The sequence below is a fragment of the Pseudomonas sp. Z1-29 genome, assembly GCF_051131995.1.
Classification (GTDB): domain Bacteria; phylum Pseudomonadota; class Gammaproteobacteria; order Pseudomonadales; family Pseudomonadaceae; genus Aquipseudomonas.
Genome location: NZ_CP071645.1, coordinates 3,375,876 through 3,433,546 on the forward strand (window position 1 = coordinate 3,375,876; position 57,671 = coordinate 3,433,546).

The 57,671-nt window shown below is 63.0% G+C and carries 40 protein-coding genes (2 of these 40 cut by a window edge); 11 read left to right on the top strand and 29 right to left on the bottom strand.

What is annotated here, in order from left to right; genetic code table 11:
* The 9 genes from J3P84_RS15240 to J3P84_RS15280 all read right to left on the bottom strand — a co-directional run.
* Window positions 1-426, bottom strand: the beginning of a protein-coding gene (locus tag J3P84_RS15240) for an amino acid adenylation domain-containing protein (protein ID WP_434624071.1). 8,607 nt of this gene lie to the left of the window's left edge; only the first 426 of its 9,033 coding nucleotides appear in the window; it begins with the start codon at window positions 424-426; its stop codon lies off the left edge, out of view.
* Between the two features lie 11 nt (window positions 427-437).
* Entirely contained in the window at window positions 438-941 is a 504-nt protein-coding gene (locus tag J3P84_RS15245; protein ID WP_434624073.1) for a phosphopantetheine-binding protein, read from the bottom strand.
* On the bottom strand, window positions 883-9,903 hold the full coding sequence (locus J3P84_RS15250; RefSeq protein ID WP_434624075.1) for an amino acid adenylation domain-containing protein: 9,021 nt from the start codon (window positions 9,901-9,903) through the stop codon (window positions 883-885). The genes J3P84_RS15245 and J3P84_RS15250 overlap by 59 nt, the downstream gene beginning before the upstream one ends.
* A 43-nt stretch (window positions 9,904-9,946) precedes the next feature.
* Complete coding sequence (locus J3P84_RS15255) at window positions 9,947-14,761, bottom strand: condensation domain-containing protein (RefSeq protein WP_434624077.1); 4,815 nt, start codon at window positions 14,759-14,761, stop codon at window positions 9,947-9,949.
* A 70-nt stretch (window positions 14,762-14,831) separates the two neighbouring features.
* Window positions 14,832-15,785 carry a TauD/TfdA family dioxygenase gene (locus J3P84_RS15260; protein WP_434631341.1) on the bottom strand — a complete coding sequence of 318 codons (954 nt, stop codon included), beginning with the start codon at window positions 15,783-15,785 and terminating at the stop codon, window positions 14,832-14,834.
* 156 nt (window positions 15,786-15,941) lie between these two features.
* Window positions 15,942-16,880 carry an ABC transporter substrate-binding protein gene (locus J3P84_RS15265; protein ID WP_434568698.1) on the bottom strand — a complete coding sequence of 313 codons (939 nt, stop codon included), beginning with the start codon at window positions 16,878-16,880 and terminating at the stop codon, window positions 15,942-15,944.
* Window positions 16,881-16,935: 55 nt separating this feature from the next.
* Window positions 16,936-17,985: a FecCD family ABC transporter permease gene (locus tag J3P84_RS15270; RefSeq protein ID WP_434624079.1), complete on the bottom strand. Its 1,050-nt coding sequence runs from the start codon at window positions 17,983-17,985 to the stop codon at window positions 16,936-16,938.
* The gene (locus J3P84_RS15275; RefSeq protein ID WP_434568700.1) at window positions 17,982-18,965 is read right to left on the bottom strand and encodes a FecCD family ABC transporter permease; all 984 of its coding nucleotides are present in this window, start codon (window positions 18,963-18,965) and stop codon (window positions 17,982-17,984) included. Before J3P84_RS15275 ends, J3P84_RS15270 begins: the two co-directional genes overlap by 4 nt.
* A complete protein-coding gene (locus J3P84_RS15280; RefSeq protein ID WP_434604609.1) occupies window positions 18,962-19,765 on the bottom strand; it encodes an ABC transporter ATP-binding protein in 804 nt (267 codons plus the stop codon). The genes J3P84_RS15275 and J3P84_RS15280 overlap by 4 nt, the downstream gene beginning before the upstream one ends.
* A gap of 290 nt (window positions 19,766-20,055) precedes the next feature.
* Between J3P84_RS15280 and J3P84_RS15285 the strand changes: the two genes are divergently transcribed.
* Together J3P84_RS15285 and J3P84_RS15290 are read left to right on the top strand one after the other, a co-directional pair.
* Complete coding sequence (locus tag J3P84_RS15285) at window positions 20,056-22,269, top strand: TonB-dependent siderophore receptor (RefSeq protein ID WP_434624082.1); 2,214 nt, start codon at window positions 20,056-20,058, stop codon at window positions 22,267-22,269.
* 190 nt (window positions 22,270-22,459) lie between these two features.
* On the top strand, window positions 22,460-23,674 hold the full coding sequence (locus J3P84_RS15290) for a multidrug effflux MFS transporter (RefSeq protein WP_434624084.1): 1,215 nt from the start codon (window positions 22,460-22,462) through the stop codon (window positions 23,672-23,674).
* A 7-nt stretch (window positions 23,675-23,681) separates the two neighbouring features.
* Here J3P84_RS15290 and fabF read toward each other — a convergent pair whose 3' ends face one another.
* The 3 genes from fabF to J3P84_RS15305 are packed head-to-tail and all read right to left on the bottom strand — an operon-like array spanning window position 23,682 to window position 29,133.
* On the bottom strand, window positions 23,682-24,968 hold the full coding sequence (gene fabF, locus J3P84_RS15295; RefSeq protein WP_434624086.1) for a beta-ketoacyl-ACP synthase II: 1,287 nt from the start codon (window positions 24,966-24,968) through the stop codon (window positions 23,682-23,684).
* A complete protein-coding gene (locus J3P84_RS15300) occupies window positions 24,965-28,027 on the bottom strand; it encodes an efflux RND transporter permease subunit (protein WP_434624088.1) in 3,063 nt (1,020 codons plus the stop codon). Before J3P84_RS15300 ends, fabF begins: the two co-directional genes overlap by 4 nt.
* Window positions 28,024-29,133 carry an efflux RND transporter periplasmic adaptor subunit gene (locus tag J3P84_RS15305; RefSeq protein ID WP_434624090.1) on the bottom strand — a complete coding sequence of 370 codons (1,110 nt, stop codon included), beginning with the start codon at window positions 29,131-29,133 and terminating at the stop codon, window positions 28,024-28,026. The genes J3P84_RS15300 and J3P84_RS15305 overlap by 4 nt, the downstream gene beginning before the upstream one ends.
* 221 nt (window positions 29,134-29,354) lie before the next feature.
* On the opposite strand from J3P84_RS15305, the gene J3P84_RS15310 reads away from it, so the two are divergent.
* On the top strand, window positions 29,355-30,815 hold the full coding sequence (locus J3P84_RS15310; protein WP_434624092.1) for an efflux transporter outer membrane subunit: 1,461 nt from the start codon (window positions 29,355-29,357) through the stop codon (window positions 30,813-30,815).
* Window positions 30,816-30,944: 129 nt separating this feature from the next.
* Here J3P84_RS15310 and J3P84_RS15315 read toward each other — a convergent pair whose 3' ends face one another.
* Together J3P84_RS15315 and J3P84_RS15320 are read right to left on the bottom strand one after the other, a co-directional pair.
* Window positions 30,945-31,565: a TetR/AcrR family transcriptional regulator gene (locus J3P84_RS15315; RefSeq protein WP_434624094.1), complete on the bottom strand. Its 621-nt coding sequence runs from the start codon at window positions 31,563-31,565 to the stop codon at window positions 30,945-30,947.
* 97 nt (window positions 31,566-31,662) lie between these two features.
* Complete coding sequence (locus J3P84_RS15320) at window positions 31,663-32,619, bottom strand: threonine dehydratase (RefSeq protein WP_434604597.1); 957 nt, start codon at window positions 32,617-32,619, stop codon at window positions 31,663-31,665.
* Window positions 32,620-32,716: 97 nt separating this feature from the next.
* Here J3P84_RS15320 and J3P84_RS15325 point away from each other — a divergent pair, with 97 nt between their 5' ends.
* The 6 genes from J3P84_RS15325 to J3P84_RS15350 all read left to right on the top strand — a co-directional run bounded on the left by J3P84_RS15325 (window position 32,717) and on the right by J3P84_RS15350 (window position 39,389).
* Entirely contained in the window at window positions 32,717-33,538 is an 822-nt protein-coding gene (locus tag J3P84_RS15325; protein WP_434624096.1) for a helix-turn-helix transcriptional regulator, read from the top strand.
* Between the two features lie 185 nt (window positions 33,539-33,723).
* Window positions 33,724-34,683: a response regulator gene (locus tag J3P84_RS15330; protein WP_434631343.1), complete on the top strand. Its 960-nt coding sequence runs from the start codon at window positions 33,724-33,726 to the stop codon at window positions 34,681-34,683.
* 3 nt (window positions 34,684-34,686) lie between these two features.
* Window positions 34,687-35,643, top strand: coding sequence for a diguanylate cyclase (locus J3P84_RS15335; protein ID WP_434624098.1), 957 nt, complete (start codon window positions 34,687-34,689; stop codon window positions 35,641-35,643).
* A 392-nt stretch (window positions 35,644-36,035) separates the two neighbouring features.
* The gene (locus J3P84_RS15340) at window positions 36,036-37,046 is read left to right on the top strand and encodes a zinc-binding alcohol dehydrogenase family protein (protein ID WP_434624100.1); all 1,011 of its coding nucleotides are present in this window, start codon (window positions 36,036-36,038) and stop codon (window positions 37,044-37,046) included.
* A 17-nt stretch (window positions 37,047-37,063) separates the two neighbouring features.
* Window positions 37,064-38,593: a UxaA family hydrolase gene (locus J3P84_RS15345; RefSeq protein ID WP_434624101.1), complete on the top strand. Its 1,530-nt coding sequence runs from the start codon at window positions 37,064-37,066 to the stop codon at window positions 38,591-38,593.
* A gap of 82 nt (window positions 38,594-38,675) precedes the next feature.
* Window positions 38,676-39,389 (top strand): FadR/GntR family transcriptional regulator, encoded by a 714-nt coding sequence (locus tag J3P84_RS15350; RefSeq protein ID WP_434624103.1) that lies wholly within the window; start codon window positions 38,676-38,678, stop codon window positions 39,387-39,389.
* Between the two features lie 753 nt (window positions 39,390-40,142).
* Here J3P84_RS15350 and uxuA read toward each other — a convergent pair.
* The 6 genes from uxuA to J3P84_RS15380 all read right to left on the bottom strand — a co-directional run bounded on the left by uxuA (window position 40,143) and on the right by J3P84_RS15380 (window position 47,491).
* Window positions 40,143-41,330, bottom strand: coding sequence for a mannonate dehydratase (gene uxuA / locus J3P84_RS15355; RefSeq protein ID WP_434624105.1), 1,188 nt, complete (start codon window positions 41,328-41,330; stop codon window positions 40,143-40,145).
* A gap of 16 nt (window positions 41,331-41,346) precedes the next feature.
* Window positions 41,347-42,804, bottom strand: coding sequence for a mannitol dehydrogenase family protein (locus J3P84_RS15360; protein WP_434624107.1), 1,458 nt, complete (start codon window positions 42,802-42,804; stop codon window positions 41,347-41,349).
* Window positions 42,805-42,816: 12 nt separating this feature from the next.
* Window positions 42,817-44,109, bottom strand: coding sequence for an MFS transporter (locus tag J3P84_RS15365; protein ID WP_434568715.1), 1,293 nt, complete (start codon window positions 44,107-44,109; stop codon window positions 42,817-42,819).
* A gap of 78 nt (window positions 44,110-44,187) precedes the next feature.
* Window positions 44,188-45,219, bottom strand: a complete 1,032-nt coding sequence (locus tag J3P84_RS15370) for a Zn-dependent oxidoreductase (protein WP_434624109.1) — start codon at window positions 45,217-45,219, stop codon at window positions 44,188-44,190.
* Between the two features lie 55 nt (window positions 45,220-45,274).
* Complete coding sequence (gene manD, locus J3P84_RS15375; RefSeq protein WP_434624111.1) at window positions 45,275-46,486, bottom strand: D-mannonate dehydratase ManD; 1,212 nt, start codon at window positions 46,484-46,486, stop codon at window positions 45,275-45,277.
* Window positions 46,487-46,489: 3 nt separating this feature from the next.
* Window positions 46,490-47,491 carry a sugar kinase gene (locus J3P84_RS15380; RefSeq protein ID WP_434631345.1) on the bottom strand — a complete coding sequence of 334 codons (1,002 nt, stop codon included), beginning with the start codon at window positions 47,489-47,491 and terminating at the stop codon, window positions 46,490-46,492.
* A gap of 152 nt (window positions 47,492-47,643) precedes the next feature.
* Here J3P84_RS15380 and kdgR point away from each other — a divergent pair, with 152 nt between their 5' ends.
* Window positions 47,644-48,432, top strand: a complete 789-nt coding sequence (kdgR, locus tag J3P84_RS15385; RefSeq protein ID WP_434624113.1) for a DNA-binding transcriptional regulator KdgR — start codon at window positions 47,644-47,646, stop codon at window positions 48,430-48,432.
* Between the two features lie 289 nt (window positions 48,433-48,721).
* Here kdgR and J3P84_RS15390 read toward each other — a convergent pair whose 3' ends face one another.
* Window positions 48,722-49,147, bottom strand: a complete 426-nt coding sequence (locus tag J3P84_RS15390; protein WP_434624115.1) for a VOC family protein — start codon at window positions 49,145-49,147, stop codon at window positions 48,722-48,724.
* Window positions 49,148-49,271: 124 nt separating this feature from the next.
* On the opposite strand from J3P84_RS15390, the gene J3P84_RS15395 reads away from it, so the two are divergent.
* Window positions 49,272-50,150 carry a LysR substrate-binding domain-containing protein gene (locus J3P84_RS15395; RefSeq protein ID WP_434624117.1) on the top strand — a complete coding sequence of 293 codons (879 nt, stop codon included), beginning with the start codon at window positions 49,272-49,274 and terminating at the stop codon, window positions 50,148-50,150.
* Window positions 50,151-50,165: 15 nt separating this feature from the next.
* Here the strand turns inward: J3P84_RS15395 and J3P84_RS15400 are convergent, their stop codons facing one another.
* The 8 genes from J3P84_RS15400 to J3P84_RS15435 form a co-directional block, all read right to left on the bottom strand.
* Window positions 50,166-51,776 (bottom strand): gamma-glutamyltransferase family protein, encoded by a 1,611-nt coding sequence (locus J3P84_RS15400; protein WP_434624119.1) that lies wholly within the window; start codon window positions 51,774-51,776, stop codon window positions 50,166-50,168.
* Between the two features lie 41 nt (window positions 51,777-51,817).
* Window positions 51,818-52,597, bottom strand: a complete 780-nt coding sequence (locus J3P84_RS15405) for an amino acid ABC transporter ATP-binding protein (protein ID WP_305495035.1) — start codon at window positions 52,595-52,597, stop codon at window positions 51,818-51,820.
* A 2-nt stretch (window positions 52,598-52,599) separates the two neighbouring features.
* Window positions 52,600-53,376 carry an amino acid ABC transporter permease gene (locus tag J3P84_RS15410; RefSeq protein WP_305495036.1) on the bottom strand — a complete coding sequence of 259 codons (777 nt, stop codon included), beginning with the start codon at window positions 53,374-53,376 and terminating at the stop codon, window positions 52,600-52,602.
* A 12-nt stretch (window positions 53,377-53,388) separates the two neighbouring features.
* A complete protein-coding gene (locus J3P84_RS15415) occupies window positions 53,389-54,195 on the bottom strand; it encodes an ABC transporter substrate-binding protein (RefSeq protein WP_434624122.1) in 807 nt (268 codons plus the stop codon).
* A gap of 76 nt (window positions 54,196-54,271) precedes the next feature.
* Window positions 54,272-54,940: a GntR family transcriptional regulator gene (locus J3P84_RS15420; protein ID WP_434624124.1), complete on the bottom strand. Its 669-nt coding sequence runs from the start codon at window positions 54,938-54,940 to the stop codon at window positions 54,272-54,274.
* A 237-nt stretch (window positions 54,941-55,177) separates the two neighbouring features.
* A complete protein-coding gene (locus J3P84_RS15425) occupies window positions 55,178-56,119 on the bottom strand; it encodes a helix-turn-helix domain-containing protein (protein WP_434624126.1) in 942 nt (313 codons plus the stop codon).
* A 92-nt stretch (window positions 56,120-56,211) separates the two neighbouring features.
* Entirely contained in the window at window positions 56,212-56,976 is a 765-nt protein-coding gene (locus J3P84_RS15430; protein ID WP_434624128.1) for a 2-keto-4-pentenoate hydratase, read from the bottom strand.
* Window positions 56,973-57,671 carry the 3' end of a bifunctional 3-(3-hydroxy-phenyl)propionate/3-hydroxycinnamic acid hydroxylase gene (locus tag J3P84_RS15435; protein ID WP_434624130.1) on the bottom strand. 909 nt of this gene lie beyond the right edge of the window, so 699 of the gene's 1,608 nt are visible here — the last part of the coding sequence; the start codon falls outside the window, past its right edge — the gene reads right to left on this strand; it ends in the stop codon at window positions 56,973-56,975. Before J3P84_RS15435 ends, J3P84_RS15430 begins: the two co-directional genes overlap by 4 nt.

Sequence of the window (57,671 nt, forward strand, 5' to 3'; positions counted from 1 at the left end):
CCATTGCGCCTGGTCAGACGCCGCCAACGTCAACCGCTCGACGGCTGGCAAGCGGACCTGTTGCGGCGCGCAATGAGGCTGCAATTGCCCGTTGGCATCCGTGGTGTAGCGAGTGCGCAGGATCTGGTGGCGATCGACGACTTGCTGCATCGCCTGCTGCAGACGCTCGCCGTCCAGGCGCCCGTCGAATCGCAGCACCGAGCACAAATTGTAAAGGGCCCGGCTGCTCAGGGCTTCAGCCGACAGGAAGCGCCGCTGCGCCTGCGCCAGCGGCCTGGGCTCGCCTTCCCCGAGCACGGCGGGGACGATCGGCAGGCGCCAGCTGTCGATGCCCTTCTCGGCCAGGCGCTGGCGAAAGACTTTTTTCTTGTCCGCGGGCAAGGATGCCAGCCGCTGCGCAATCTCCAGGAAAGCTTGTTGCGTCATCGTACTCATCCTTACTCTTCCATCTCTGATAACAGGCGCTGCATTTCGTCCAGGGCTTCGTCGGTCGAAGGCCCCTGGGGCTTTTCGATCTGCTCGGCGAGCGCGGCGATCGTCGGGTTCTGGAACAGGCTGCGCAGCTCAAGCTTGACGCCAAAGCGGCTTTCGACCTGGGTCATCAAACGCATCGCCAGCAACGAATGCCCGCCCAGCTCGAAGAAGCTGGTGAACACCCCGACTTGCGGCAACTCGAGCAGGTTCTGCCAGATGTCCGCCAGTTGCTGTTCCAGTTCGTTGCGCGGTGCCACGCCCTGGATCGCCACGGGCTGCGGTGCCGGCAGTGCCTTGCGGTCGATCTTGCCGTTGGCGTTGAGGGTAAAACGCGGTTGTTCGATGAAGCCGGCCGGAATCATGTAGCCCGGCAGCACACCTTCGAGATACCGACGCAGCGCCGCCTGATCAACCGGGTTCGGCGTTTGCAGCCAGGCGAACAGGCTCTGGCTGCGCGAATCGATCATCACCACGGCTTCTTCGACGCCTGGGTAACCGGCGCAGCAGCGATTCGATTTCGCCCGGTTCGATGCGGAACCCGCGTACCTTGACCTGGAAATCACCGCGACCGACATAGGCCAGTCGCCCGTCGTCGCGTCGGCGCACCAGGTCGCCGGTGCGGTACATGCGGCTGCCGGGTTCGCCGGCATAAGGGTCGGGCAAGTACGCCGCCGCCGTGATGGCGGGCGCGTGCTGATAACCACGGGTGACCCCGGAGCCGGCGATATACAGTTCGCCAGTGGCGCCCAGCGGAACCGGGCGGAGCATGTCGTCGAGCACGTAGCAACGGGTGTTGAGCAAGGGCGCGCCGATGTCGGCGACGCCGGACGGCACGTCTTGCAACGCCTGGGTGGTCGACCAGACGGTGGTTTCCGTCGGGCCATAGGCGTTGATCAACGTCACGCCTCGGCTACGCAATTCGTTCACCAGTTCACCGGGCACCGCCTCGCCACCGATCAGCCCACGCAACGGCGGCCAGCCAGCCTGGCCGGTCTCCAGAAGGATCTGCCAACCGGCCGGTGTCGCCTGGAACACCGTGGCCCGACGCAGCAGCGCGAACAGCTGATGCCCATCGACCACCTGCTCGCGCCGCGCCAGCAGGATCGCGGCGCCGTTGACCAGCGGCAGGAACAGCTCCGGCTTGCACATATCGAAGGCGTACGTGGTGCTGGCGAGCCAGACATCCTCGGCACCAAGCGGCAGCAAGCGATCGAGACCGGCCAACAGACTGCTCAGGTTGCCACGGGTCACCTGCACGCCTTTCGGTGTGCCGGTGGAGCCCGAGGTGTAGATCACATACGCGCGCTGCCGCGGGTCCACCGCCAGCGTCAGGTTGGCGTCGCTGCTGGCATCCAGCGGCAACTGATCGAGCAGGACGTGATCGACGCCGGCCAAGGCCTCGGCGCAGAGACTTTCGCCGAGCACCAGGGCTGGACGCGCGTGATCGATGATGAAGCGCAGGCGTTCACTCGGGTGTTGCGGATCCAGCGGCAGGTACGCCGCGCCCGCCTTGTGAATCGCCAACAGGGTTGGCAGCAACCACGGGCCGCGACTCAGGCAAACGGCAACCAGATCATCAGTGCCAACATTGCGCGCACGCAGCCAATGGGCCAATCGATTGCTGATGGCGTTGAGTTGCGCGTAGTTCAGTTGTCGGTCCTGGCAATCGACGGCCAGCGCTTCAGGCGTCAGGGCGGCTTGCCGTTCGAAGCGGGCAATCACGTCCACCGCGGCAGTCAAGGATTGCGCGGGCCAGTTCCAAGGCCGCTCGGCGAGCGCATGGTCGGCATTCGCCAGGTCGATGTCCCAGAGGCGCGCCTCGGGTTGCTCGAGCATGCCTTCGAGCAGGTAACGGAACTCATCGGCGTAACGCTGCGCGGTATGTGCCAGGAACAGGTCGGTGTTGTACTCCAGCACGCACTGCCAATCCTCGCCCTGCTGTTCGATATGCAGGCCGATGTCCACCAGGGCGCTGTCGCTTTCGACATTCAGGCGCTGTGCCGGCAACCCGGCGAAGCGCTGTTCGAGCGCTGCGTTGGCATCCCGCTGAATCAGGTTGAACAACGCCTGGAACAGCGGCGTGTGGCTGAGATCGCGGCGCACCTGCAACGCTTCCACCAAGCGCTCGAAAGGCACGTCGGCATGCTGTTGCGCCGCCAGGTGAGTGGCTTGCAATTGCTTCCAGAACTGCTCGACCGATTGTTGCGGGTCGATGTGGCTACGCAGGACCTGGGTGGTGGCGAAATAACCGATCAGGTTATCCGTGTGGGCCTGATGGCGATGGGCGACCGGCAGGCCGACCCAGATTTCGCGCTGCCCCGAGTGCCTGGCCAACAAGGTTTTCCAGGCCGCCAGCAACGGCGCGAAAGCGGTCAGGCCGTGGCGTTGTGCCGTTTCGCGCAGGCGCCGGACCAGCGCAGTCGGCAGATTGAAGCGTAGCCGCTGGCCGTTATAGCCCTGCTCGGCAGGCCGCGGCATGTCGGTCGGCAGATTCAGCACGGGCGGCTCGCCCGCCAGGGCGTCACGCCAGTACCCGAGCTGCGCTTCGATTCGCGCGTGCCCGGCCGGGCTCTGCCAACTGGCCGCGATATCGGAAAATTGCAGCGGCAGCGGTGGCAGGCAAGCGTCGCGCCCTTCCAGCAAAGCCTGGTAGATCAGTTGCAGTTCGTTGAAGAGAATCTCCAGCGAGCGCGCATCGGCGATGATGTGATGGAGGGTCACTTGCAGCACGCTGCGGTCATGGCCTTGGTACACACGCACGCGCCACAGCGGCGGCGCGGTGAGGTCGAACGGACGCTGCGCCTCATGGCTCAGTTTTTGGGTGAAAGCGCTCGATTGCTCATCATTTTCCAGTGGCTCGAAGCTCAGCGGCATGGCGTCGAGGGCCTCGACACGCTGGCGCACACCCTCGGCTGTTTCGCTGAACAGCGTTTGCAGGCTGTGTTGACGGGCAACCAGTTGCGCCAGCGCCCGCTCCAGCACGGCCGGTTGCAAGTTGCCAGCCAGGCGCAGGGCCAGGGACAAGTGATAGGCCTGGGTATCGCCCTGCAGGCGATCAAGGAACCACAAGCGTTGCTGGGTGAAATGCAACGGTGCCAAGGGCTCTTCGAAAGCACGCAGGATGCCGTCGGCCTCGGTGCTTGCCTGGGCCAGCGTAGCGGCCAGGTCACGCAGCAGCGGTTGCTCGAACACGCTGCGCAACGGCAGACGCCGGCCATGCTGTTCGGCGATCCGCGCGACCAGTCGCGCCGCCAGCAGCGAGTGTCCGCCCAAGGCAAAAAAGTTATCGTCAGCGCCAACCTCGGTGCATCCCAACAGCTCCTTCCAGAGCTCGGCCAAGGTCAGTTCCCACTCACCCGCCAGCGCGCCATGCTCGCCGTCACGTTGCTGCGGTGCCGGCAGGGCCTTGCGGTCAACCTTGCCGCTCGGGCTCAACGGCAGCGTGTCGAGACGCACAAACTGACTGGGCAGCATGTAGTCCGGCAACTGAGCGCCAAGGGTGTCACGCAGCAGCGCTTCATCCAGCGCATCGCCTGCGTAATAGCCCACCAGGCGCGCCGACTCACCGCTGCCCAACAACACGACAGCCGCCTCGCGAACCCCATGAATGCGGGACAACAGCGCTTCGATCTCACCCAGTTCGATACGGAAACCCCGCAGCTTGACCTGGAAATCCAGGCGTCCCAGGTAGTCGAGGCTGCCATTGCTGTTACGCCTGACCCGGTCGCCGGTACGGTACATGCGCGCGCCGGCCACGAAAGGATCCGGCAGGAACGCCGCGGCGGTCAGGCGCGCAGCGGCGAAATAACCGCGGCCCAGGTTGGCCCCGGCCAGGTACAGCTCACCGGGAACATCGGCGGCCACCGGTTGCAAGTCGGCATCGAGAATGTACGCGGCGGTATTGGCCACCGGCTGCCCGATCGGCACCTCGGCGCCGGCTTCGTTGCCGCTGCGCACTTCAAAGGTGCTGTAGACGGTCGCTTCCGTCGGCCCGTAGCCGTTGATGACCTCGGCTCCCCTGCCCTCGATGGCTTCGGCCAATGCGCACGGCAAGGCCTCGCCACCGGAGATGGCGCGCACGCCTTGCCAACTGCGCGAGGTATGCGCCACCAGCATCCACCAGGTGGCCGGCGTGGCCTGCATGACGGTGGGTTGCCCGGACAGCAACAACTGGTCGATGGCCTGCGGGTCCCGCGCCTGTTCGCGATCGGCCAGCAGAATACTGGCGCCTCGGGCCAGGGGCAGGAGCAACTCGACGATGGCAATGTCGAACGTCGCAGTGGTCAGCGCCAGGACCCGGTCCCGGGCCGTCATCGGCAGGACCTGCTCGACAGCCAGCATCAGGTTCATCAGGTTGCCACGGCTGATCGCCACGCCTTTGGGCTGGCCGGTGGAACCCGAGGTATACAGCACGTAGGCGAGCTGACCGGCGACGCAGGCCACTGCATTGAAGGTGTCGGTTGAAGCGCTGGCATCAATGTCGAGCAACGGCAGGCCGCTGTTCCACTGCGCCAACACACCGAGACTCGCCGCCGTGCCCAGGCACAACGTGGGCCGGGCCGCTTGGAGAATGTAGCGGCCACGCTCCGGTGGCGTGTCCTCGGCCAAGGGCACATACGCAGCGCCGGCCTTGAGCACGGCCAACATGGCCATCGGCAGGCGCGCGTCGCGGGGCAGGCTCAGCGCAACGCGGTCTTCGACACCGACGCCCTGGGCCTGCAACTTCGCCGCCAGCCGCTCGGCGGCCTGATCCAGTTCGGCGTAGGTCAGCTGTTCATTGCCTGCCACGACGGCAATCGCCGCGGGCTGGCGGGCAACCTGAAGCGCAAAGGCCTGGAGGATGTCCTGATGACCGCTCACCGTGCGACCATCAATCCGCGCAAGATCCCGCTCGGCCGGCTGCCATGCCAGCTCACCCAACGGCTGATCGGACTGCTCGATCAACGCGTCGAGCAACGCCAGGTACTGTGCGGCCATCGCTTGCACGGTCTGTTCACGGAACAGGTCGCTGCTGTACTGCAAGCTCAGGGTGATGCCGTGCTCGCTGTCGCGCACATCCAGGTGCAGGTCGCACAGCGCGCTGTCCGGACGGTTGTCCAGCGGTTCGGCAATGACGTCGGTGAGGTCGAAACGCTCCAGGGCATTGCCCGGGAAATAGTTGAACATGACCTGGAACAGCGGGTTGTAGCTCACCTGCCGAACCACGCCGAGTTGTTCGATCAGGTAATCGAACGGCAGATCCTGATGGGACTGGACCGACACGGACAGCGCCTGCAGTTCGCTCATCAGTTGCAGCAGGCTGCGCTCGCCGGAAAGTTTCCTGCGGTACACCAGCGTGTTGACGAAGCAACCGACCAGAGGCTGCAACACCGCATGGTGCCGGTTGGCCGCTGGAACACCGACCAGAATGTCGTCTTCGCCGCTGCGACTGCGCAACAGCAACTGGAAGGCGGTCAGCATCGGGATGAAATTGCTCCAGCCGTGCCGAGCGCTGAACGCCTTCAGGCGGGCCGCCAGGTCCTCGGGCAGCCGTCGCTCGACGCGCCCTCCGGCCTGGCTGGCCTGGGCAGGTCGGGCAAAATCGGCCGCCAGGTCGAGCACTGGCAGTTCACCGGCCAGTTGCTCGCGCCAGTAGGCCAGCTCTTGCGCGCACGCCTTGCTGCCCATCCACTGGCGCTGCCAGACGGCGTAGTCAGCGTATTGCATCGCCGGGGCGAGTCGTTGAATTGCCTGGCCCTGGCGGCGGTTGCGATACTGCTCGCACAAAGCGTCGATGATCAGTTGCAGGGACCAGCCATCGGCAACGATGTGATGACAATTCAGCGACAGGACCAATACCTGCGGCGCCAGGCGATACAGCCGGGCGCGCAGCAACGGCGCCGCTTCCAGCGCAAACGGGGTCATTGCATCCTGACGCAGCCGATCGTGCAGCGCTGCCTCGCTTGCCACATCGATCAGCGGCAAATCAACTTCGGTCTGCGCCAGGATCACCTGGCTCGGCCCTTCGGCCCCGCTGACAAAGCCGCTGCGCAGCACCTCGTGCTGGTCGACTACCGCTTGCAACGCCGCACGCAGATCAGCGACATGCAACTCGCCGGTCAGGCGTACCGCGCCCGCCAGGTTGTACGCCGGGCTCTGCGGATCGAGTTGCTGCAAGAACCAGAGACGTTGCTGGACAAACGACAGCGGCAGCTTTTCCGGCCGTGGCAGCAGGGTTGGCGACGGTTTTACCGTACCGGCCTGGCTTTCCAGCCAATCGGCCATGGCGGTGATGGTCGGGCGCTCGAAGACCACGCGCAACGGCAAGTCCTTGCCTGTGAGTTTGCCGATCAGGCCAATCAGTTGAGTGGCCAGCAGCGAATGGCCGCCGAGTTCGAAGAAGTTGTCCTCGACGCCCACCTGTTCGAGCCCGAGCACGCTTTGCCAGGCTTCCGCCAACTGGCCTTGCAACGCACTGCTGGGTGCCACATAGCGGGCCTGGCTTTGCGCGGCGAAATCCGGAGCGGGCAAGGATTTGCGATCGATCTTGCCGTTGCCGTTGAGCGGGAAACGCTCCAGCAACACGAATGCACTCGGGATCATGTAGGCCGGCAGATTGCCCAGCACATGCTCGCGCAACGCCTCGATGCTGCACGCGACCTCGGCCACGACATAGGCCACCAGCACCTTGGAGCGCTGCTGGTCATCACGGGCCACCACCACCGCCTCACGTACCCCTGGGTAACGGGTCAGGCAGGCTTCGATCTCGTCCAGTTCGATACGGTGGCCGCGGATCTTCACTTGGTGGTCGGTGCGTCCGACGTATTCAAGATCGCCATTGGGCAGGAAGCGCGCCAGGTCGCCGGTGCGATACAGACGCGAACCGTCGTTGGCAATCGGATCCGGCAGGAACACCGCCGCCGTGCGCGCCGGGTCGGCCATGTAGCCGCGCCCGACGCCGACACCGGCGACGAAAATCTCGCCCACTGCGCCAACCGGTATCGATTGCAGATCAGCATTGAGCAGATACAGGCGATTGTTCAGCGTGGCGCGCCCGATCGGCACGTTGATGCGTTGTTCCGGCAAGCGTTCCAGCAGCGGGTGGAAGGCGACGTCATCGGAGCATTCGGCCGGACCGTAGGCGTTCATCAGCGGGATCGCCGGATAGCGCTCGAACCAGCGTCGCGCCAAGACTGGCGGCAAGGCCTCACCCGTGGCGAGCACCCAGCGCAGGGCCGACGTCTCCAGGCCGGCCTCGAGCAGGCTTTGCATCAGTGACGGCACCGCTTCGAGGATGCTGACGCCATGCCGGCCGATGGCCGTTGCCAGCGCCTCGGGGTCCTGTACCACACAGTCACCAAGAATCACCGTGCGTGCGCCGAGCACCAGGCCCGCGAGGGTTTGCCAGACCGAGATGTCGAAGCACTGCGGCGCGGTCTGGGCGATCACGTCATTTGCATCGAGCCCCAGCCCCGGCAGTTTGCCCAGAATATTGTTGAGCATGCCCGCCTGGGCCACCATGGCGCCCTTGGGCGTGCCGGTGGAGCCAGAGGTGAAGATGCAATAGGCCAACGAGTCGCCGTGCACCGCGATGTTCAGGTTTTCATCGCTGCAGCCGCTCAGCACCGAGGGGTCATAACGCACGGCCTTGGGCCGCTGTTCGAGCAGATCCAGTGCCTGCATGGCCAACTCGCCCTGCCCCGCGCTGTGCACGAGCAACGGCGTACGGCTCTGGCGCAGCACCTGGGCCAGGCGTTGGGCCGGGTTGCGTGGATCGAGCGGCAGCCAACCGGCGCCGGCCTTGAGCGTGGCGACAATCATCACCACCAGGTCCAGCCCGCGCTCATCGAACACCGCGATCAGATCGTCGCTGCTTACCCCTTGTGCCCGCAGGTGCCGGGCCAGCCGGTTGGCGGCGCGGTTCAACTGATCGAAGGTCAGGCTGTGCTCGCCATGGACTATGGCGACGCGCCCTGGATTCTGGCGGACCTGCTGCTGAAAGCGCTCGATGAACAACGGTTGCAGCAGTTGTTCGTCGGCCGCCAGGCCTCCACCGGCCCAGACCTGGTGCTGATGGCGGATTTCACTTTCATCGAGCATCGCCAGTTGATGCAAAGGCGTTGCGGCGTTCGCGCCCAAGGCCTCGCCCATGTTCAACAGCAGGGCACGGAAATGCCGCAGCATCTGCTCGACCTCTTCACGCAGGAACCAGTCGGTCTGGTACGTCAGTTGCAGGTGCAGGCGTTCGCCCGGCACGATGACCACGGTGATCGGGTAATTGGTGTGGGTGCGGTTGGCCATGTCGCTGATCAGGTAGTCCAGCTGCCCCTGGCGCACGTCGGCGGCAATGGGCGCGTTCTCGAACACGAACAGACTCTGAAACAGGTCCTGGCGCTGGACGTCGCTCCAGCGCTGGATGTCGGCCAAGGAAACACTCTCGTGTTCACGCAGGCTCAGGTTCTCGGTCTGCAAGGCTTTCAGCCACGGGCCAAGCGCGTCATCCGGGCGCCAGCTCCAGCGCAGCGGCAAGCTGTTGATAAACAGGCCGACGATGCTTTCCATACCTTGCAGATGGACCGGACGACCGGCGACGGTGATACCGAACACCAGGTCGTGATCGCCGCTGTAGCGCGCCAGCAACAAGGCCCAGGCGCCCTGCACCAGCGTATTGAGGGTAAGACCGTGCTGCGCCGCGACGTTTTGCAGCGCCAAGGTCTGCTCAGGCTGCAGAAACTCGACACAATCCTCGACCGGTTCACTGGCGCCCTGGATGCGGCCGACATGGCCGAAGCCGAACTCGTTTGGCGTGTCGAAACCCGCCAGGCGTTGTTGCCAGAAGGCCTGGTGATCCTCCGGCTTCTGGGTTTCCAGCCAACGAATGAAATCGCGATACGGACGTGGCGCCGGCAGGTTCAATCGACGGCCTTCCCGGGCGGCACGGTAGCCGTTGAGGAAGTCCATCATGATGATTGAGAAGCACCAGGCATCCATCAGGATGTGGTGGTAGCTGCGCACGAACTGATAGGTGTCGGGCGCCAACTTGTACAGCCTGACCCGCATGAGCGGTGCCTTGGTGAAGTCCAGCCCTTCAGCGCGTTCCGCGCTGAGCAACTGTTCCAGACGCGCGTGCTGTTCGGCTTCGCTCAGGTGCGACCAATCCTCATAAGTGATCGGCAGTTCGATCTGCTTGTGCACCACTTGCATCGGGCGCTTCTGCTGCTTCCAGACGAAGGAGGTGCGCAGCAGTTCATGGCGTTCCACCACTTGTGCCCAAGCCTGGCGGAACGCCGCCAGGTCGAGGTTCGGCATGACCATGACGTGCCGGTATTGCAGCAGATACATGCCCTTGCCCGGGTGCATCAGGCTGTGGAACAGCAGTCCTTGCTGCATGGGAGCCAGCGGGTAAATAGCTTCGATGTTGCGCGAAAGAGCTTTGACCTTGTCGTTCATGCTGACGGTATCCGAACCTGTAATGTTTGGGGACGCAGAGGTTTCACTGTTCGAGTTGTTCGAGCAGCCCCAGGAATTCATCGTCGGACAAGCCTGAGTCGGCGAAATCCGAAGCCGTGGCGCGGCCAACCGAGGGCGCCTGGCAATGCTCCAGCAAGGCTGTGAGCCGCTGCTGGAACTGCCGCGCCAACTCGCTCACCAGCGCCGGGTCATGGACCTGCGGCGCATAACGCCACTCCACGTGCAGTTGCCCTTCGTTGACCAGCGCCGTCACGTCCAGCCAATGCGTGCGGCGCGTGCTCTCGGCGCGCATGCCTGGACATACCGGCCGCGCCAGGCGCCAGAGGCGTGAAGCGCCGATCCATTGGTCGACCCGCCCCAGGTAGTTGAACGTCAACAGCGAGGCCGCAGCCAGGCCGTGCGCCGGGTCCTGGCGCAACAGGCCGTAGCCGATGCCTTGCTCGGGTACGCGGCGCAGGGCTTCCTTGGCCGCGATGATCGAGGGCTCCAGATCCCAGGAAGTGTCGACCGCCAGTGGATAGCGGCTGGTGTGCCAACCGATCGAGCGGGACAAATCGGGGGCCTGCTCCCAGCCGCTGCGGCCATGGCTTTCCAGCTCAAGGGTGACGCGCTCGCGACCCTGCCACTGGCCGATGACGCCGGCCAAAGCCGCCACCAGCAAATCCTGGACCTGGGTGCCATAGGCGGCGTGGCAGTCGCCCAGCAACAACTGCGTCTGCGCCGATGAGAGTTGCGTGTCCAGCGTCCGGCTTGCGCCGTAGGTATTCGCCTGTTCGGGGACAACGCCCTCTGCACGCAGTTGTTCGTGCCAGTAATCAACCTGGGCCAGCAAGGCCGGCTCGCGGCGGTGCTGCTGCAGGGCCTCGCTCCACGCATGGAAACCCGCCGAGACGGCCGGCAACGCCAGGTCCGGTTGCAGATAGAGACTTTCCAGCTCCTCCAGCAGCACCTGCCACGACACTGCATCGACGAGCAAGTGATGCGCCGTGCACAGCAGCTCCCGGCTCTGGGAGAAATACACCCAGCGAATCAACGGCGCCGTTGCCAGATCGAAGCCTTGCTGCCACTGCTGCAACAGCGCTTCGCTCAGGGGTTGCTCCTCGACATGGAACAACCCGTTGACCTGGGATTGAGAGAACGCCTGGTAACGTTGTTGCCAGCCATGCGCCGAGGCTTCGAAGACCAGGCGCAAGCTGGCGTGACGCTGCAACAGCGCGCCCACGGCCTGGGTAAACCGCGCCGGTTCCAATGGCTGGTCCAACGCCAGCAGCAACGACTGGTTCCAATACCCGGGCTGGTTTTGCTCCTGGGCGAAAAACCATTGCTGGATCGGCGTCAGGGCAAATGCCGCAGTGGGCTCGAGCTCGGAAGGCTTGGCACCCTCCTTCGCCGCGCCAAGGTCAACCACGTGTTCGGCCCAGCCGCGTACGGTCGGGAATTCGAAAATCTGCTTGGGCTTGAGTTGCAGGCCCTGCTGCTTGGCCCGGGCGATGATTTGCAGACTCAGGATCGAGTCGCCACCAACGCTGAAGAAATTGTCATCGACCCGCAGCTCCGGGTTACTAAGAATTTCCCGAGCGATGTCGAGCAAGCGCTGTTCGAGACTGCGCTGCGGTGTCTGCACCACTCGCGCCAAGGCGCGCACGGTCTGTTCGGCGAACAGCTGCTTGGGCGTCATCAGGATGTTCTGCTGGCGCGCCAGCGCAATGATCTGCAAGCCGAGGATCGAGTCGCCGCCCAGGGCAAAGAAGTTATCATCGGGCCCCAGGTCGGAATTGCCGAGCAGCCCGCGCCAGATGTCCAGCAATGCGCTTTCAACCGCGTCCAACGGCTGATCGAGCGATGTTTTCGCCGGCGCTTGGGCCGGCGCCTGCTCGTCCCATCGCAGCAATGCCTGGCGATCGACCTTGCCGTTGGGCAGCAAGGCGAAACCCTCGAGACAATGCCATTGGGCCGGTTGCATGTAGTCCGGCAGTTGCGCTTGCAGGGCAGCTTGAATGTCGGGCAGCGCGGCAGCTGGCGCGACCAGAAAAGCCACCAGGCGATTGCCGGTCAACTGCGAAGGGCTGTTCAGCACCTGCACGTCGCCGACCTGCGGCATCGCCCGCAATCGCGCCGCGACTTCGGCCGGTTCTACCCGGTAGCCGCGGATCTTCACCTGCTCATCGAGCCGACCGAGAAACTCCACCTGCCCTTGATGATTGAGTCGAACCCGATCGCCGGTGCGATAGCCGTGCCGGCCAAAGCGGACCCGGTCTGCGTCGGTCGCGCTGAGGTAGCCCAGTGCAACGGTCGCCCCCTGGACGTACAGCTCGCCACTGACGCCTGTCGGCAAGACTGCGCCGGCGGGCGAACGCACGCTGACCTGGACATTCGGCAGGGGTCGACCCAGCGGCGCTGCGCCGCAGGTATCGATCTCATGGGTCAACACTCCAACGGTGGTTTCGCTGGGGCCGTAGTGGTTGACGATGCGCAGGTCCGGCTGCAAGGCGCGCAAGCGTGAAACCAGCGCCTGGCCCAGGGCCTCGCCGCCGGTCACCAGGCACTGGCGCGGCAACAAGCGCTGCGGATCATTGGCGACCAGCAAGGCGTTGAGGTGCGACGGCACGATTTTCAGCAGGTCCACGGGCTCGCGCTCAAGCACCGCAGCCAGCTCCTCGGCATCGAAAGCCAGCTCCTCGGCCAGCAGGCGCAGGCGCCGACCACTGAGCAGTGCACCGAACAACGCCGTGTGCCCCAGGTCGGTGGCGCAACTGGCCAGGCTTGCAAGGCTGGCATCGGCGGACAGGTTCAGGCGTTCAATGCACCCGCTCACGTAATGAATCAGGTTGGCCTGGCTGACCGCCACGCCCTTCGGCCGTCCGGTGGAGCCGGAGGTATAGACGACGTAAGCCGGCAGGTCTGCGGCCACGGCTGCGCGCAATGGCGATTCGCTGGACAACGACGCGGTTGGCAACGACAGCCACCGTACCGGTTCAGGCAGCCATTCGGGACGCAGGCCCTCACCCACCCAGACCCGGGGCGTGGCATCCTCGCAGATGTCCTGCAAACGCGACTGCGGCCACTGCGGATCGAGGGCCAGGTACGTGGCGCCGCACTGCCAGGCCGCGAGCATGTGCATCACCAGCTCGCGGCTGCGGGGCAGGCACAAGGCGATGCGAGCACCCTCCAGGTTCGCGCCTGTCTGCAAGCGCTCGCCACGGGCAACCACCGCTCGGCCCAGCTCGGCATAGCTCAATGTGCCTTGTTCGTCTTGCAGGGCAATCGACTCAGGCTTGTGGGCGCACTGCTGGACGAACGCCTGCCAGGCGTTGCTGACCGGGACCGGTAGGTCCTCGCCACTGAGGACCGATCGTTGCGCGGACGGTAGCCAGTCGAGCTGGGCAAAAGGTACGTCCGGCTGGTCGATGACCGCGTGGACCAATGCAACGAACTGGTCGCAATAACCCTGGACTGTTTCGTGACGGTACAAAGCCTTGCTGTAACGCCACCGACAGAGGAAACCCTCCTCCTCATCCACCACAACCATGTTCAGTTCATGGGCCGCTCCACGCTGTTCCGACAACACGGGGTCCACGTACTGGTGAAACGGCGCGGCACGTTCCTTGTTGAGCGTGAACATGTGCTGGAACAGCGGCGCCTTGCCCGCCTGACGCTCGAGGTTCAACTGCTTGACCAGGCGCGAGAACGGGTAGTGTCGGTGCGCGAGGGCCTGCTTGACGGTGGCGTCTACCTCACGGGCCCAGTCACGACTTGAAAGGTCTGGCTGCAAGCGACAGCGAACCGGCAGCGAGTTGACCAGATAGCCCGGCAAATTGAGGTGTTCGCGTCGCAAGCGCAGACCGCCGGCCGTACCCAGCACAAAATCGTTTTGCCCGGACAACACCCCGAGAAACTGTTGAAACAGCGAGAACCACCAGACGTAAGGCGTCACGCCCCACTCCCGGGCCCGGGCCCTCGCCCTCGCCGTGGTGGCGGGATCGAAGCGAACCGGCAGCTCCATCCCTTCGAATGAGCGGTTACCGCCAAAGGCGAAATCCGTCGGTAACTCTAGCGTCGGGGCTTCGCTCAGTTGTGCCTGCCACCATGCCAGCTCCGCAGCTTCGGTCGCCTCGCTACGCACGTGCAGCTCGCTGTTGTAGTTGCGATAGGCATCAGGATTGATTGCAGGCAACGGCTGACCATCAACCTGTGCGAACAGCTCGTTGAGCACGATATGGAACGTGGCTGGATCGGCAGCGATGTGATGGATCACCAGCAGCAGCGTGAGTTCGGTATGACCGTCCCGGGCGTTGCTAAGCACCACTCCTCGGCTGACTTCCCCGGCCTGCAGATTGAAAGGCCGGTCGGCCAGTTCGGCAATGCGTTGCTGCAAGGTATCGGTGTCCGCCGCCTGCAAGGCAACCCACTGCAACGGCTGGATATTTTCGCTACGACTCCACTGCACCAGGTCGCCGTTGCGTTCACCGTAGGCCGTGCTCAACACAGGGTAACGCCGCTGAATCGTGGCCCAGGCGTCTTGTAGGCGCCGGGGCAAGTCCTCCGTTACGAACTGCGCCTTGATTCGTCCTGCGTAAGCGAGGTTATAGGCACAACTGTCGGGTTCCAGTCGCTGTAGAAACCAGAGCGCCTGCTCATTGTCGGTCAGTGGCCGCGCATCAAGATAATCGGGATGCAGGGCCAGCCATTGCAACACTTCGTGCTCTCGCGAACGGAGCTCAGCTTCAAGTTCATCCGTCAAAGCACCTTGCGACCCGGGCACGATGTCCAGTTGACCTTCGGCTTCCGATAGGCGAATTCCACGCAGCCAGCAACGATGCATCAGGCGATCGAGCATTTGATGTCCTTCATTTTGCTTGTTTGAAATAAGCCAGCCAATGCGGCGGCTTAATGCAAGAGCGGCGGGCTCAACCCGCCGGAGCAGGCTCGGCCATGGCGACCACGACCTTTCGCGCGCCCTGGAATGTCGAGCGGCCGTGGGCCACCAGCATGTTGTCGAGCATCAGCACGTCACCCGCCTGCCAGGGGAAAGTCACCTGGCAGCGCTGCAATACGCCGCGCACATGCTCCAGGGCTTCCAGCTCGATGGGTGAACCGTCCCCGTAGAAGACGTTACGTGGCACACCCTCTTCGCCAACGATGGAAATCAGCGTCTCGCGTACCGGCGCAGCGAGATTGGAGATATGAAACAGATGCGCCTGGTTGAACCATACCCACTCCCCGGTCACCGGATGCTGGGCCACGGCCTGGCAGACCTGGCGCGTGGACAGCTCGCCGTCGTCCTTCCATTGGAACTGGATGTGGTTGGCGCGACAGAATTGTTCCACTTGCGAGCGATCTTCGGTGCTGAACGCCTGCTGCCAGGGCAAGTCGAGGCCGTTGCCGTAGTTGCGCACGTACATCAGGCGTTTCTCGGCGAAGCGCTGGCGGATCGCCGGATCGAGTTGCTGGTAGACCCTGCGGCTATCGGCGATCGGGGTTTCACCACCCACAGGAGAAGCCTGTACGCAGTGGAACCAGATCTTCATCGGCCAATTGAGCGAATAGGACTGCTCGTTGTGCAGCGGGATGACCTGGTGGGCCGGGTATTCAGTGGAGGTGTATACGCGGTTGTTGAGCTTGGTGCGCGGCGTGGAGGCGTAGTCGTAGGTCAGCAGCTCATGGCCAAAACCGCGGGCAAATTCCTCGAAATCGGCTTCCCCGTTGAAGGCAAAACCGCGGAACAGGATGCCGCCGACACGCGGCAACTCGGCCTCGACGGCCTGCAGGATCTGCGCTCGGCTATCCTGCCAGCGAGCCCCCGTGGCTGGCGCTTCGAAAATGAACGGCAAGGTCTGCTCGTTGCCCGGTACGCCTTCCATGGATTGAACCTGTGCACGCGCCAAACCAGTTTCCATTTGTAATCCCTCGCCATTCCGATGAGCGTATTTTTCGAGAGCACAAACTAATACAAACGAGTAACAACCGCAATAGAGAATGATTGTCATTAATGACGATAGTATGACAGCTGGTACGATTCACTTGCCCTGGAGCACACTCTCGCGCTCAGCGATATGGGACATCAGCAGGTAAGCGGACCCCAGCAGGCCTTGCATCGTATCGGCATAACGACTGCGGTTCAGGTAGAGAAACTGACGGTTCTTCACGGCGAACAGGTTCCGCCATTGAGGGGACTGGCGGAAAGCTGCGGTGCTGGTTTCCGAATCGAGCAGCTCCTCATAGGTGTCGATAATGAAATCACTGTCGAAGTCACCGATTCGCTCCAGGCTGTAGGGCACATTCTGCCGCGCCTCACGATACGCGGCGACACGCCCCAGCCCGAAATCAGCGATAACGTCATCCATCCCGCCACGGCCGATCAACTGGAAACCATCGGTATAGACTTCCAGCGTGGTGACCGTGATGCGCGCAGGGTCCTTGACGCGCTTCTTGAACTCGCTGACCACCCATTGGTATTCGCGAAGCATTTCTTCATAACGCTGTTGCTTGCCGACCAGGTCGGCGAGTTCCTTGGCGTAGGTCTTGATATCGCTCTCTCGCGACGGCAACAGAACGACCGGGGCGATCTTGCTGAGCTTGTCCTTGAGGTCGGCGTGATAGGACAGGCCGATGATCAGGTCAGGCTTCAACGCCGCAATGGCTTCGAGGTCAGGCGACTGGTGCGAGCCGATGTATTGAATGCCCGTCACATCGAAGCGCTCTTGCGCGCCACGAAACAGCACATCCGAAAACAGCTTTTTGCGCCCTGTCGAGCCGCAGGGCTTGATACCCAACTCCAGCAACTGGGTGGTCAGGCTGAAATCATGCAAAGACACGATGCAACGCGGCGAAACGGGCACTTCAACCCGGCCGAAACTGTTCTCGAACACCTTGGTTTCAGCCGCGCCAGCAGGCATGGACAGCAATGCCAACGACACACACAACATGCCGAGCAACCCTTGGAATATTCCCTTCACCCTTCCCCGCACGCGCTTGCCTCCAGATAACTTCAATATGAGCGTCGCTGTGTTCTCAGCGACTCCGTTGACGCGCCAACAAGACGATCAGGTAAGGCGCTCCGATGATCGCGACCACCAGCCCTGCCGGTAACTGCAACGGTGGGAAAAGCCCCCGCCCCAGTGTGTCGCCCGCCAGCACCAGCAGTGCCCCCATCAACGCGGATAAAGGCATCAGGGCACCGTGGCGATCACCCGCCAGTTGGCGCGCCAGGTGCGGGGCCACCAGGCCGACAAAGGTCATGGTGCCGACATTCGCCACCGCTGCCGCCGTCAGCATGACGCTGCAAAGCAACAGGAAGGCCATCACACCCGTCACATTCAGGCCTCGGCTGAGGGCGACTTTTTCACCCAACTGCAACAGGTTCAACTGGCGATGAAAAAACAGCAGCGGCGTCCCCGCCAGCAGCAACCAGGCGGCGAGACTATGGACCTGGGCCCAGCCGGCCCGATGCAAGCTGCCGCCCAGCCACATCAAGGCTGACTCGACCTGGTCGATATTGCCGTAGGTGATGAGCAGGTCGGCAACCGCACTGAGCATGGCGGTCAGCCCGACGCCGACGAGGATCAGGCGCAGCGGCGAGATGCCTTGGCGCCACGACAGCAACGCGACGAAGAACGCCACGGCCAGCCCACCGGTCAGTGCCGCCAATGGATACAGCTCCAGCGGCAGCAGCGTGGGCCAGAGCACGATGATCAACAACATGGTGACGCTGGCGCCTGACTCCACGCCTACCAGGCCCGGCGCCGCCAGGGGATTGCGCGTCAACGATTGCATCAACAGGCCGGCCAGCGACATCGCCGCCCCGGCGAGGATCGCCAGCAAGACACGCGGCAGGCGCAACTCCCACAGCAGGTTGCGCGTCGTCGGGTTGGCCTGGTCAGGGGCTGCCAGCGCTTGCCAGGCCTGGGCAACATCCAGTGAATAGCTGCCGACGGTCAGTGCATACAAGGCCAACGCAACCAAGGCGAGCAGCAACACCAGCACCGAAATCAGGTCGATCGGCCGGGCCACCCAGGGCAGCAACGGCAGCATTCTGGGCAGGGTCAGCCCCAAGCGCATCATCGGACTTTCCTCAACACCAGTACCACGAAGATCGGCCCGCCGATCAACGCCGTGACGATCCCGGTATTGAGCTCGAAGGGACGCACCACGGTCCTGGCGGCGATGTCCGCCAGGATCAGCAGGAGCGCGCCAAGCAAGGGCGCGGCCAGCAGCAACCGACGGTAGTCATCGCCGAACAACAGGCGCGCGGTGTGAGGCACCACCAGCCCGACAAAACCGATAGGCCCCGCCAGGGCCACGGCGCAGCCTGACAGCAGAACCACCGAAGCCAGGCCGAACAGACGCATCTTCAACAGGTTGACGCCCATGCCGGCGGCGGCTTGCGGACCCAGCCGATGCGCGTTCAGCGCGCGGACGTTGACCAGGCAGAGGAACATGCCCAACACGGCATACGGCCAGACCCACGCCTGCATCGAACCTCCGGTCACCCCGATCGAGCCGGTGAGCCAGCGCCGCAGGCTGTCCAGCCCCTGCTGATCGAGCAACAGTAAAATCGAAGTGATAGCACTGAATAACGCTGCGATCATCGCCCCGGACAACGTCAGTCGAATCGGGTTGTGGCCCCTGCCCGCCAGCAGCAGGACACCAACGGCGGCGACCAGGGCGCCGCTGAAAGCAAACAGCGGGATCATCGACAGATCGTGGCCCGGTAGCACCAGCAAGCCGAACACGACGAACAATGCCGCGCCGCTGTTGATGCCCAGAATCCCCGGGTCGGCCAATGGGTTGTCGCCCACCGCCTGCATGATCGCACCGGCCAGACCGAGACTCGCGCCCACCAGCATGGCCACCAGCAGGCGTGGCAGGCGGCTGCCACGAATGACGCTCTGGTCGGGGCTGTCTGGCGAATAGGCGACCAAGGCCTGCCACGCCTCGCTCCAGGGGATGCTTTTGGCGCCCACCGCCAGATGCAGCAGCGCGGCCAGGGCAATCGCAATCAGCAGACCCAGCCACACCGGCAAGCGCAAACCGTGGATCACATCGCCTCCCGCACAGCCGACGGCTGGCTACGGGTGGTTTGCGGGACACATAACGGATCGCCGGAATAAGGGTCGGTAATGATGTGCGCGTCCAGGTCAAAGACCGCCTTGAGGTTTTCCCGGGTGAACACCTCGGCAGGCGCGCCCTGGGCCAGCAACCGACCCTCGCGCATCATCACCAGGTGATCGGCGTAACGCGCGGCCTGGTTGAGGTCGTGCAGCACCGCCACGATGGTCTTGCCTTGCTCACGCAGATCCACCAGCAATTCGAGCAACGTGATCTGGTGCGCGATGTCGAGAAAGGTCGTCGGTTCATCCAGCAGGATCACCGGGGTGTCCTGGGCCAGGGTCATGGCAATCCAGCAGCGCTGCAACTGCCCGCCCGACAGGGTGGCCAGCGAACGATCCAGCAACGGCCCGATACCCGCCAGGTCGATGGCGCGATCAATCGCTTGCTGGTCCTGGTCGGACCATTGGCGCCACCAGCTCTGCCAGGGGAAGCGCCCCTGCATCACCAGCTCCCGCACGCTCATGCCGGCCGGCGACGTGGTGCGCTGGGGCAACAGCGCCATTCGTTGCGCCAATGCGCGGCGTGAGTACTGTCCCAACGATTTTCCGCCCAGATGCACGTCACCCGCGCTCGGCCGCAACATATGCGCCAGTACATTAAGCAGCGTGGTCTTGCCGCAGCCGTTGGCCCCGATCAATGCGGTGAAGCAACCTTCGGGAATATCCAGGCTGACACCGTTGAGAATCTGTTGCTCGCCATAGCTCAGCCGCACGTTGCTGGCTTTCAGCATGACCGTCCCTCCAACGCCCTAGAGGGCCTGATCGTTTCGTCCATCGTACAGATCCCCCTGGATCATTTCCCCCTGACAACACAGGGAAATCCACCAAGGGTCAAAAAAGTGGGGCACAGAATATGTCGAAACCAAAATAATTTCGCTACAAGCCTGACAATATTAATGCAAACCCTTATCATTCACAGTCAGATTATGGCCAGTAGACACTAACCTCGTTCGTCTGCCCGATGCCGCTGGACCGGGACAGCAGGCCTGCGAAGACAAAAACAACCCCAAGGACTTCCTCGATGCTCGTCAGAAAAACAATAGTTGGCACCGAAAAACGTTACGTCTCGCGTCATCCTGCGTTTCACCTGAGCACGCTGGCACTGGCTTTGGGGAGCATTTTTTCAGCACAGGCGATGGCCGCACAGCAAGAGGCTGCTGCCAATGCCCCTCTTCAACTCGGCGAAATCAACATCAACGCCGCCGCGGTGGAAAACCCGACGGCGCCGCTGGCCGGCAAGGTCGCCTTGCGTAACGGCAGCGCCACCAAATCCAACGCAGCCATCACCGAAACGCCGCAATCGGTTTCCGTGGTGACCGCCGATGAAATGCGTGATCGCAAGTCCGACACTCTGGCAGATGCCCTGAGCTATACCCCGGGTTTCACCAGCCAGCCAAGCAGCTTCAACCGCACTTCCGACCGGTTCCGCATGCGCGGATTCGACGTCGAATCCGCCACCGGCGGTTCGCTACGCGACGGCATGCGCTTGCAGTACAACTCTTACGACGGTGTGCAGGAACCCTATGGTCTGGAACGCGTGGAGGTCGTGCGCGGCGCGGCTTCGGTGTTGTACGGCCAACTGTCGCCCGGTGGCTTCGTCAACGGCGTGAGCAAACGCCCGACCGAAACCCCACAGCACGAGCTGGGCATGCAATACGGCAACCATGATCGCAAGCAACTGACCGCCGACTTCAGCGGGCCGCTCGGCGACAGCGAAGTCCTCAGCTACCGCTTGACCATGCTCAAGCGCGACAGCGACACCCAGCAGGACTACATCAACGACGACAAGCTCTATATCGCCCCGGCCCTGACCTGGCGCCCCAATGAAGATACGTCGCTGACCCTGCTCTCGTTCTATCAGAAGAGCGACACCCGTTTCTCCGCCCCGCTGCCCTATCAATTGGTCAAGGGCGTGGGCAACGGGCCGGTCACCATCGGCCGCCACGATTTCATCGGCGAGCCCGATTACGACGACATGAATGGCGAGATGTCCGCCATCGGTTATGAGTTCGAACACCGCTTCGATGAGCACACCCGCATCAGCAACAAGCTGCGTTACTACGAAGCGGATGTGAAGTGGAAATACATGCAGGCACAGACCAGCACGGCAGCCATCAACGGAGCAGCCAATACCGGCGTCCTTCGTCGTCAGTACAGTGACCGGCGCGAGCGTTCCCGGGCACTGGCCAGCGACACCAACATCGAGACGCGCTGGAACATTGGCGGTATCGAAAACACCTTCCTCGTCGGCGCGGATACTTATGATGCGTCGTATGACTCGCACAATTTCCGCGCCAACTCGACATCGATCAATATCGGTGACTACAACTACGGCCAGCCAGTTGTTGTAGACAAGCGCCGGAACCGTGACCGTGGTTCGCAGATCGATACCTTCCAGACCGGCATCTACCTGCAAGACCAGATCAAGTTCGATGATCACTGGCTGCTGCTGTTGGGCGGTCGCCATGACTGGGCCGACCAGGACCAGGAAGGCTTCGCCACCGGCCAGAAGCTGAGCCAGGACGACGAATCCACCACCTGGCGCGCCGGCCTGGTGTACGAGGCCGATAACGGCTTGGCGCCTTACATCAGCTACAGCGAATCGTTCTTCCCGGTAGCGGTTGCCGATGCTCCTGGCCAGACGTTCGAGCCGACCGAAGGCAAGCAGTATGAAATCGGTATCCGCTACCAGCCTCCTGGCAGCAATACGCTGTTGAGCGCAGCGGTTTATGAGCTGACCCAGGAAAACGTCGTCAAACGCGACCTGGCTGGCAACAATCCCCAGCAAATTGGCGAACAGCGCTCCCGTGGCCTGGAGCTGGAAGCCAAGAGCGACGTCACGCCTCAACTGACAGTCATCGCGACGTATGCTTACACCGATTCACGCATCACCAAAAGCGTAATCCAGAGCGAAGTCGGCCAGCGCAGCGAAGATACGCCTTACCACCAGGCCGCGCTGTGGGCTGATTACAACTTCGCGCTCTTCGGCGTGCCACAGCTGAAGGTGGGCGGCGGCGCGCGCTACAAAGGCACCACCCAGGCGTCGGGCATCGATTCACAATTGCCCGCCTACACCCTGTTCGATGCCATGGCCAGCTACCAGATCGACAAGAACTGGGACGTCTCCCTCAATGCGAACAATGTGACAAACAAGAAATACGTTTACTGCGAAGCAGCCATCTGCCGCTACGGCGACGAGCGCGAGCTGGTGACCTCCGTCAACTTCCGCTGGTAAAACCCCTGGCTCGGTCGGCGCCGACAAGCGCCGACCGAGCCATTTCGCGCAGAACGAAAACCTTTTCAAGCCCGCTGACCCCCCTTCATCGCACCCGCCCCTCTGAATTCTCTTTTGACTTGACGCATCAGATGTCGATCGTCATATTACGATCATCATAAGCAGACAATAACCAGCCAGAGGGTGATCCATGGAAACTGGAAGTGCATCAGCGATTGCGCAAGCGCAGCCAGAGGCATCGCGTCCAGCCCTGACCGGTCGAATCGTCGCCCTGCTCGCAGGCCTCGCGGCGATTGGCATGCTCTCCACCAACATCATCCTCCCCGCGTTCCCGGTCATTGGCGATGACTTGGGCGTGACCGCCCGCGAACTGGGCCTGACACTCTCCAGCTACTTCGTCACCTTTGCCCTGGGCCAGTTGGTGGTCGGGCCGCTGGCCGATCGTTATGGGCGCAAGAAGCTGGTGCTGGGAGGATTGTCGGTGTTCATGGTCGGGACCGTCATCGCAGGGCTCGCCACCACGCTCGATGTCATGATCGCCGGACGCATCGTCCAGGCATTGGGTGTGTGCGCTGCCTCGGTGTTGTCGCGCGCCATCGCTCGGGATCTGTTCGAAGGCGAGACGTTGGCCCGCGCCCTGTCGTTGACGATGGTTGCCACCGCCGCCGCGCCAGGTTTCTCGCCCTTGGTGGGCAGCGTGCTGTCCGTCACGCTCGGGTGGCGCGCGATGTTTATCCTGGTTGGATTGGCGGCAGTCGTACTCGCCTTCTTCTACGTCCGCGACCTCGGTGAAACCCATCCCGCCGATCGCCGGGCGCCGCACTCCACCGGCAGCGTCGTGCGCGCTTACGCAAGGCTGATGGCGGACAAGCGCTTTATCCTCCCCGCCCTGTCGATGAGCCTGCTGCTGAGCGGCTTGTTCGCCTCTTTCGCCGCCGCCCCGGCGATCCTGATGAAAGGCATCGGCCTGACGTCAGTGCAAGCCGGCCTGTATTTCGCCTCGACGGTGTTCGTCGTGTTCGCCGCCGGCATGGCGGCCCCGCGCCTGGCGCACCGCTACGGCACGCGCACCATCGCCTTGCTGGGCATTGCCTGCGCCATGCTCGGCGGTGGCCTGCTTGTGGTCGGGCCGGCTGACCCAGGCCTGGGCTGGTATGCCGTCTCGATGGTGACGTTTCTCTGGGGCATGGGCCTGGCGAACCCGCTGGGCACCGCCATCACCATGGGGCCTTTCGGCAAGGAGGCCGGCATGGCCTCGGCGTTGCTGGGATTCTTGTCCATGGGCGCGGCGGCGCTGACCACCTGGCTGGCCTCCGTATTGAGCTTTTCGCCCATCACCACGCTGGGCGCGATCCAGGCGTTGACCTGCCTGGTCGCGCTGCTGTTGTTCTTCTTGCGCCGCTGAGCCGACGTCAGTCTTCCCAGCGACGGAACAGCACGCTGGCGTTGACGCCACCAAAGCCGAACCCATTCGACAGCGCGTGGGTGATCGGCATTTTCCGCGACTTCAGGCCAACCAGATCGAGCCCGCTGGCCGCCTCATCCGGATGAAGCAGATTCAGCGTCGGCGGCACGATCTGGTCACGAAGCGCGAGCACGGTGAAGATGGCTTCGATGCCTCCGGCGGCGCCCAACAGATGCCCGGTGGCGGATTTTGTCGAGGTGATCGCCACACCGGAGTCCACGCCGAACACCGCGCGAATCGCTGCCAGCTCACCCGCGTCGCCAACCTGGGTGGAGGTCGCGTGAGCGTTGATGTGCTGCACCTCGGCGGGGCTGATACCGGCCTGGCGCAGCGCCTGTTCCATGGCGCGGCGGGCACCGTTGCCATCCTCCGGTCCTGCGGTCAGGTGATAGGCGTCGGCGCTGGTGCCATAACCGACCAGCTCGGCCAGGGGCTTGGCCCCACGTGCCAGGGCGTGTTCCAGCGATTCGATCACCAGCAAACCGGCGCCTTCGGCCATGACAAAACCGTCGCGATCACGATCAAACGGCCGCGAGGCCTCTTGCGGGCGCTCCGCGAAGCCGGTGGACAGTGCGCGAGCCGCCGCGAAACAACCCAGGGTCACGCGGTCTATCGCCGCCTCGGTGCCGCCGCAGATGGCAATATCCGCCTCGCCACTCCTGATCAGCCTGGCCGCATCGCCGATGGCCTGCACACCGGCGGCGCAAGCCGTGACGGGTGCGCCCAGCGGCCCTTTGAACGCATGCCGGATCGACACCTGCCCGGCCGCCATGTTGGCCAGGAAAGCCGGCGCGGTGAACGGCGACAGACGACGCGGGCCACGACTGTCCGTGGTGCGCACGGCATCGGCAATCGTGGCGAAACCACCCACGCCCGAGGAAATGATCGTGGCGGTCCGCTCCTGCTCGATGGCCTCGACGGGATGCCAGCCGGCCTGCTTCAGGGCTTCGTGAGCCGCCACCAGGGCGAACTCGATGAAGCGGTCCATCTTCTTGCGATCCTTGGGCGCGATGAGGCGCTCCGGGTCGTAGCCGGCAACGCCGTCCTCTTCAAGGGTCGGCACCTGCCCACCCACCGCGACGCCGGTGCCTTCGGTGACGTCGACGGACAGATTGCGAATGCCGGAATGCCCGGCCAGCAATCGCTGCCACACCTCATCCACGACGCAACCCAGCGGCCCGACCATGCCCACACCGGTGACGGCGATTCGTTTCAGACCTTGGTGATTTTTCATGCTGCCCTCTTCGTCTCGGGACGGATCTTGAACCAGATGGAATACATCGCCGGCAGGAATACCAGCGTCATGATGGTGCCGACGAACGTGCCACCGATCAGGGTGTAGGCCAGCGTTCCCCAGAACACCGAATGGGTCAGCGGAATGAACGCCAGGATCGCCGCCAGCGCCGTGAGCAGCACCGGCCTGGCTCGCTGCACCGTGGCTTCGATCACCGCGTGGAACGGATCCAGGCCTTCATTGGCGTTGTGATGGATCTGCCCGATCAGGATCAACGTATTGCGCATCAGGATGCCCGACAGCGCGATCAGCCCGACCAGCGCATTGATGCCGAACGGCTGATTGAAGATCAGCAGCGTCGGCACCACGCCAATCAAGCCCAGCGGTGCGGTAAGGAAGACCATGATCATCGCCGAGACCGAACGCACTTGCAGGATGATGATCAGCAGCGTCATGGCGACCATGATCGGCACCAGCGGCACGATGGCCTTGCCGGCCTTGCCCGACTCCTCGATCGCGCCCGCCTGCTCGATCCGGTAGCCGCTGGGCAATCTGTCGATCACAGGTTGCAGCTGCTTGATGATTGCGCTGGAGACATCCGGAGGTTGCAGGCCTTCGGCGATGTCGCCGCGCACGGTCATGGTCGGCGTGCGGTCACGTCGGCGCAGGATCGGGTCCTCCATGCGCACATCGACTTCGCCCACCTGGGACAGCGGAATCCGCTGGCCCGTCGCGCCCACCAGGGTAAAGCCGTCTATTTTCGCGGGGTCGAGGCGGATATCGCCGGCAGCGCGGCCGACCACCTGCACCGAGCGGATGTCCTCGCGGACCGCCGTGATCGGCACGCCCGTGAGCAGGAACTGCAGTTGCTGGGCGACTGCGCTGGACGTCAGCCCCACCGCCTGCAAGCGGTCCTGGTCGAGGTTGAAATGCAGCGTCGGCACCAGCGGACCCCAATCGGCGTTAACGGTCCTCATCAGCGGGCTAGCCTGCATGATGCCTTCAACCTGGCTGGCGATCTCGCGCAGTTTCGCCGGATCCGGCCCCATCACCCGATAGGCCACGGGGAACGGCGAGTAAGGGCCAAACACCAGTTGGGTCACCCGTACCCGCGCCTCTGGGGCAAGCCCTTCGGCGACCGCTTCACGCAGACGGAACTTGAGGGCTTCGCGCGCCTCCTGGCTGTCGGTCAGGACCACAATCTTGGCGAAGGACGGGTCGGGGAGTTCCGGCGCCATCGCCAGGTAGAAACGCGGCGCGCCTTGACCGATATAGGCGGTGACGATCTTCGCCTCTTCCTGCTCTTGCAGCCAGGCTTCGACCTTGGCGGTGGTGGCGCTGGTCTGCTCGATGGAGGTGCCATAAGGCATCTGCACTTCCACCAGCACCTCTGGCCGGTCCGAGGTCGGGAAGAACTGCTTCTTCACCAGGCCCATGCCCACAATCGCCACGAAGAACGTTGCGATCACCGTCCCGGCCACCCACCACTTGCGTGCGATGACGCGGGTCAGTATCTGGCGGAAGCGGTTGTAATGGCGGGTGTTGTAGATGGCCGCGTGACCACCCTCGACCTGCTTGATGTCGGGCAACAGCTTGACACCCAGGTACGGCGTGAACGCCACCGCGACCACCCAGGAAGCGATCAGCGCAATGCCAACGATCCAGAACATGTTGCTGGTGTACTCGCCGGCGGTCGATTGGGCGAAGCCATTGGGCATGAAGCCGATGGCGGTCACCAGGGTGCCGGAAAGCATCGGCGCGGCCGTGTGGCTCCAGGCATAGGCGGAGGCCTTGATCCGGTCGTAGCCCTCCTCCATCTTCACCACCATCATTTCAATGGCAATGATGGCGTCATCCACCAGCAGCCCGAGCGCCAGGATCAGCGACCCCAAGGTAATGCGGTCGAAGTTCTTGCCGGTGGCGGCCATCACCACGAACACCACCGCCAGGGTCAGCGGCACCGCTGCCGCGACCACAACCCCGACGCGCCAGCCCATGCTCAGGAAGCAGACAAGCATCACCACCAGCAGCGCGACGAAGAACTTGACCATGAACTCGCCGACGGCCGAGTCGATGTTCACCGATTGGTCGGTGACCTTGGTCAGCGTCATGCCCAGTGGCATGCCCGCATTGATATTGCTGGTTTCCACATCCAGCGCTTTGCCCAGGTCGAGGCCGTTCCAGCCCTCGCGCATGATCACGCCCAGCAACAGCGCCTCTTCGCCGCCGTTGCGCACCAGGAATGCGGCCGGGTCTTCGTAGCCGCGCTCGACGGTCGCCACGTCCGACAGTTTCAGCGAGCGACCTTGTACTACCACCGGTGTATCGCGAATCTTCTGCAACTTGTCGAAGGCGCCGTCCAGGCGCAGGAAGACCTGCGGCCCGACGGTTTCGATCGACCCTGCTGGCGTGAGCATGTTCTGGCCGTTGAGGGCGGCAAAGATTTCCTGCGGCGAAACCCCCAGGGTCGCCAACCGATCATGGGAAAAGGACACAAAAATCCGTTCGGCCTGCTCGCCAATGATGTTGACCTTTTTTACGCCCGGCACGTGCAGCAGCCGTTGGCGCAACGCCTCGGCGTCACGCACCAGCAATCGCTGCGGCTCGCCTTTGGCTTTCAGGGCGAACAGTGCAAAGGTCACGTCGGAAAACTCGTCGTTGACCATCGGCCCGATGACACCGGCCGGCAGCCTGATGGCTTCGTCAGCGAGCTTCTTGCGCGCCTGGTAGAACTCCTCCTGGACCTCGGACGGCGGCGTGCGGTCGACCAGCGACACCATGGTGAACGCGAGCCCCGGGCGCGTATAGGTTTCCGTGCGGTCGTACCACTTCAATTCCTGCAGGCGTTTTTCCAGCGGCTCGGCGACCTGGTCCTGCATCTCCTGGGCCGTCGCCCCTGGCCAGGCGGTGATGACGGTAAGTTGCTTGACGGTGAACGGCGGATCTTCCGCGCGGCCCAGCTGGAAGAACGCCAGGACACCCGCGACAGCAATCAGGAACAACAGGAACACCGTGATCGAGCGCTCGCGAACGGCGAGCGCCGAGAGATTGAAGCTCATGGACGATTCTCCGCAACCTTCACATCGCCCGGTTGAGCCAGCCTCACCTCTTCACCATCGCGTAGCAGATGCGCGCCAAGCGCGACGATCCGCTCGCCGACTTTCAGCTCGCCCGAGACTTGCGCAGTGTCGTCGCTCAGGCCCAGTAGCTGGAGCGGACGCCAGGAAACTTTTGCCGGTTCACCGGCGATCACCCAGACGCCGGCACCTTTGCCCGAGTCGTGCAGCGCGGCGATCGGCACTTGCAGCGCCTGCCCCAACCGGGTGCCCGGACTGATCCGCAGCGTCACCGTCGAACCTAGCGGGGCATTGGCCAGCGCGCCCTCCAACACATAACGTGCCTCGAAGGTGCGTGTCACCCGATCGGCGGAATCCGACAGCCACCTGAGCTTGGCGTTAACCGTCGCGGCGGCGTTGCCATAAAGCGTCGCCTGCGCGGTTGCGCCGGGGGCCGGCCGCAGGGTCTCGGGCAACTGCACAGCAGCTTCGCGCTGGCCTGCACGCGCCAGCCGGACGACGATTTGGCCAGGGGTGACGACTTGTCCGGGCTCGGCCAGGGTCTCCATCACCACGCCATCGGCGTCGGCCAGCAGCACGGCGTAACCGGAGGCATTGCGCGCTACGTCAGCCTGCGCCTGGGCGGCGCTGAGTTGCGCTTTCGCGGTGTCGGCGGCGGCCTTGATCTGGTCGTAGCCCGAGGCGGAAATAGCGCCCGCAGCGACCAGGTCGCGATACCGCGCCTCGTCATCCGCGGTCTGCCTGGCCCGGGCCCGGGCCGCGGCGACGGCCTCCTGCTGCGCGCGTGCCTGCAAGCCGAGGTCGATGGGATCGAGGCGCATGAGTGGCTGGCCCCGCTTGACGGTCTGGCCAGTGTCGACCAGACGTTCGAGCACCTTGCCCGAGACCCGGAAACCCAAATCGCTCTGGACGCGGGCGGTCACCACGCCGGTGAAGGCGCGCGAGGTATCGGACGCCGCCGATACCTCGGACACCCGCACCAACGGTGCCAGCGTGCGCGGATCCTTGGTGGTGGAGGACTCGCCGCACGCCGTCAGGACGAGCGGCAACAAGCAAGCGGCAATGGTGACAGGTCGGCGCCGGAGCATAGGGTCCCTTACTTGAACGCTAGGATGGAAGGCGCATTCTCAATGCCAGTGACTATTTCTGTCAATCGTCACAAAAACATCAATTGATTAGACGCCCTTCTCTTGTCCGCTGTAAAAGCTGACATCAGAGGCGCGATGAAAGCCGCCACGAACAAGATGAATTGACTTTAAGTGACCAATACTTAGTATGGTCACAAACAATTCACCCTCAAGGAAATACGATGCCTCCCCTGCGCCCCATTGCTCTTCTGGTGAGTGCCAGCCTCATGGCAGGTTGCGCGGTCGGCCCGGATTATCAACGTGCCGCCGCGCCGCTTTCGAGCCGGTACCTGGGTCAGCCTGCGGCCGAACAGCGCTCCCCGAACACGCCGACCCCTCTGGTCAACTGGTGGGAAGGCTTCGGCGACCCCACCCTCAGCGCTTTCATTCGCCAAGCCTTGGAACAGAACCTGGACCTGGCGCAGGCGTCGGCGCGCGTCACCCAGGCACGGGCTGGCCTGGGCGCGGCCAACGCCGCTTTGCTGCCCTCCGGCAACATCAGTGGCCAGGCCGCGCGCTCATACCAATCGGTCGAGACCCCGCTCGGCCAAGTGCTGGACTCGACGCCCGGTTACGACCGATATGGAAACTTCTACGAGCTCAACCTCGGCGCCAGCTGGGAAATAGACGCCTTCGGCGGCCTGCGACGCGGGCGCGAGGCGGCACTGGCCGAATACCAGGCGTCGGAGGCCGGTGCCGTCGCCACGCGACTGGCTGTTGCCGCGCAGGTCGCCGACATCTACATCACCGTGCGGGGTCTACAGACCCGACTGGACATCGCGAACCGCCAGGTCAGGACGCAGCAGGACCTGCTGAAAAAAGTCCAACTGCTCTACAGCAAAGGCCTCGCTGCCAGCTATCAGGTCCGCCAGACCGAGGGACAATTGTCTGAGGTGCAGGCCACCGTGCCGGTCTTGCAGGCCGGGTTGGACGCGGCCATGAATGCGCTGGATGTCATGCTCGGCACGCCGCCTGGCAGCCATCGCCAGCAATTGGCCCAAGTGCGCGATATTCCTCTCGCCCCACCGATGGCGACGACAGGAACCCCTGCGGACCTGCTTCGACGTCGACCTGACCTCATCGTCGCCGAGCGCCGCCTGGCAGCCTCCAACGCACGCATCGGCGAGGCCGTCGCCGAGTATTATCCGAAATTCTCCCTCAGCGCCTTGCTCGGCAGTGCCACGGCGGTGTCCGGCGGCAATCTTTTCAGCGGCGGGGCCAGCCAGTCGGCGGGTGTGCTGGGGCTGCGCTGGAGGCTCTTCGATTTCGCCCGCATCAATGCGCAGATCGAACAGGCCAAGGGCCGGGAAGCCGAAGCGCTTGCGGCTTATCGCCAGTCAGTGTTGCGCGCCACCGAGGAGGTTGAAAATGCCCTCAGCGCCCTGGTGAACCGCGAAGCCCAGGCGACGACCCTTGCTCAAGGGGAAACGTCGCTGACCCAGGCTCGCCAATCGATGTTTGTCGCCTACCGGAAAGGTACGGCCAGCCTGATCGATGTGCTCAATGCCGACGAGACACTGCTGCGCACGTCCGACACCCGAGCGCAGGCGCGAACGGAATCGGCACGGGCGGCAGTCGCGGCCTTCCGGGCGCTCGGCGGTGGCTGGCAACCGCCCGAGGAAGCGCCCGTGGCGACCCGGTGATCATTCCTTGAAAGGGTCACCCATTGGCGATATCAGGTAAGGCTATTCACTTGAGGTGTTCACCAACCCCGTGGCGAGGGAGCTTGCTCCCGCTGGGCTGCACAGCAGCCCCATTCCTGAGCCCCTGGCTCAGGGCATAAGGCTGCGCAGGATCAGATTGGAAGTGAGCGTGGGCGCGTCCTCGACGAAATCGAGGTTGTACTGCAACAGCAACGGATTGACGAATGGCCGCAGCGCCAGGTGAATGGCCTCCACGGTTTCGTCCAGCGGCGTCTTGCGTTCAAACTCGCCGAGTTCGCGACCCTCCCGGACGATCTGCAGCACGAAGCTCTTGATCTGCTCGTTGTAGATTTGCGAACTGGGCCAGCGCTCCGAAGCCGAGAACGCGGCGATGTCGTAGAGTTTGCGCTCATTGAAGAACAGGTCCACGCCCGTCGCGATCACGGTCTTGACCAATCGCCGGAAACGCTCCGTCGCCGACAGCCCTTCTTCCCGGATGGCTTCTTCGACGGCCGAAACGATTTTCGACAGGCAATTGGCGCAGATAGCCTCGCCGATCGCCTGCTTGGAATCGAAGAATTTATAGATGTACGCCTTGGAAAAACCGATGGCCTTGGCCAGGTCGGAAACCGTGGTCTTGCCATAACCGTACTGGCTGAAGTGTTCATTGGCGGCCGCGACAATCTGATCGCGAATTTCGTGATCAACGGGGCCGCGGGCGCTGGGTGAGGTAATGGATGGCTGGTTCATGGGGGCAGCTTACGCACCCGAAACGTCGCTGACAACTCATGACCTTTCCGGAATAGAGTCACAAACGCCCCCCTTCGAGCCGGCCATTCTTTGGCTGTCAGCCAATCACATCGGCATACACCGCCCTGTCGACATTGCCCCCGGACAGCACCACCCCGACCTTCTTCCCCTCCATCAACCCACGCTCCTGGATCAGCCCCGCCAGAGCCGCGGCGCCGGCACCTTCGGCGAGGTTATGGGTGTCGGTGTAATAGACGCGCATGGCCTCGGCAATCTCCTGGTCACTGACCGCCACGATCCGCGCCGCCGCGGCGCGGTAGATGGCCAAGGCTTCGGGAATCGGCCTGCGCACGGCAAGGCCGTCGGCGAAGGTGTTGGCCGAAGCGGTTTCGCAGATTTCTCCGGTTTCAAATGACATTTTTGCAGCCGTTGCCTCGGTGGAGACCACCCCCACGATCCGGGTCTGCAAGCCCAGGGCATCGCGCGCGGCAATCACTGCGCAAATCCCCGAGCCACAGCCGATGGGTACGTAGACGGTGTCCAGGTCGGGCACAGCCTTGAACAGCTCAAGGGCATAGGTGGCGACGCCCTTGACCAGCTCGGTATGAAACGGCGGCACGAGAAACAGCCCCTGCGCTTGCGCCAGGCGTGCCGCCTCCTCCCGGGCCTCATCGAAATCGCGGCCGTATTCGATCACTTCGCCGCCGAAGCCGCGCATGGCATTGTTCTTTTCGATCGAGTTACCCTCCGGCACCACTATCAACGCCTTCAGCCCCGAGGCGCTGGCCGACAGCGCCAGGCTCTGGCCGTGGTTGCCACGGGTGGCGGTGACGATCCCCTTTGCTTGCGGGTGCTCACGCTTGAGCCAATGCATGAAGGTAATGCCGCCACGCACCTTGAAAGCCCCGGTGGGGGTATGGTTTTCGTGCTTGACCCACACCGTGCATCCCAGCCGCTGCGCCAACAAGGGCCAGGCGTACTGGGCGGTGGCGGGCATGACTTGATAGACCTGCCGAGCCGCTTGTTCAATCTCGTCGAGCGTCAATGTGTACATGAGAATGGCCTCCTGGAATTTCGTCCAGTCTAGCCAGGGGCGCCGAGCCCCGGCTTTCAAAAAACCGACCTGACTTTTCCGGCGCTGCTTCACTACTATGGTCACCATGAGCCATCGCAACCGCCCACAGCCGCCGCGCAAGACTGAATCGACCCGTCGCATCGAGGCAGGGCCGTGGGCGATCGAATTGCTCCCCGGCTGCGCCTATGCAGCGCGCTACATCGCGAGCCAATCGGCGATCGGTTTTGCGTTCGACAGCCAGCGCGGCTTGCATGCGATCGGCAGCGACCGGGTGCAGCCCTTCAATGCGCTGCCCAACGGGCTGGCGTTCGTCCCGGCCCAGTGCGACGTGTATTCAGAGTCACCTCATGGCGGCGAATACCTGCGCCTGATTCGCACCGATGGGTTCGTGCTTGAAGGCGATCACCCCTTCAACAATCGCATCGACCTTCGGGCCATTGCGCTCGCGCAGCGCATGCGTCGCGCGCTCCTGCACGGTTCGATCGACGACGATTGGGAGGCTTGGGCCCTGGCACTGGCCGAATGCGCGGCAGCGGAAAACTCCAAGTCGGCAAGGCCCCAAGGCTCCCTCACCGACAGCCGGATGCGCTTGCTGGATGAATTCATCGACGCAGGCCTCGATCAGCCATTGGCCGTACCGGCGATGGCGCAGCTGCTGGGGCTGTCCGAGGGCTACTTCATGCGTGCGTTCAAGGCCGCGACAGGCAAGAGCCCCCATGGCTACCTCATCGACCGACGCCTCGCCAAGGCCCGGGCGCTGATACGCGATTGCTCGGCCACACTGCCAGAAATCGCCCTCGCCTGCGGTTTCAGCTCACAAGCGCACATGACAACGACGTTCAAGCAGCGCCTTGGTGTGAGTCCGGCGCAATTGCGTCAAATGACGAAGTGCATTTGACGTCCTTGACTTAATGGTCCAGTTTTCAAGGACAGCATCTCACCGGACGTTGTGCTGGATACACCCCATTCGTGAATCAGAGGACCGCTGCCGCCTATGATCGATGTACGAAGAATCTGCGCCGTTGAGTCTTGTTGGGTGCGCCTGTGTCGCTGATCTCCCTGGTTGTGTGCGACGACTCCACCATGGCGCGCAAGCAGGTGTTGCGTGCGCTGCCGCAAGATTGGCCGGTTTCAGTCACCGAGGCGGTCAACGGTCGCCAGGCGATGGATGCCATACGCCAGGGCCTCGGTCACGTGGTGCTGCTCGACCTGACCATGCCGGAGATGGATGGTTATCAGGTACTGAGTGCCTTGCGCGCCGAGGGCTTGAAAGCGCAGGTCATTGTGATTTCCGGCGACGTCCAGGATGAAGCGGTACGCCGGGTGCATGAACTGGGCGCGCTGGCGTTCCTGAAAAAACCTTTCGACGAAAACCAGTTGCGCCAGACACTCACCGGGCTGGGTCTACTGACTCAACCCGGCAAGGCTCCGCTGCAAAATCGACCGGCACCGAACGCGGCCATCAGTTTCCAGGATGCGTTCCGCGAGACAGTCAACGTTGCCATCGGCCAGGCCGCGGCGCTGATTGCCAAGGTCCTGGGCGTCTTCGTGCAATTGCCGGTGCCGAACGTGAACATCCTCGAAGTCGGGGAACTGCACATGGCGCTGAACGACGTCGGCAGCTCCCAGCAACTCACGGCCATCTGCCAAGGCTTTATCGGCAGCGGCATCGCCGGCGAAGCACTGCTGATATTCCATGACTCGGAGATCGCCGACATCGGGCAACTGATGCAGCGCGAGAGCGCCGACTATTCGGACCTGGAGATGCTGGTGGACCTTTCCAGCATCCTGATCGGTGCTTGCCTGAGCAGCATCGCCGAACAGATCGACGTGATTTTTTCCCAGGGGCATCCGCAGATCCTGGGTCAGCATGCAGCAATCGAGGAACTGATCCGCGCCAACCGCGTCCACTGGAAAAAGACCCTGGCGGTGGAAATCAGCTATGGCCTGGAAGGCCAGGATATCCGCTTCGACCTGTTGCTGCTGTTCACGGAAGACTCTATCGAGCGGCTGACCCACAAACTCGCCTACCTGATGAACTGAGCCATGAGCGAATCCATCGATCTGAACGAATTCCACTGGTTGCTGGCCATCGTTCAGAGCATCGACGTCGGCGTGGTGGTACTTGACCGCGAATACCGCGTACAGGTCTGGAACACCTTCATGGAGAACCGCTCCGGCGTGCAGCCCAAGGATGCCCAGAACCGCAACTTCTTCAGCCTGTTTCCTGAAATCGATCGCCCCTGGTTCAGCCGCAAGGTCGAGAGCGTCGCGACCCTCGGCACGCCGGCATTCACGGTCTGGGAGCAGCGCCCGTACCTGATGCGGTTCAAGAGCTATCAGCCGATCACCGGCCAGGAAGAGTTCATGTACCAGAACACCACACTGCTGCCCCTGCGCTCGCCCGACAACCGGATCAACCACATCTGCCTGGTGATCTACGACGTCACTGACGTTGCCACCAACCGCCATCAGATCCAGGCCGCCAACGCACAGTTGCAATTGCTGTCCAGCACCGATCGCCTGACCGGCCTGTACAACCGTGGTCATTGGGAAGCCAGCCTGAAAGCCGCCTACGCCCGCCATCAACGCTACGGCAATGCGCTGAGCCTGGTGATGCTCGACATCGATCACTTCAAGCGGGTCAACGACACCTACGGTCACCAGGCCGGCGACAAGGTCATCGAGCAAGTCGCCCGACTGTTGCACGAGCATGTGCGCGAATCCGACGTCGCCGGGCGTTACGGCGGCGAAGAGTTCGGCGTGGTGCTATCGGACACCGACGCGGCCGGCGGGCAGATTTTCGCCGAGCGCCTGCGCAAGGCAGTTGAAGAGTCGCTGGTGCAGTACAACGGCCAGGACATCCGCTTCACCGTCAGCCTGGGCGTGGCCGACCTGAGCCAGCCCGCCAACGACCACGCCGAACTGATCGCCAGGGCCGACCAGGCGCTGTATACGTCGAAAAAGACCGGACGCAATCGCGTGACGGTTCACGGCCACTGAGCCACCGCCCCTTCCTTCACAGGAAATCCGTGCCAGCTCGGAACTTATCTTCCCAATCAAATTGTGGGAGCGAGCCTGCTCGCGAAGTCGGCGGCACATTCAACATTGTGCTGGCTGATGGATTGCTATCGCGAGCAGGCTCGCTCCCACAGGGGAATGGCGGTGGTTTCGGAGTTTGCGTTCGCTAACAACTGGTCTGTCCAATCTACTTTTTATTTGATTGGTCTTGCCAATATTTTTTCCGCCGTGTAGTTTCGAGCCAACATCAGCGGCGCAGCTCACTGCGCGCCTACAACAAGAAAGAGCGTCCCGGTCCCGGCAGCCGTGCGCTCACTTCCCCTCCTACCGCGTGCAGCCAGCCTCCGCTTGCGCGCCAGCCAAGGAGCATCAACATGCTGACTGTCGTCTGTAACGAACCCGGTTCTCTAACCGCCATCGAACGTGAAATGCCCGTCAGGAAACCGCGAGAGGTCCTGATTCGAGTCAAGCGTGTCGGCGTCTGCGGCACCGATCTGCATATTTTCAGCGGCAACCAGCCCTTCCTCGAGTACCCGCGCGTCATGGGTCATGAGTTCTCCGGAATCGTCGAAGCCAGCGACGCCTCCAGCGACCTGGCTGTCGGTGATGTCGTCTATGTGATGCCCTATCTCTCCTGCGGCACTTGCGTTGCCTGCCGTCAAGGCAAGACCAACTGCTGCACCCGCATCCAGGTCCTGGGCGTCCATTGCGACGGCGCCTTCACTCAATACCTGAGCGTCCCCCAGGAGTTCGTGCACAAGGCCGTGGGGGTTTCCCTGGACCAGGCGGCGATGATCGAATTTCTCTCCATCGGAGCCCACGCCGTACGTCGCTCGAACGTCCAGGCAGACAAACACGCCCTGGTGGTCGGCACCGGCCCGATCGGCATGGCGGCGGCGATCTTTGCGAGCCTGCGCGGGGCGAAAGTCACCGTACTGGATACCCGCCAGGATCGCCTGGCGTTCTGCAAGGAACATCTGGATATCCACGCGGCCGTGCACATCGGCGAAAGCGACAAGCAGGCCTTGGCCGAACTGACCGGGGGCGACTTCTTCGACGTGGTATTCGATGCCACCGGCAACGCCAGGGCGATGGAGCGCGGATTCGAATTCATCGCCCACGGTGGCACCTACGTGATGATCTCGGTGGTACGGGACTCGATTACTTTCTCCGATCCTGAGTTCCACAAGCGTGAAGCCACGCTGATGGGCAGCCGCAACGCCACCCGGGAAGATTTCCAGTATGTCGAGCAATGTTTGCGCGAGGGCTTGATTCCCGATGCAGCCCTGAACACCCATCGGTTGCTGCTGAGCGACGTGGCCCGCTCCTTCTCCACATTGCTCGACCCCAACCAGGGTGTGGTCAAGGCAATCATCGAGTGCTAGGCAACGGAGGACACCGTATGAACCTGCCTGCTTCCACCTTGCTTGTCCTGGCGTCCGGTGACGATGTTGCCGTAGCCCGGGGCGACATTCCCGAAGGTCAAAGCCTCAGCGCCGATGGCATCACGCTGATCGCCCGACAACCGATTCCATCCGGTCACAAGATCGCCCTGCGCCCGGTGTCGGCCGGCCATCGGGTACTTAAATACGGGCAGACTATCGGCCAGTCAACTCGAGACATAGAGCCCGGCGATCACGTCCACGTGCACAACCTGGACATGTCTGCGACCAATGCCGAACACAGCGTTCGGTACGTCTATGTGCCCACATTGCCGAGCGCTCGCCCCGCTACGTTCGAAGGTTATCTGCGTGACGATGGACGCGTCGGCACGCGCAACTACATTGGCGTGATTTCCAGCGTCAACTGCTCGGCGACCGTCTGCAAGCACATCGCCAAGGCCTTTTCCTCCGAGCGGCTGAAAGACTTCCCCAACGTCGACGGCGTCGTCGCAATCACCCATGGCAGCGGTTGTGGCATGGGCGCCAAGGGTGAAGGCATCGACATCCTCAAGCGCACCTTGCGCGGGTATGCCGATCACGCCAATTTCGCCGGGGTGCTGTTGATCGGCCTCGGTTGCGAGGTCAACCAACTCACCCCGCTCATGGATGAACTGGGCGATCGCCGCGCTGCACTCAAGGCCAGCCTGATCATTCAGGACGAAGGCGGCACCCGCGAAGCCGTGCAACGTGGTATTGCCGCGATTGAAGCGATGCTGCCCATCGTCAACCAATGCCGGCGCACGACCGTAGCCGCCAGCCACCTGTGCGTCGGTCTGCAATGTGGCGGCTCGGATGGCTACTCAGGCATCACGGCCAATCCGGCGCTCGGCGCGGCCGTGGACCTGCTGGTGCAACAGGGCGGCACCGCGATCCTTTCGGAAACCCCGGAGATCTACGGCGCCGAGCACCTGCTGACAGCCCGCGCCGCGTCCGCCGACATCGCGGCGAAACTGATGGAGCGCATCCATTGGTGGGAAACCTATGTGCAACACAACGACGGCGACATGAACAACAACCCGTCACCGGGCAACAAGGCCGGAGGAATCACCACCATTCTGGAAAAATCCCTGGGCGCGGTGGCAAAAGCCGGCTCGACCGGGCTGATGGGGGTCTATCACTACGCTGAAAAAATCGATACCCGGGGCCTGGTGTTCATGGACACGCCCGGCTACGACCCGGTGTCCGCGACCGGCCAGGTGGCCGGCGGCGCCAATCTCATCTGCTTCACCACGGGTCGCGGCTCGACCTACGGCTGCAAGCCCACGCCCTCCCTGAAGATAGCCACCAACACCCGCCTGTTCCAGCACATGGAGCTGGACATGGACTTCAACGCGGGTGGCATTGTCGACGGTGTGGAATCGGTGGCCGAGGCCGGTGAACGGTTGTTCCGGTTGATGCTGCAGGCCGCTTCCGGAAGCCGCACCCGCAGCGAGGAAAACGGCCTGGGCGATAACGAATTCCTGCCCTGGCAGATCGGTGCGGTGATGTGAGTCGTTGCACTCTTTCCCACATCAATGAACACGATCAAGCGGCTATGGTAGCCTTTGCGGACTCTCAGATGGACGCCCACCCATGGTCTCACCGATCAATCCCGCCGAACGCAAGCCGTACCAGAAAATCGCTGATCAACTGCGCAACTACATTGCCGAGGGGGAGTTCAAGACGGGCGCAAGACTTCCCCCCGAGCGAGATTTGACCCAGCTTCTCGGGGTTTCCAGGCCGTCCCTTCGCGAGGCGCTGATCGCCCTGGAAATCGACGGCGACATCGAGATCAAGATGGGCTCCGGCGTGTACGTACGGGCCAGGTCCGGCGATGCAAAAAAACCGAGCATGACCTTGGGCGAGAGTCCCTCGGAACTCATGCAGGCTCGTGCCTTGATCGAGGGCGAGTCGGTGATCCTGGCGTGTCTGCATGGCAAGAAAAGCGACTACCGCTACCTGCAGGAATGCATCGATGCCATGCGCGCGAGCATCGCCAGTGGTCTGCCGCCGTTGGAGGATGACCGCAGATTTCATCAGCGCCTGGCGAAAATGAGCGGCAACTCCGCCCTGGTGCGGATCATCACCGCCCTGTTCGATGAACGTCACAATCCGATTTCGGCGCACCTGAGCAAACACGCGGAGAACGCACTGACGTGGGAGGCGGCAGTCGTCGAACATGAAGCAATCCTGCACGCCGTAGCCGGCAAGGATGTGCTCGGCGCCCAAACCTCGATGCGCCAGCACCTGAGCCGCTCGGAAAACCGCTGGCTGCGGGCGCTCGAACCTGAAGCCCCCGCCGACTAGCCCCACCCGTTCAATCCTCTGAACACAGAACTGTTTGGTCCGGGGACATGGTGGAACTGTGGCGAGGGGATTTATCCCCGCTGGGGTGCGCAGCGACCCCAAACCGGTTGAATACGATTTGCCTGATGCACCGAGGTGCCTGGGTTCAGGACTGCTGCGCAGCCCAGCGGGGATAAATCCCCTCGCCACAAAAGCCCCGGCGTCCTGACGTTTGCCTCGATTGATGCTGGTACCCGCTTTTGTGGCGAGGGGGCTTGCTTCCGCTGGGTTGCGCAGCGACCCCAATCCGGTTGAACGCGATTTGCCTGATGCACCGAGGTGCCTGTTTCAGGGGCTGCTGCGCAGCCCAGCGGGGATAAACCCCCTCGCCACAAAAGCCCCCGCGTCCTGACGCTTGCCTCAATTGATGCTGGTACCGCTTTTGTGGCGAGGGAGCTTGCTCCCGCTGGGGTGCGCAGCGCCCCCAAACCGGTTGAATACGATTGGCCTGATGCACCGAGGTGCCTGGGTTCAGGACTGCTGCGCAGCCCAGCGGGGATAAATCCCCTCGCCACAAAAGCCCCGGCGTCCTGACGCTTGCCTCGCTTGATGCTGGTACCGCTTTTGTGGCGAGGGAGCTTGCTCCCGCTGGGGTGCGCAGCGCCCCCAATCCGGTTGAATACGACTTGCCTGATGCACCGAGGTGCCTGGGTTCAGGACTGCTGCGCAGCCCAGCGGGAGCAAGCTCCCTCGCCACGGGGTGTTGCTCGGGATTTAGTGTGCTGTTTGGTCCAGTTGTCGGCGCACGGCCAGTTCCACGCCGCGGATTTCCGCCAGGCCCTTGAGGCGGCCGATCAGGGAGTAGCCGGGATTGCTCTTGCGATGCTGGTCGTCGAGCAACTGATGCCCATGATCTGGACGCAGCGGCAAGCGCGGGCCGCCTTCTCGCTCGCGCCGGCGCTCTTCGGCCACCAGGGCACTGATGACCCCGACCATATCGACGTCCCCAGCCAGGTGATGAGCTTCATGAAAGCTGCGTGGATCGGCTTCCCGACGGGTCGAACGCAGGTGAGTGAAGTAGATGAACGGCGCAAATTGCCTGGCCATCGCCACCAGGTCGTTGTCCTCACGCACGCCATAGGAGCCGGTACAGAACGTCAGGCCATTGGCCGGGCTTGGCGCGGCATCCAGCAACCATTGGGCGTCTTCGGCGGTAGAAAGAATGCGCGGCAGCCCGAGCAATGCCCGGGGCGGGTCGTCCGGATGGATCGCCATGCGCACGCCCACCTCCTCCGCAACCGGAATCACCGCGCGCAAAAAATACCCCAGGTGCTCACGCAACCTGGCCTCGTCGATGTCGGCGTAGGTACGCAGCAACTCGCGGAATTTGTCCAGGCTGTAGTGTTCTTCGGCGCCGGGCAATCCAGCGATCAGGGTATCGACCAAAGCTTCGCGCCCGGCCGGCGACAGTTGTTCGAAATAGGCCTTGGCCTGCCGGATATCCTCGGCGCTGTACTCGTCTTGCGCTCCCGGCCGCTGGAGGATGAACAGGTCGAAGGCGGCGAACGCAGTCTGGTCGAAGCGCAAGGCCCAACCGCCATCCGCCAGTTCATACGTCAGGTCGGTGCGGGTCCAGTCCAGCACCGGCATGAAGTTGTAGCAGACGATATCGATACCGCAGCTCGCCAGGTTACGCACGCTTTGCTGGTAGTTGGCGATGTACTCGTCACGACGGCCGCAGCCGCGCTTGATGTCTTCGTGCACCGGAATGCTTTCCACCACCGACCAGGTCAAGCCGGCCGCTTCGATCAGCGCCTTGCGCGCCGCGATGGCGTCCACCGGCCAGACCTGGCCATTGGGAATCTCGTGCAACGCGGTGACGATGCCGGTCGCACCGGTCTGGCGAACGTCTGCCAGGGAAATCGGATCTTTGGGGCCAAACCAACGCCATGTCTGTTCCATGTTCTTCTCCTTGTTATCAGTTGGGTGCGGCAAAGGTGTGCAACAGGCTGTCGACGCCATCGCGGGTCAAGGCGTCATAGGCGTGGTGCACGGCGTCGCGAAATACGGCGCGAGCCGACAGCGCCGGCGGGAAGACTTCTTCCAGGTCGAGAAAAGCATCGACCCGCGATGCGCCGTCGAAGCGTCCCGCAACGTCGGCAAAGGTTGCGCTCAGCGGGTCGTCAACCACATGCGCCGGTCGGCCGGGCAACGGCTGCGTGCAGTAATGAATCCAGGCGGCAATTCCCAGCGCGGTGCAGTCGATGCCGCGCCCTTGGTCGAGCAATTGCTCTGCGCCAAGCAACCAGCGTTGCGGCAGTTTTTGCGAACCGTCCATGGCAATCTGGCGCAAGCGGTGTTGCAGGCTGTCATTGGCGAAGCGCGCCAGCAGGTCGCGACCGTAAACCAACAGGTCGATTCCTGCCGGCATGTCCAGCGAGGGCGCAGCTTCCTCGGTCATGTAGCGCTCGATGAAATGCGCCAGCCTTACATCGCTGACAGCCTCGAAGACTGACTCATGCCCGGCCAGCAGCCCCACATAGGCCAGCAACGAATGGCTGCCGTTGAGCATGCGCAATTTCATGGTTTCGAACGGGCGCACATCGTCGACCATCTGCACGCCTTCGGCTTCCCAGTCCGGTCGACCAAGGGGAAAGTGGTCCTCGATCACCCACTGGCTGAAGCTTTCACAGACCACGGCGGCGCGGTCGTGGCAGTCCAATTGTTGCGCCAGCCGGGCGAACGACTCCTCGTCCATCGCCGGCACGATGCGGTCGACCATGCAGCTGGGAAATGCCACCTGTTGCTCGATCCACTGCGCCAGCGCCTGATCCTGCAACGCCGCCAATGCGCTTACCGCCTGGCGGGTGCGCTGGCCGTTGTCGGGCATGTTGTCACAGCACAACACGGTAAACGCCGGGACGCCCGCGGCGCGACGACGACGCAGGGCTTCCAGTACGATGCCGGGCGCCGAGCGCGGCGCCCGCGGATGGGCGATGTCATGGGCAATTGTCGGATCCTCACGGCGCAACTGCCCTGAAGAAGGGCTCAGGCAGTAGCCTTTTTCAGTGACGGTGAGCGTGACGATCCGCGTCTGCGGCGCGGCCATGCGTTGCAACAACTGCTCCAGCTCCTGACCGCCCTCGCCCGCATACAAGGCCTCGCGCAACACGCCGATTTCCCGCAGCGTCACCTGCTCGCGGTCACGATACTCCGCCACATGGTAACGACCGTCCTGCTCGCGCAATTGCTCGACCAAAGCGTGATTGGAGCGCAGGTTGGCGCTGCACAAGCCCCAGTCGCTGTCGCCGTGGCGATTGAGATTGCGTTGCAGGTACACCGCCTGATGCGCCCGGTGAAAGGCCCCCAGGCCCAGGTGCACGATGCCGATCTCGCGGGCCTGGCCAGTGGCGGGAACGCGTTGGTTGAGCGACATGGCTATCCTCCTTCAGGGATGGTCGAGGGCTGGACGCGGCTGGACGCCTGCATCGGCCTGCGGCGCGACACCTGCCACCGCCAGCGGCTTGACGTAACGCGCCACGCACAGCGCGCCGATGATGGTCAGCAGGCCCGCCAGCAGGAACGCGCTGGTGAACGAGCCGGTGAACTGGACGATGAACCCGGTCAGGGTCGGCCCGATGATGCCCGAGGTGTTGGCCAGGAAATGCATGAAGCCACTGACGCCGCCGACACGCGCCGCAGGCACTGTATCCTGGATGATCGCCCAATAGATCGCGCCGGTGAGGTAGAGGAAAAACACCGCCAGCGCCACCAGGATGACGGCCGGATACAGCGTCTTCACCACCCCGGCGACGCCGATGCAACCGGCGCAGGCCAACAGGCAAGTCACCAGCACGACTTTGCGCGAGAACATGATCCGCCCGGTCTTCTTGAACACGAAGTCGGAAATGAACCCACCCAATGCCAGACCCAGGAAGCCCAGCAGCCAGGGGATGACCGTGGCGATGCTCATGTCCTTGACGTTCAGGCCGTGGGCCATGGTGAGATAACTGGGGAACCAGGTCAGGAAGAAGAACAGCGTGTAGTTATAGGAAAAGAACGCCAGGGAGGTGAACAGCACCGTCGGCTGCTTGAGGTAGAACCGCAGCGGGAATACCGGTTGCGACGCCAGCTCGCTCTGCCCCTCGGCCCGCAGGATATCCTCGGCGCCCTCGCCCTCGGGCTTTTCCTTGACGAACTTGTACCAGATTGCCGCCCAGATCAGGCCGACCAGCATGATGATGATGAACGACACCTTCCAGCCGTAGGTGACCGCAATGAAGCCCACCACCGGACCGGAAATCGCCCCGCCCAGCGGCGTGCCGGACATCGAGGCACCGAGGGCTCGTGCCCGGCGCTTGGGGGTGTACCAGTTGTTCACCATCTTGCTGGTGGTGACGCTCAGCGGACCTTCGCCCATGCCGAACAGGATCCGGATGAGCACCAGCGACGCGAAGCCCACCGTCAGCACCGTGAGGCCGCTGAACAACGACCACAGGACCATGGCCAGCAGCAACGTGGTCTTGGCGCCATAACGGTCGGCGGCCCAGCCACCGATGAAGTTGAAGGCGGCATAACCGACGAAAAAGCTGCTGAAGATCATGCCCATCTCACCCGTACTCAGACCGTAGTCCTTCTGGATGAACGGCGCCGCCACAGACAATGCCGACCGGTCGAGGTAATTGATCACCCCGGCCAGGAACAGCATGATGATGATTAAGCTACGTCCTTGACCAAACATGGTGGAACCTCCCGCTTGTTGTGTTTATTCGGTGAGGGTGCCCATGACAGGCACGATGAAACCGGTGATGCAGACGGCTCAGTGAAGGGCGCCCGTCAGCTCCACCAGGACTTTTCGGGTTTGCTCGGGGTGCTTCTCGATCAGGTCGATGGCGCCGGGCATTTCATCGAAGCTGACGCGATGGCTGATCAGGTCCTGGACCTGCAATTTGTCGCTGGCGATCAGTTCGATCACCCGCGCAAACTTGCGGTTGTTGAGCCTGGAACCGACCAGGGTCAATTCCTTCTTGATCATTTCCAACTGCACCAGATCGCTGGGCGTGGCATTGAAGCCGAGCAATCCGATGCGCCCGGCCGGCGAGGCCAGGCGCACCATCTGCGGCATCAGCGCCGGAATGCAGGCAGCATCGACGATCAACGGCACGCCCTCGCCCTGGGTGTGCTCACGCATCAGCGCTTCGACATCGACTTGCTGGCCGTTGAGGGTCCGACTGGCGCCCAGCGCACGCGCTGTCTCCAGGCGGCTGTCGATGACATCGGTCACGGTGATGTCGGTCATTCCCAGCGCCCGGGCCATTTGCACCAGGGTCAGGCCGATCACGCCGGCGCCGTAGATCAACACGCTGTCACCCGGCTGCGGCTGCATCCGATCGAGCACGTTCAGGGCAATGGAATAAGGCTCCACCAGGGCGCCGTGGCTGAGGGACATCAAATCGGGCAAGCGGTGGGCGTTCTCGGCCGGGACGCAGACCTGCTCGCTGAAGCCGCCGTCACGATGCACGCCGATCACTTGCAGCCGCGTGCAGACGTTCGGCCGCCCAATGCGGCAGGGATAACAGGTGCCGCAACTGATCACCGGATCGATGCACACCCGGTCGCCTGTCTGGAGGTGCTCGACACCTTCACCGACCTGCCGGATCACTCCGGAGAATTCATGGCCGGTGACCCTGGGGAAACGCACGAATGCGTTCTGCCCGTGAATGATGTGCATGTCCGAGCCACAGATGCCGGCATACGCCACATCGACCAGCACCTCGCCACGAGCGACCTCGGGGCGGTCGACCTGGGCCAGGCCGAACTCGAAGGGTGCTCTTACCTGGAACGCTTTCATCGGATGACTCCTGGCGGGACATTCGTCCCGTTTCCTTGAATGGGTTGAAACCGTTTCACCAATGCCACAGCGTGCCGTCTTCAAGACGGTTGACCGGCAGGCTGGCGCGTTTGTAGGGGTATTGGCGGGCAAGCTCTTCATCGATATCGACGCCATGCCCTGGCGTTTCGCCCGGGGTGAAATGGCCGTCCTCGAAGCGATACGCATGAGGGAAGACCTCATCGATGCGGTCTTCGTGAGGCATGTGTTCCTGGATGCCGAAGTTCGGCACCCACGTATCGAAATGCAGGGCCGCGCCCATGCACACTGGTGACAGGTCGGTGGCCCCGTGAAAACCGGTACGCACCTGGAACAGCGCGGCGAAATCGGCAATTCGCCGCACGTGGGTAATGCCGCCGGCATGCGCCAGCGTCGTGCGGATGTAGTCGATCAACTGTTCCTGGATCAGTTCGCGGCAGTCATGGATCGAGTTGAACACCTCGCCCACCGCCAGCGGCGTGGTGGTGTGCTGGCGGATCAGGCGGAAGCTCTGCTGGTTTTCCGCCGGCGTGCAGTCTTCCAGCCAGAACAGGTTGTACGGTTCCACGGCCTTGCCCAGGCGCCCGGCCTCGATGGGCGTCAGGCGATGATGCACGTCGTGGAGAATGTGCAGGTCGTCGCCAAAACGTTCGCGCACGGCGGCAAACAGCTTGGGTACGTAATTGAGGTATTTGGCGGTGTCCCAGACGTGTTCCGCGGGCAGGTCGCTGTCGGCCGGCTCGTAACGCTCGCCACTGCGTTTGGCGACCCCGTACGTCGTGGCAATGCCCGGGACTCCGCATTGCACCCGCACGGCCTTGTAGCCCAGCTCGACATGACGGGCGACTTCGTCCAGGCAGCCTTCGATGTCCTTGCCGGTGGCGTGCCCGTAGACCATCACCCGCTCACGGCTCTTGCCGCCTAGCAATTGGTACAGCGGCATGTTCGCGGCCTTGGCCTTGATGTCCCAGAGCGCCACGTCGACGGCGGCGATGGCCGTCATGGTCACCGGCCCCCGGCGCCAATAAGCGCCGCGATAGAGGTATTGCCAGATGTCCTCGATGCGATGGGCATCGCGGCCGATCAACGCAGGAAGAACGTGCTCTTCCAGATACGCGACGACGGCCAGTTCGCGGCCATTCAACGTGGCATCGCCGATGCCGTAGATGCCTTCGTCGGTGACAATCTTCAACGTGACCAGGTTGCGCCCCGGGCAGGTAACAATGACACGCGCTTCAACGATTTTCATAAGTCAGACCTGTTCGACAAAAGGAAGTGAGGACGTGCCCATGCTCGGCATGGCCGCCTGCGGAATCAGCGCGCCCCGGTACTGGACGACCTCGGCAGCCAGGCGATGGCCCCAGCGGGCGGCCTGCTGCGGATCACCACCGCGCAGATGGCAGGCCAGGTACGCAGCGTTGAACGAATCACCGGCAGCGGTGGTGTCGATGACCTGCGCGACGGTCTGTGCGGGCACTTCGAAACGCCCCTCGGGACACTGGATCAGGCAACTGGCCGCGCCACGCTTGAGGGCGACTTCGCGGACTCCCGCCTCGGCGTAGGCGCTGAACAAGGCATCAGGGTCGTGGTAGCCGAACAGGCTCGCGTCGTCTTCCCAAGTCACCAGCGCCAGGTCGCTCAGGTGCAGCAGATCGCGATAGGCCTGCCGAGCCGTTTCAGGGTTGGGCCAAAGGTGGGGACGGTAGTTGTTATCGAAGACGATACGCGTGCCCGCCCGGCGAGCCCGGTGCAAGGCATGGATCAGGCGCTCGCGCCCCTCCGGCAGGAGGATCGCCAGGGTGATGCCGCTCAGGTAGACATAGTCGTAATCGGCCAGCGCAGCGAGCACGGCCTCGGCCTCGGCGCCTTCGAACATGCGCCGCGCCGCCGCTTCCCCGCGCCAGTAGAGGAACCGCCGCTCGCCGTGTGGATCGGTCTGGATGAAGTACAACCCCGGCAGCGCGTCTTCAATCACCCGGACATGCGCATCGCCAATACCTTCGTCCAGCCAGGACTGGCGCATGGCCGCGCTGAATGCGTCGTTGCCCACCGCGGTCATGTAGTCCACGGCGACAGCGCCACGTGGATTCAATCGGGCCAGGTAGACCGCGGTGTTAAGCGTATCGCCACCGAAGGTCTGCGTGATCTCGGCATCCGGCCCGCCGCGCACCTCGATCATGCACTCACCCACCAGCGCGACCTTCAGCGGTCGGGGGAAGCGGGTGTCCGGGCCATGGTTGAGTGTCAAATCCATCATTACGCGCCTTTCTTGTTTTTAAAACGGCGTTTCATTTTTATCTCAAGGCCCGAGTCTAGTCAGATTTCCGGCCTCGTCAAGCAAAAATGAAACAGCGTTTTGTTCTGCTTGCGTATATCCTTGGGTTTTACTTTCACGTTGGAGCCTTCATGGACAACAGCGTCATTCCCAACAACGATCTGGTGTCGGCGGTTGGCCGGACCATGGCCGTGCTCGAAGCCCTGGCCGAGCATCCGGAAGAAAGCGGCGTGTCGGAAATCGCCACCAAACTGGACATGTCCAAGGCCACGGTTTATCGCTTCCTGCAGTCACTCAAGGCTCGCGGGTATGTGGTGCAGGATGCCGAAGACCGTTATCGCCTCAGCGTCCGGCTGTTCGAACTGGGCGCCCAGGCCCTGCCCCATCTGGACATCGTTCGCGAAGCGGAGCCGGGGATGCGCCGGATCAACGAGCTGACCGGCGAGACCGTGCACCTGGGGATCCTTGACGAAGGCAGCATCGTCTACGTGCACAAGATCGACTCCAAGTACAACCTGCGCATGTACTCGCGCATTGGCCGACGGGCGCCGTTGTATTGCACCGGCATCGGCAAGGTGCTGATGGCGTGGCTGGAAGAGGAAGAGCTGCTCGCGCACCTCGCGCAGGAAAGCTTCGAACGTCGTACGGCCAATACCTTGACCAGTGTCGAGGCGTATCTGCAGGAGTTGGAGATTGTTCGCCAGCAGGGCTATGCCGAGGATCACGAAGAATTCGAAGACAACATGCGCTGCCTGGCGGCACCGATCCGCGACCGGTTCGGCCATGTGATCGGCGGGATGAGCGTTTCATTCCCGTGCTTTCGCTTCAGGGAAGAATTGAAGCAGGACTACGTCAAGCAACTGATGCAGGCGACGCAGCAGATTTCAGCTCAGTTGGGTTGGCATGCAGTTGAGCGCTAGATCCGACGACAAACCCGTGGCGAGGGAGCTTGCTCCCGCTGGGCCGCAAAGCGGCCCCTTTTTTTGGGCCTGCTGCGCAGTCCAGCGCGAGCAAGCTCCCTCGCCACAGGACCGTCGTTGCTCTCAAATGAACTGCATTACCTGTGGGAGCGAGCCTGCTCGCGAAGACGTCGGCACATCCAACATCACTGCAAGCTGACCCTCCGCTTTCGCGAGCAGGCTCGCTCCCACAGGGATAAGTGTTCAGCCTTGCATTCAGCTTGCTTCTACAGTCTTTAACGCCCAAACGTTATTTCGCGAACAGCTGGCTCATGTCCTTGAACGCCTTGAACTCCAGCGCATTGCCGCAAGGGTCGAACAGGAACATCGTCGCCTGCTCGCCCACCTGGCCCTTGAAGCGGATGTAGGGTTCGATCACGAATTCGGTACCGAACGACTTCAATCGCTCGGCCAGCGCTTCCCATTCAGCCCAACCCAACACGACGCCGAAGTGCGGCACCGGCACATCGTGCCCATCCACGGCATTGCTGTGCGCGTTTTCCTGGGAAGCGGTCTTCGGATGCTCGTGGATCACCAACTGGTGCCCGTAGAAGTTGAAGTCGACCCATTGATCACTGGAACGGCCCTCCTCCAGCCCGAACACCTGGCCATAAAAGTTTCGGGCTGCCGCGAGGTCATAAACCGGGATTGCGAGATGGAAGGGTGAAAGGCTCATCAGGACTCCAAATGACAATATTCTTGTTCAAGGGCACGCTTATCAAGGCGTGCCCTATCGTAGGCGCGGCCACTGAACAATAAAATCAATATAAATTTCTCAGAATCACAATTATTCTTGATGAATGATCAAAGAACTCAAGACCCTCATCGCCGTGGCGCGCGAAGGCACTTTTGCCGCCGCCGGGCACAGGATCGGCCTCACCCAGGCGGCAGTCAGCGCGCAGATCCAGCGTCTGGAAGCCGAACTGGGCTTCGAGCTGTTCGACCGCAAGGGACGCTCGGCCCACCTCAACAAACGGGGCCAGCAGATACTCCTGCAAGCCCAGGAGCTGCTCCGTCTTTACGACAATCTCGGTTCCACCCTGCCCGGACTACCCGCCAGCGTCCTGGTAAATATCGGCGCGATCGCCTCCGTCCAGCGCTCCTACCTGCCGGACGCCCTCGCCAGGTTCCACCAGCAGTGTCCGCAATGCCGCACGCGGGTGGTGCCAGGCCTGTCGGTCGAGTTGATCAACCTGGTGGACGCCGGCGAAATCGATCTGGCGGTGATGATCCGCCCGCCGTTCTCGCTGCAAAGCGACCTGCGCTGGACGACCCTGGCGCTTGAGCCCTACCGGTTGATCGTCCCCCGTGGAATGCTCGGCGAGGACTGGTCGGCGCTGCTGTCCAGCCAACCTTTCATCCGCTATGACCGGTCGTCCTTCGGTGGCAGGCAGGTCGACCGTTTCCTGCGGCAGATGCACTTCACCCTGCGCGAAGTGTGCGAGCTGGATGAACTGGACGCGATCATCAAACTGGTGGAAAAAGGCGTCGGTGTCGCCCTGGTGCCGCAGACATCGGCCCATCAGCCATGGCCTAAAGGTGTGCGGGCGCTCGACTTGGGCCAGCACACTTTTCACCGCGATATCGGCCTCATCCATCGCTCGCGACAGAGCCTTGCCGACCCCGTCGCGACCTTGGCCGAACTGATTCAAGAGCAGGCCGGCGGTGGTGTTGGATAACGCCCTCTGCAGCGGCTACCAGACCGCGATATGCGAATCCGCGCGCGGTTCGGTCCCGCCACACAAGACGCCAGTGACCGGATCGCGCAGGATGATCTGGCCGCGCCCGTAATCGGTCAGGTCGCTGGCGACCTGAACCTCGTGGCCGCGGCGTGCCAGGGCATTGACCAGGTCCCGTGAAGCGCCCTGCTCGATGCCGACCTTCATCTCGCCCAGCCACTGCCAGCGCGGCGCATCCAGGGCCGCTTGCGGGTTCAGGCCGAAATCCACCAGGTTCATGACCATTTGCACATGTCCCTGGGGTTGCATGTAGCCGCCCATCACGCCAAAAGGGCCGAGGGCCTCGCCATCACGGGTAAGGAACCCGGGAATGATGGTATGGAAGGTCTTCTTGCCTGGGGCCAGGCAATTGGCGTGGGCCGGATCGAGGCTGAACTCCTGGCCGCGATTCTGCAGGGCGATTCCGCTGTCGGGCAGCACCACGCCGGAGCCGAACCCGTGGTAATTGCTCTGGATGAACGAGACCATATTGCCCTCGCCGTCGGCAGTCGCCAGGTACACCGTGCCGCTGGCGTGGGGATCGCCGGGCTTCGGCGGTTGGGCCTGTTCGCCGATCTGTCCGCGACGGCGGGCGCTGTAGTCATCACTGAGCAAATCGGCCACCGCCACGCGCATGTGCAGGGGGTCGGTGATGTGGTGCAGGCCGTCGCTGTAGGCGAGCTTCATCGCCTCCAACTGGCGATGCCAGGTCTGCTGGCTGTCACGGTGATCGAAGTCGAAGCCTTCAAGTATTTTCAACGCCATCAAGGCCACGAGGCCCTGCCCGCTCGGAGGGATCTCCCAGACATCGACGCCACGGTAATTGACGTGGATGGGGTCAACCCACTGGGCGCGATAATCCCTCAGGTCCGAGGCACGCAGGTAGCCGCCGCTGGCTCGGGAATGGGCATCCAGGCGCTCGGCCAATGCGCCGCGATAGAGGCTTTCGCAGCACGTGTCGGCCAGGTCCTGGAGCGTGCGGGCCTGGGCCGGGTTGCAGAAAATCTCCCCGGCCCGTGGCGCGCGACCTTCGATGAGAAAGGTATCGAACCAGGCCTCCAGGACCGGATCGCGATGAGGCGTGAGCTCGTTCAACGCGACCTGCCATTGATGGGCAACCACCGGCGACACTACAAAACCGTCCCGCGCCAGGCTGATCGCCGGTTGCAGCAGCTCGGCAAAAGGCAGCTTGCCGAAGCGCCGGGACAGCTCGGCCCAGGCCGACGGGCAGCCGGGAACGGTGACGGGTGTCCAGCCATACACCGGCATTTGTTCATGGCCGGCCGCCCTGACCGCCTCGATGCTCAAGGCCGCCGGTGCATGGCCGTTGCCGTTGAGCCCATGCAACTGGCCCTTGCACCAGACCAACGCGAAGGCGTCGCCGCCGATACCGCAGCCGGTGGGCTCCACCACCGTCAGCGCCGCCGCCGTGGCGATGGCGGCGTCGATGGCGTTGCCGCCTTTTTGCATGATCTCGATGCCCGCCTGGGCTGCCAGGGGCTGGGACGCGGCGACCATGCCGCGACGGGCAAAAACGCTCTGGCGCTGCGAAGGATAGGGGTATTCGTGGGCAGAAAATTTCAGCATGGCAAAGGCTCTTCAATACGGGAATTCATGGCCGGGAAAGGTCACAGCACGCGACTGAGAAAGGCCCGGGTGCGCGGGTGGATGGGGTGACAGAAAATCTGCTCCGGCGGCCCTTGCTCGATGAGCTCGCCCTGATCGAGCACCACCACGCGGTCCGCCACTTCGCGGGCAAAGCCCATCTCGTGGGTCACCACGACCATGGTCATGCCCTCCTCGGCCAACTCCTTCATCACCTGCAGGACCTCGCCAACGGTTTCCGGGTCGAGGGCGCTGGTCGGTTCGTCGAACAGCATGGCCTGGGGTTTCATCGCCAGCGCGCGGGCAATCGCCACCCGCTGTTGCTGGCCGCCGGAAAGCATCGACGGGTAGTGATCGGCCTTGTCCGCCAGGCCGACCCGCTCCAGCAAGCCGCGAGCCTGTTCCAGCGCTGCGGCGCGAGGCACGCCGAGCACCTGGATCGGCGCCTCGATGATGTTCTCCAGGGCGGTCATGTGGGGGAACAGATTGAAGCGCTGGAACACCATGCCGATGTCCCTTCGTTGGCGGGCGATGTTGCGCTCCGACTCACGCACCAGGCTGCCGTCGGCCCGCTCGCGGTAACCCATGGCCTGGCCATTGACGCGAATGCGTCCGCCCTGGATGTCTTCCAGCAGATTGATGCAACGGATGAAGGTGGTCTTGCCGGAGCCTGACGCACCGATCAGCACCACCACTTCACCGCGCCGCACCTGCAGCGAGATGCCCTTGAGAATCTGCAACTCACCGAAGGACTTGTGCACGTCCAGCGCCTCGATGATCAGCTCTTCACTCTTGTGCGCCATGGTCAACGTGCCCTCAGCAGGTTCAAGGTGCTGCGACCAAACATCCGCAGCGACGCCGGTGGCGGTGATGACGGCCGGTCCGACTGGCCGAAACGGCCCTCCAGCCAGCGCTGGAAAAAGCCCCACAGGGTGGTCAGCAGCAGGAAATAGATCGCCACCACCAGGTACAACTCGAACACCCGGAACGTCGCCGACGTGACCATCTGGGTACTGAGCAGCAGTTCCTGCACGCCGATCACGCTGACCAGCGTGGTGTTCTTGAGCATCACGTTGAACTCGTTGCCCAGCGGCGGAACGATGACCCGGAACGCCTGGGGCAAGACAATGCGACGCATCAGCTTGGCGAAGGTCATGCCCAGGGAACGTCCGGCCTCGTATTGGCCCTTGTCCACCGCACCGATGCCGGCGCGGATGATCTCGGCCATGTAGGCGCCCTCGTTGAGGCCCAGGGCGATGATCGCCGCCTGGATATTGCCGGGCACCACCAGGCCGAACAGTTCGATGTCTTCGAAGCGGAAAATCCCGCCGGCGGCCAGCGCGGTGTAGAGAAAGACGATCTGCACCAGCAACGGCGTACCGCGCATCAGCCACACGTAGAAGCGCACCGGCAGGTGCAGCAGCGGGTTCTTCGACAACCGCAGCAGCGCGGCCGCCAGCCCCAGGGCACAGCCGAGCAGCATCGCCAGCACGCTGATCAGGCAGGTCAGCCACAGCCCGGTGAGGTACACCTCACTGGGCTGCAACAGGTACTGCCAGAACACATCCCAATTGAAATTCATCGACGGTTCGCCTCAATCAAGGGTGTCACTGGAGACATGCCATTTGCCGAGCAGTTGGCTGTAGCTGCCATCGCTGCGCATATCGCCGATCACCTGCTGCACGGCGGCGGTCAGTTGCGGATCGTCCTTGCGAATACCCAGGCCGGTGAGAATCCGGCTGAACGCCGGCACGCCTTCCTCGAACAGGTCGGGGGCCATGGTGGCGTAGTAACCGGCGGTTTCCACGGTGGTGCCGTAGGCGTCGACCTGGCTGATGCGCAGGGCCTGGAAGGCATCGGTGTCGGTGTTGTAGACCACCAGCTTCATCGGCGGCTTGCCGGCCTTGGCCAGAGTTTCGTTCTCAGCGTCGAGCAGGGTCTTGATGGTCGAACCGTTGAGTACCGCGACCTTGTGGCCGGAGAGACTCTGCAGCGTCTTCAAGCCCTTGGGATTGCCCTTGGGCACCACCACCGCCTGGCTGGAATACATGTAGTTGACGATGTCGATCACCTCGCGGCGCTCGGGCTTGTCGAACAGCTGGTCGACGATCATGTCGCACTGCCGGGCCAGCAGCGCCGGAAGCAGTCCCGAGAAGGGAATGACCCGCCATTCGACCTTCTTGTCGCCCAGGCGCTTGGCGATTTCCAGCCCCAGGTCCACGGTCAGTCCCTTGGGTTTCTGCGCCGCATCGAAGGACACCAGCGGTGGCGAATCCATGCCCGAGCAATAGACGAGTTTATCGGCCTTGAGCAGACGCTCCGGGACAACGGGCGCAGCCGCCGCCCATTGCGCGAAGAAACCCAAGTATAAAGCGGCGACCAACAGGCGAGGCTTATGCATGACCAGACACTCCAGTTCAGTAAATGACGGCAGTACTCAAAGTCAAAACACGGGGCAGGCTTAAAGCCTGCTCTCGTTATTTTTTCGATTGCAGAAACTCGATCAATTCAGGAACGGTGCCCTCGATGTGCGCACGCACCACCGCCTCGGCCTTCCCCGCATCGCCTGCACGCAGGGCATCGAGGATCAACGTGTGCTCCTGGCGCGCACTCAGGGGCTTTTCCACGTGCTGCAGCCACAGGCGCATCGGCGCTTCGATCAGCGAATAAAGCGCGCTGATCTGCTTCAGCAAGCGCGGGCGACCGCTGAGGCTGCATAGATATTCATGGAACGCGCGATGGCGGCTGACCCACTCGGCGCTTTCCTCGCGATAGTCGTCCATCTCGTCCAGCAGGCGTTCCAGGGCGGCCAGTTGACGCTCGCCGATTTTCGCCGTGGCAACGCGGACCGCCAGGCCTTCGAGGGCGCTGCGCATTTCAAAGACTTCGTGCAGTTCGTCAATGTCCAGGCCACTGACCACCGCGCCGCGATTGGGCCGCAGGGTCACCAGGCCCTGGGCATCCAGACGCCGGAAGGCCTCGCGCACGGGCATGCGGCTCATGCCGATCTCGTTGGCGATGTCCTCGGCGATCAGCCGGTCGCCTTTGCGCAGGCGACCGCCGCAAATGGCTTCGAGCAGAAAGTTGTAGGCTTCTTCCTCGGCAGTGATGGGCGGACGTTCAGCGTAGGTCGGGGCAAACTGCATGGCAGCACCTTCTGCATTTTTGTATCCAATTATCCATGGATTCACAAAAGCAGCATGCGTGCCAACCGCGCCGCTGGTTGTACAAGGGATTGATTTTGAGGAAGTTGTTGAGGAAAACGGCGGGCGCGCTACAGGCTGGGTCGCACCCGGTGTGCTACCAAACAGCTCAGCGGCTGCCTTTTATGAGTGCAGGACAGCGCTTCGGTAACACCGCGATGCCGTTCACTTAAGGCATGTTCATGCGGGTGCCCGGGGTGTATCGGAAGGCGACTCACCAAACAGCGCCCGGTAATGGGCGGCAAAGTGGCTCAGGTGGAAAAAACCCATCGCCACGGCGATCTCGCTGACATTCAGCGCGGTCGCGCGGGTGCTGATCAAACGACGACGCACCGCATTGAGCCGCAGGTTGCGCAAATACTCCACCGGACGTATCCCGGTGACCGCCTGGAAGCTGTTCTGCAGGGTCCTGCGGCTCACGCGCAATTGTTCGCACAGGTCCAGGATGCTCAACGGCACTTCGGCGCTGGCCATGACCAATTCCTGGCACCGCTTGACCAGGTAGGCATTGACGGCAACGTTGCCGCGACGCCCACGCACCTCGTCCGAGGCATGGCTGAACAGATCGAGGAAAGCATTGAGCAGGACGTCTTCGAGGATTTTTTCCACGGCGGGATTGGCGGCGCTCGCCTGTTCCAAAAGGTGACGAAACAGCGGTTGGATCTGCTGCTGGACCCTCGACAACACCGCTTCATCCACGCTGATTTGCGAAACGCTTTTCAGGCGTTTGAGCTGTTCGTCCGCCAGCTCATAAGCCGCCAGCTTGGCAAAACGCACCGTGTCGACGTTGGCCGCGAAGAAATGCGTGCCTTCCGGGGCGTGCAAGATGAAGTCTTCGCCGTCGCGCAACAGCACGACGCTGTGGGCGCCGACCTGGTGCCCTTGGACCACCGGCGCATTGCCCAGCGACAGGGCAATGCACAAGCGCCCTTTCGGCGCGCTACCGCGCTGCACCACGCGTTTGTCCAGCACCTCCTGGAAGATCTGGAAGCGCTCGGCGCACACCTGCCGCAGCTCGCTGGAAAGGCAGCCACGGCCGAGTTGGTCATAGACCTGATGCCAGCCGAGGATCGAACCGGCGTGTTGTTGAGGATCATTGAAGGTACGAACTTCGGCGAACATGATCGTTGTTCCTCGGTGGCCCTGCGCTTATTGCCCGATGCTGATATCCAAAGAAATCGATAAACCCCGTGGTGTCCTTGAGAGAATTGTTCTCATCGGTGAAAAACCAAAGCCAGTTCCGTGCCAAGCATGTGCAAGCGATATTCGCCGGGCCTGATGTCCAACGGCGCCAACAACGACCCGGAAAGCACCACCTGCCCCGCCTCAACGCATTGCCCATCGGCCAGTAATCGCCTGACCAGCCAACACAAATTCGACACCGGCGTGTCCTCGCGCGCCAGCACGTTTCCTTCTCCGCATGCCACCCCGTCGCATTCCAGCCGGTAGTTCACGTGGGGCAATTGATCAGGACTGAACCCCACCCGTGGCCCCAGGCAGTACAGCCCCGCGGCGGCGTTGTCGGCCAGGAACGCGCCGACGCCGAAACGCCAGCCCTGCCAGCGGCAATCGGCGATCTCAAACGCTGGCACGACCTCCGACACGGCGGCGAGGATGTCCTCGTCGCTGTGAAAACCAGGCTCCAGCGCGCGCCCGAGGACAAACGCCAATTCGATTTCCAGCTTCGGCTGGATCAGCCGTGCAAGCGCCACCGCACTGCCGGGCTCCACGGCCATGGCATCGGTCAAGCCGCCCAATACCGGCTCATCGAGCCCGAAGCGTTCCTGCGCCGCGCGACCAGCGAAAGCGACTTTCCAACCGCTCAACTGCTCACCGCCGGCCTGGCGTCGGCGCAACGCCTCGCGCTGCAAGGCGTAGCCCTTCGGTAAATCGAAAGCCTGTGATTCCAATGAAGGCAAGGCATGTACCGCCTGCGCGGCGTCGTGAAGCCGGACCAACAGATCATCTTCACGCCTCATGACAGTTGCTCCGCCAGTTTGCGCAACACGCCTTCGAGCCGCTCGGGCGTGGTGATCGCCGCGACAAACCGATCCGGCCGCACCACCACGATGCAATCGCGCACCCTGGCAAACCACTCGCCCAGACGGTTATCAACGTCTTCAATGCATATGGCGCCGTTGGCCGCCAAGGGCTGGTTGCGCCCCACGCCACTGCGCGAACGATTGATCTGGATGAAGCGCGTCTCCCAGCGCGCCCACCAGGCCGCGGTTTCTTCGCCCAGGTGCGCGGCCGGATTGACCCGATAACCGAGCACCGCGTAGGAATGCCCCAGCACCTCATCCAGCTGTCGACGCTGCCCTTGGGCATCTTCGATTGAAGGCTGGATGAACAATTGCCCGACCAGGTCATCTTCGTGCAGCTCGGCGCGCTCGTGGTAGACCAGGCCTTTGGTGATGGTCGCCTTGGGTTTGAACTTGAACTCCAGCAAGTGCGAGCGAAGGTTGTCGACGCTGTTCACCGCCTGGAACAACCAGTCCCGCACCCCAGCCATCAGTGGGTTGGTCAGGCCGAGGACCGCGCCCATGTTGTCGGCCAGCGCGATGAGGTCTGTCGCATGGCCGCGGCGCTCCTGGTCGTAACTGGCGAGTATCGCCGGTGATGCCCGGCCCTGGAGGATCGCCGCCAGTTTCCAGGCCACGTTGACCACGTCACG

Excerpts from the sequence above, each read along its gene's own strand:
- J3P84_RS15380 (WP_434631345.1), bottom strand. The coding sequence starts at position 47,491 with ATGGATTTGACACTCAACCATGGCCCGGACACCCGCTTCCCCCGACCG.
- J3P84_RS15425 (WP_434624126.1), bottom strand. The coding sequence starts at position 56,119 with ATGTTCGCCGAAGTTCGTACCTTCAATGATCCTCAACAACACGCCGGT.
- J3P84_RS15270 (WP_434624079.1), bottom strand. The coding sequence starts at position 17,985 with ATGATGCGCTTGGGGCTGACCCTGCCCAGAATGCTGCCGTTGCTGCCC.
- J3P84_RS15255 (WP_434624077.1), bottom strand. The coding sequence starts at position 14,761 with ATGCTCGATCGCCTGATGCATCGTTGCTGGCTGCGTGGAATTCGCCTA.
- J3P84_RS15415 (WP_434624122.1), bottom strand. The coding sequence starts at position 54,195 with ATGCATAAGCCTCGCCTGTTGGTCGCCGCTTTATACTTGGGTTTCTTC.
- J3P84_RS15395 (WP_434624117.1), top strand. The coding sequence starts at position 49,272 with ATGATCAAAGAACTCAAGACCCTCATCGCCGTGGCGCGCGAAGGCACT.
- J3P84_RS15410 (WP_305495036.1), bottom strand. The coding sequence starts at position 53,376 with ATGAATTTCAATTGGGATGTGTTCTGGCAGTACCTGTTGCAGCCCAGT.
- J3P84_RS15350 (WP_434624103.1), top strand. The coding sequence starts at position 38,676 with ATGGTCTCACCGATCAATCCCGCCGAACGCAAGCCGTACCAGAAAATC.
- J3P84_RS15290 (WP_434624084.1), top strand. The coding sequence starts at position 22,460 with ATGGAAACTGGAAGTGCATCAGCGATTGCGCAAGCGCAGCCAGAGGCA.
- J3P84_RS15300 (WP_434624088.1), bottom strand. The coding sequence starts at position 28,027 with ATGAGCTTCAATCTCTCGGCGCTCGCCGTTCGCGAGCGCTCGATCACG.
- kdgR (WP_434624113.1), top strand. The coding sequence starts at position 47,644 with ATGGACAACAGCGTCATTCCCAACAACGATCTGGTGTCGGCGGTTGGC.
- J3P84_RS15325 (WP_434624096.1), top strand. The coding sequence starts at position 32,717 with ATGGTCACCATGAGCCATCGCAACCGCCCACAGCCGCCGCGCAAGACT.
- J3P84_RS15260 (WP_434631341.1), bottom strand. The coding sequence starts at position 15,785 with ATGGAAGGCGTACCGGGCAACGAGCAGACCTTGCCGTTCATTTTCGAA.
- uxuA (WP_434624105.1), bottom strand. The coding sequence starts at position 41,330 with ATGGAACAGACATGGCGTTGGTTTGGCCCCAAAGATCCGATTTCCCTG.
- J3P84_RS15360 (WP_434624107.1), bottom strand. The coding sequence starts at position 42,804 with ATGTCGCTCAACCAACGCGTTCCCGCCACTGGCCAGGCCCGCGAGATC.
- J3P84_RS15400 (WP_434624119.1), bottom strand. The coding sequence starts at position 51,776 with ATGCTGAAATTTTCTGCCCACGAATACCCCTATCCTTCGCAGCGCCAG.
- J3P84_RS15365 (WP_434568715.1), bottom strand. The coding sequence starts at position 44,109 with ATGTTTGGTCAAGGACGTAGCTTAATCATCATCATGCTGTTCCTGGCC.
- J3P84_RS15405 (WP_305495035.1), bottom strand. The coding sequence starts at position 52,597 with ATGGCGCACAAGAGTGAAGAGCTGATCATCGAGGCGCTGGACGTGCAC.
- J3P84_RS15320 (WP_434604597.1), bottom strand. The coding sequence starts at position 32,619 with ATGTACACATTGACGCTCGACGAGATTGAACAAGCGGCTCGGCAGGTC.
- J3P84_RS15315 (WP_434624094.1), bottom strand. The coding sequence starts at position 31,565 with ATGAACCAGCCATCCATTACCTCACCCAGCGCCCGCGGCCCCGTTGAT.
- J3P84_RS15245 (WP_434624073.1), bottom strand. The coding sequence starts at position 941 with ATGATCGATTCGCGCAGCCAGAGCCTGTTCGCCTGGCTGCAAACGCCG.
- J3P84_RS15310 (WP_434624092.1), top strand. The coding sequence starts at position 29,355 with ATGCCTCCCCTGCGCCCCATTGCTCTTCTGGTGAGTGCCAGCCTCATG.
- J3P84_RS15250 (WP_434624075.1), bottom strand. The coding sequence starts at position 9,903 with ATGAACGACAAGGTCAAAGCTCTTTCGCGCAACATCGAAGCTATTTAC.
- J3P84_RS15345 (WP_434624101.1), top strand. The coding sequence starts at position 37,064 with ATGAACCTGCCTGCTTCCACCTTGCTTGTCCTGGCGTCCGGTGACGAT.
- J3P84_RS15340 (WP_434624100.1), top strand. The coding sequence starts at position 36,036 with ATGCTGACTGTCGTCTGTAACGAACCCGGTTCTCTAACCGCCATCGAA.
- fabF (WP_434624086.1), bottom strand. The coding sequence starts at position 24,968 with ATGAAAAATCACCAAGGTCTGAAACGAATCGCCGTCACCGGTGTGGGC.
- J3P84_RS15305 (WP_434624090.1), bottom strand. The coding sequence starts at position 29,133 with ATGCTCCGGCGCCGACCTGTCACCATTGCCGCTTGCTTGTTGCCGCTC.
- J3P84_RS15330 (WP_434631343.1), top strand. The coding sequence starts at position 33,724 with ATGGCGCGCAAGCAGGTGTTGCGTGCGCTGCCGCAAGATTGGCCGGTT.
- manD (WP_434624111.1), bottom strand. The coding sequence starts at position 46,486 with ATGAAAATCGTTGAAGCGCGTGTCATTGTTACCTGCCCGGGGCGCAAC.
- J3P84_RS15430 (WP_434624128.1), bottom strand. The coding sequence starts at position 56,976 with ATGAGGCGTGAAGATGATCTGTTGGTCCGGCTTCACGACGCCGCGCAG.
- J3P84_RS15390 (WP_434624115.1), bottom strand. The coding sequence starts at position 49,147 with ATGAGCCTTTCACCCTTCCATCTCGCAATCCCGGTTTATGACCTCGCG.
- J3P84_RS15335 (WP_434624098.1), top strand. The coding sequence starts at position 34,687 with ATGAGCGAATCCATCGATCTGAACGAATTCCACTGGTTGCTGGCCATC.
- J3P84_RS15420 (WP_434624124.1), bottom strand. The coding sequence starts at position 54,940 with ATGCAGTTTGCCCCGACCTACGCTGAACGTCCGCCCATCACTGCCGAG.
- J3P84_RS15280 (WP_434604609.1), bottom strand. The coding sequence starts at position 19,765 with ATGCTGAAAGCCAGCAACGTGCGGCTGAGCTATGGCGAGCAACAGATT.
- J3P84_RS15370 (WP_434624109.1), bottom strand. The coding sequence starts at position 45,219 with ATGAAAGCGTTCCAGGTAAGAGCACCCTTCGAGTTCGGCCTGGCCCAG.
- J3P84_RS15285 (WP_434624082.1), top strand. The coding sequence starts at position 20,056 with ATGCTCGTCAGAAAAACAATAGTTGGCACCGAAAAACGTTACGTCTCG.